Raw genomic sequence first — 57,671 nt, 5'->3', positions numbered from 1 at the left:
TGCGCCATGCCGCGCGCCCAGCGGATGCGTTGCCCGATATGTCCCGAGAGGCTCTCAGTCGCCAGGCCCGCCGCCTGCACGATGCGCAGATATGCACTGCGGTAGCCATGCCGATGCATCTTGAGCGACGTGTGCGCATCTTCGGTCACCGTCTCTACGGCGATGCCACCGACCTCTTCCAGCGGCGCGCGTCGAATGACCGCGCAACTGCCGCAGAAAAACGTTGCGTTCCAGAAGTCGTTGCCATCCTGGATCAGTCCATAAAAAAGGCTTCCCTCGTTGGGGATGCGCATGAACGTGTCGTAATTGCGCTCGAAGGGATCCGGAGAGAAAAAGTGGTGCGGCGTCTGCACCATCGAACACTTCGGATCGGCAATGAACTCGCCCATCGTCGTCTGCAGGAAAGAGCGTGTCGGAATGTGGTCGCAATCGAAGATGGCGACGAATTCGCCACTGGTCAGCTTCAGCGCATGATTGATGTTGCCGGCTTTGGCGAAACGGTGTTCCTCGCGAGTCAGGTAGCCCACGCCCACCTCGGCGGCGAAGCGGTTGAACTCCTCGCGACTGCCGTCGTCCAGGATGTAGATGCGCAGTTTGTCGCGGGGCCAGTCCATACTCTTGGCCGCGAGCACGGTGGGGCTGACCACCGACAGGGGTTCGTTGTACGTCGGGATATAGACGTCAACCGTGGGCCACTCGTCAGGATTGGCCGGCAGCGGCTTGGGATGGCGATTGAGCGGCCACGCCGTCTGGATGTAACCAAAGAACAGCACGATCCAGGTGTAGATCTCCGCCATGAAAAGCAGGTAGCCAAAGATGGCCTCCACCGGCGTGGCAAAGTTCAGGGTCTGGGTGATGCGCCACCACATGTAGCGGCCAGTCATCAGGATCGAGAGCGAAACCATCAACATGGTCGGCCACCGCCCGGGAATGCGACGGGCGATGAACATCACGATGCACACGGCAATGAACAGATTGAACTGATCAGCCAACGGCAACGGCGTCGTCCAGAACGCCACGCCGACCGCGGCGGCGGCCAGCAGGATGATGGTCCTCAAGAACGGAACGCGATCGACGACGGACGACCATGTGTCCACGCGCGCCCCGATCGCGTCCCAGGGCACGCCAGGAAGGTGCGAGGTAATCGTGCGATGCGTGGTCGCGAAGGCGCCCGTGACGGGCTTGAACCAGTGCCCGATGCGTCCGAGCAACATCGAGCGCCTGTGCTGGCCCCGGTGGTGTCGCGCGCGCCGCAAGTCCGCTTCGAGGCGGCCCCGTCGACGCAGCGGGCGGAAGAACAACCGTCGAATCCGCGTACGCGTGCTGTCGTCCGGGGCGATCGACAGTTCAGCGCGAACCTGCCTTCCCAATGCACGTGACCACAGCATGGCGAGGTCACGTTTGCCAGCGGCCGGTTTGCGGAAGAACAGCCGCACGACCCATGCTCCCTTTCCCGCATCCACCGGCACGTCGATCTGTCGCGCGACGACGGCCTTCCATCGTGTGATCAGGGACGGGCGCGGCACCGCGTTCATGCCACACCGTCCGCCGTCTTTGCGGACGACTCGTGGACCCACGACGATAGCCAGGTGGCCAGACCCTGCAGGTCATGGGCCGCCTGCGAATGAGGCGAGCTGAGGATGAAGTTGAGGTTGCGCGCCAATGCTTCGGGGATGCCTGCATCGGCGTGGATACGGTACGCCGACAACGCCAGCCCCAAGGTGTCGCGTAGCAGGGCAACGATGTCGGTATGCAGCTGCGAGGCGGGCGAGATCCGGTTGGCCACGTACACGCTCGCCTTTCCGCTGGTCCGCAGGGCTTCGCGCAGTCGTGGGAGTGCCGCGCATGCGACCGGCTCAGGCGGCATGACGACCATCACCAGATCGGCGGCCTCGACGGCCTGGAACGCATGCACCGAGGGCCACGTGGCCGCATCGACCAAGACGACGCCATGTGCCGGAAGATCGAGGTAGGACAGCTGCTCACGAAGCCATCGCGGCCGGGAGTAAAGCGTCGAGGCCAGCGCCGCCATGTGTCGCGCGTCGGGCAACTGGCCCGATGCATCCACCCCACCCCAGGGCAGCCAAAGCGCACCGTCGTCGGTTTCCAGCGCGGCATCGCCCCAGCCCTTCGTCGAGTCCGTCAGCGCCGATACCAGGCCTTCCCTGGCGGGCTCACGCAAGCCACAGTAGAGCGCGAGCACGTTGCGAGGGTCGCATTCCACGGCCAGCACCCGATGACGACGCGCCGTCAGCAGCCCGGCGAGCGCGGCCGTCAGCATCGTGCGACCGGCGCCTCCGACGGGAGAGATGATCGCGATGGTCTTCATCCCTTGTTTCCTTGCTGACGCTTGCCAAGGATCACCAGCGGCTCGACCTGGGCAGGCAACTGCACGGCGCGATGACGCATCAGCGAGCGCATGCGCGGAATCCAGTACACCACGCGAAATCGCCACACCAACCACCAGACCGGAGCAGCCAGGATCAGGCCCCAGATAAACCAACCGTAGAAGGTCTCCGCCATCGGCTAGACCCTCGCCTTCATGGGCAGGCGCGTCCGTTGCGGCGTGGGTCGCAGCACGGCGGTCGATGCGCCACTTTGGTCAGGCGACGTCCCGGCGGACCAGTCCCCGAGTTCCCCAGGCGTCGGTGCAGTTGAGGTGGGCACCTCCATGCGCGCTTCTGCAGGGGCCGAAGCGTCGCCGAGCGGTGCCTCGGCGAGCAGCGGTTCGATCAGGCCCGTGTAGTCAGGTGCGGGCAATTCCGCGATCTCCTTCTGCAAGGCGTCGAGCATGGCGGCGATGGCGTCGCGATCACCGCAACGCAGTTCGCCCCGGAAAAGTTCGGCGAGCGGTCGTGCAAATACCCGCGACATCGCTTTGGTGGCATCGTCGACATAGCAGGCAAAAAAGAATACGTACAGGCTGTCACCGGCGGCCGTGCACAGGTCGCCGGTACGACGGATGCGGCAGGCGCGCAAGGCATCGAGACTGGCGACGTCCGGCTCGAGCGGCAGCCGCAACAAGACATTGGGAAGGCGAATCGGGCGGCTGCGTTCCACCGCTTCACGTACCAGATCGATGAAACGCTGGGCAGGCACGTAGCCCGTCGTCGAATCGCGCATGGCCGCCGAAAGCGCGGCGCGGTAGTCGTCGGGCACCGGGCGCGAATACAGCTGGCCCTGCACGCCATCGACGGTCACCTGCACCTGCGCCAGGGGTGTACTGCGCGGAATGATCGCGTTGGCGCCGAGCGTCAGCAGCACGTGCTCATAACGAATGCTGACGTTGTCTTCGCGAATGAGGATCTTGAGCGCCTTGCCGCATTGGCGACGCAGGAAGTTCACTTGTTTGGCGATGGTGGCCAGGTTCTCCTGGATGCCGTAATGCAGGATCACCGTGGCTGCGATGGCGTGGCTGGCCTCGGCGACCACGCTCTCGTTATTGGGCAGGTCACGCCATCCCTTTGGCACCGTGCGTTCGCGCGCCACGACATCGTGGGCAACGATGACTTCGCCTTCATCGGGAGCGAGCATGCCCGGCGTGGTGGTGCTTTCGGTCGATACGACCAGATGCTGATCGGTGGCGGAGAACCTCAGCGGAATCGATTCATTGGCGGCGGTTGCATCCAGATGGTCGCGCCAGAACGCCACCTCCCAGCGATACTCGCCCTGCACGTGCACCAGCTGCGCGGCACCGGCGAACTGCACCTGGAAATCCGTCAGCGGAAGAAAGCCCTGGCCCTGCTCCACGAGCGGCGGCAGCATCACCATCAGCACGGTGTGGCGCGTGGTCGCGCACCAGTCCGCCAGTGCAGCACCCTGGCGCAGCAGCTTTTCGCGGTTGTCCCAGGCGAAGCAGGCCGCGACACCCTCGATCAGGAAGGGTGACGCCGGACTGGCGCACTGATCGGACATGCCCTGCAGCGCTTCCATGAGCAGATCGCAGCCATCGCGCGTCGGCGACAACTTCAGTGCGCAGACGTTGGACCTGGGATGGACGATATTCGGCGTATCGATATCCAGCCCATGCTGTTTCAGCGCCGAGGCGATATGGCCGGGCGCTCTCGTGGAAAGCACATTCACGGGCGTGAGCAGCGCGTTCGCGGCCGTTTTCCAGAACAGGGCGTCGCGCGCGGGCGATCGACTCGCGTACACCGCATAGACGCGCCCCGTCGCCAGCGTGGCCAGCGACGGCGGCAAGCCACGGACGGCCAGCGCCTGGTTGAGGCGCAAGCGGGCGCGGGCGGCGCGCTGGGGGTTGGGGTTCGGGTCGGTAGCTGGGCTCAAGGCGTGCGTCCCTCGTTTCGTCTTCCGGTCAGTAGGCGGAGTACGGCTGAACGGGATTGGGCGGGTACGGCACCGGCAGACTCTGTCGGTCGAAGAAGTAGCGCAGGTAGATCGTGCCAAGGTTGGGGGCGTAGTCGTGTGAACGGTCCAGCTTGAAGCGCGTGCCCATCACCCAGTGTTCGGTGATGCGGTACTCAAGGGCGCCCGCCACGGTGTAACTGAACCCGCCGCCGTTCCCGGAGCCGTAGTACGGCGATCCGAGGTCGGCCGCCGCCATGCGCGCCGTAGCCAGCTGCTGGAGATCCGGTCGCGTGGGGAAATACGGCGCCGTGTCTTCGCGCGTGTCGGAGTGGCCGACGGAGGCTTCCAGCTCCCATGCCCAGCGTCCTTTGCGCCCCCGCCAGTCCAGCGGAATGCTGATGGACACGTATTTTTGAGGGCTGTAGTAGCCGCCATTGCCGTAGGTGTAGAAATGCTGGTTGTTGGCGTAGTGCCAGTAGTTGACGACCAGCCCGCTGCTGAAACGCTGATCGGGCGACACATAGACCGGCCAGTCGATGCCGGTGCGCAGGCGGAAGTCCTGGTTGCTTCGCGTGTCTTTGCCGTCGTAGGTGCCGTAACCCAGCGAGGCGAACAAGGTGGAGCGCCCCACGTCCTGCGCTCCGCGCACGGTGATGCTGTTGCGGACCACGCCACCCCAGGTATCTCCTGTTACCGGGTCGCGCGCACCGGCGTAGGAAAGCAGGCTGGCGGTCACCGGCCGTCGCGAGACATCCAGCGACAGCGAGGCGTTGTAGAAATCGTGCCGGTACGCGAATCCACCCAGCACCTGATGAACCGTGAACCCAAGCGGCGAGCTGCCGATGTCGGCACGCCAGCTGTTGCTTGCGCCGCTGAAGTCGTAGCCGGCGGCGAGGGCGACGCCCTTGTCCGACTGATCGATCGGACGCAGGCCCGCATTTCCCCACGCAGCAATCTGGCCGAATTTGTACGCCGGATCAAAGCGGTCGGCCGGCAAGGTGTCCGCGTGCAGGATCACCGTGTCGGCATGGAAGAACCAGTGTCCCGTGTAGCCGTCCGGGATGCGCAGATAGACGGGAATCTCCGTCGCGTTCAGGCGCGACATGCCGCTGCTGCCCGATTCGTTGGACTGGATGATCGCCGTGGCCACCTGCCCTTGCCGTCGGTCCTGCAAGCTTTTCAGCGCGCGGCCGGCGGACGTCAGACCGTCTTCAGCGCTGGGCAACTCACCTTCGGCCGCTTCTTGCTGACGCGCCACGCGATACAACCCGGCGGCGCCGTTGTAGTCACCCTGCGCCTGCGCGATCCGACCGGCCTGCATGGTGACGTCCGAACGCTCGCCGTTGGTCGCGCGCAATGGGTCGACGACATCCTGAGCGCGAGCGTTGCGTCCCAGGGCGGTATAGCGACGTGCGATCGAAAGGCGGGTATCCACATCGTCAGGCGGCGTGTCGGCCAGCACCTGGTTGACGATGTCTTCGGCGGCCTGACGGTGCCCCAAGCGCGCTTCCATGCGCGCGATGGTCAGCCGCGCTTCGGCATCCGTGGGGTCCTTCTTGAGAATCGCGTTCGCGGAAGCTTCCGCGCCGCGATAATCGCCCTGGGCTTCGCGCAGATCCGCCTGCGTCAGAAGCCAGCGCCGGTCCGCCTTGCCAGCCTCCGGAACGGCCTCGAGCGTCTGGCCAGCCGCCTTGAAGTCACCGGCGTCCATCTGCCGGCCGGCCGTGCGCAAGGCAAGGCGCAACAGCTGATCGTCGAAGCCCGACTGCTGCTCGGGCGTCACGCCCGGGCGAGCACGAGCATCCGCGATCCATGCGCCCAGTTCATCGTCCCGGTTCGCGGATGCGAGTAACTCGCCATATCGCAAGCGCACGCCGATGGCGGGGTCGTCCGGATGCGTGTCGAGCCAGTGTCGTACCTGTTGCAGACCCTTTTCGGGTTCGCCCAGTGCGATCCACTCGCGCCCGATGCTGGCGAGCATTTGCGGATCGTCCGGAACCTCCGCCGCCATGGCATCCAGTCGCGCAGCCGCTTCCTGGCGGTGCCCTTGCGCCACGAGGGCCCGCACGTCACGCAGTTCGCCCTGAACCCTCAGGTTGGCGGCCAGTTCGCGCATGCCGTCGGAACGTTGTGCATCCGGCACTTTGGCGAGCACGGCGCTCGCCGCGTCGATCTCATCAAGCGAGTTGAGGTAGAGCGCGGTCGCGTAGCGCATGTCGGGCGATGCTTCGACACGAAGGCCATCGTCCATGACACCTCGACCGGTCGCGGGCAAACCCATGTCGCGATACTGTCGCGCCAGTGTGTAGCGGAGCCACGCGTTGCCAGGCGTCAGGCGAACTGCCTCCTCGAGTTTCAGCACGGCGGCACCGTGACGCCCATCGGCAATCATCTGGTCAGCCTCGATCGACAGCAGCTGTGCCCGGAGTTCGCGCATCGCATCCGTCGAGCCCGTGGCGCGCTCTTCCGCACGGGCGATCAGTGGAGTCAGCTCGGCGGTGCGATGCGTGGCGACATAAACACGGGCAAGCTGTTCGAGGGCGTCGGCATCAGGCTTCGGTGCTTCGACCATCGGCCGCAGGATCTGCTCCGCCTCGGCCCATTTCTCCTGGGCGATGAGGGACGTAGCCAAGACCTTGCGGGCGTCGGCCTGGTTCGGCTGCATCTTCAGCGCGTCGCGGGCCAGCGCTTCACCGTGCACCGGATCACCGGCCGCATTCGCGTTGCGCGCCTTTGCCAGCGTGCCCCAGAACGCCGAAGTGTTCATAAGGCTTCGCCACTTCGACGCGTTGTCAGGATCGAGCCTGAGTGCCCGCTCGAAGAGCCCGCGGGCTTCGTCGTGCCGGCCTGCCCGCATGGCCACCAAGCCCTGCTCTCCCCATGCGCGTCCCTGGCGAACGGACGCAGGCGTCTCAGCCGGCGCCCTGGCCGCCGCCACGGGCGCGCTTTCCTTCGGGGGCGGTACGTAGCTTGCACCGCCCTTCTTCGCCAGCGCGGCAAGCGCATCCCTGGCGTTGGCGTCGTCCGGCACTTCCTTGAGGTATCGCAGATACCAGACGTAGTAAGCCGGATCGTCCCGCCCTGCGCTGTTCAGTGCGCGACGCCACAACTCCAGCGCCTGCGCACGGTTGCTGTCTTGCCGCTGGTAGACGCGATAGATGATGTCCAGGCCTTCGAGCCGGGTCGATGCGCGATCGGTGAGCAGGTCCGCCAGGGTGAGCGCGAGGCCCAGGTCATCCGGGTTCTTCGCCGTACGTTGTCGAAGTTCGGCCAGCGCGCGATCGCGTCCGTTGGTGGAACCGGCCATGACTCGGTAGTAATCCTGTGCAAGCGCCCCACTGGGCGCACCGTTTGGAAACAGCGCCTGCATCTTTTGCCACGCCTCGTCCGACTTGCCCGAACGCGCGAGCAGGCGCGCCTCGGCGAGCGCCGTGCGGTCGGTGGTAGCCAGTCGGTAGGACTGCGCCAGTTGCAGCGTCGCGGGGTGATGGGGATAAAGCTTCTGCAGTTGTTGCAGCGTCTTGCCGGCATCGATGACCTGGTTCGAGGTCAGCTGGATCTGGCCGAGCATCGCCAGCGCATCCGGCTGGGTGGGATCGCTCACCAGCGCCTTCTCGACAATGCCACGCGCCATGTCCGGACGCCCCTTGGCCAGCCAGACACGCGCCGAATCGAGCAACTGTTGCATCTGGGGGCTGGCTGCCGGCGCGGCGGACTGCGCGCAAATCGCCATCGGCATGCTGCCCATCACGAGCAGCGCCAACATGGGCGTCAACCCTGTCAGCGCGGCGCGGGACACGAGGTCTTCCAGGCGGGTACGACGGTGCCATCGGCGTCAAAGCGATACTGACCGTCCAGGTAACCGAGGCCGAACAAGGCCAGTACCTGGCTGTAATAGCCAAGCGGTGACTGACGAGCCAGCGAGCGCGCACGCTCGACTTGCGCCTGCGCAAGATCGTTGCGACCCAGTGCGGCCAGATACGGCGCGACCGCCGCCGAGAACCCGGCATTGCCATCATGCTTGCCTGCTTCGCCCGTGCGCGTATCGACGCGCTCGGGCGGTGCGCCGCGGGCGGCGACGTCATCGGCCAGGGGCCGGAATGTCGCAAGCACGGCATCGCGCGAAGCCGTGTTCGGCGCCATCGTGCCGGCCCATAAGTAAACGCGAATCGCGTTATAGGCGCTCTCGGCCTGCGAGGCCTCATCGGGCTGAAAACCTTTGCCGCGTCGGTAAAGAATCCAGTCGGGCGAGTAGCCCCTGGGCGCCGTCTCCACCAGTACACGCCGCGAGCTTTCCAGGAGCGACCTCCACTCCGTTTGCGTCGGCAATGCTTGCGCCAGGCGCGTCATGACTTGCAGCGGCACATAACTGGGATTGAGGCGCCACGTGTCCTTATCGGGCTGAAATCCCACGGGACCTGGCATCACGGTGCGACCAAGATCCGGTATCGCTGTCGTTTCTTTCGCAAGGATCTCCCGTGCAAGCACGGTACCGAGCGCGGTATAGCTGCGCTCGTGCCAGAGTCGCCCGGCTTCGAGCAAAGCGTAGGCGATCCACAGATCGGCATCCGAGGCGCTGTTGCTGTCGAGCACGCCCCAGCTTTCCGGTTCGCCGGGCTTCGCGGCGCGACGTCCCCACTGCCATGCCGGGAGGTGCTGCGACAGGTCACCCTGGGCAAGGTTGTTCTGTGTCCAGGTCAGCAGGAGATCGAAGGTCGGCCGGTCATTCGCCACCAGCGCGAAGAACAGCCCGTACGCCTGACCTTCCGATACCGTTACCTGCTCGGGCGTACTTGCGTCGATGACGCGCCCGTCTTTGCTCAGGGTGGTTTGCCTGAAGTGGTCCCAGTCAGGCCAGGCGCACGACGAAGCCATCGCTGCGCCTGACGTCGTCAGCACGAATCCCATCACCATCGCGCGCCACCACATGACCCGGGCCATTCGCATGCATCACCTGTCGAGCCGGCGCGCGGCGATACGGCCTAGCGCCCAGAACACGCTCATCGCAACGAACAGGCCCGCGAGGATGCCGGCGATCGCCATCAGCACGGGATAGCGCGAGATATGTACCCACAACCAGGCATACCAGGGCAGATGCCCGACGTCATACGTCTCTCCTGCGGAGAGGCCAACCACCACCTTCTGCCGCACGACCGTGAGGTCGCCGCGCACTTCGCCAACGCGTGCGTCGTCACCGAGTACATCGAGCACATCCATCAGGCGATCGGACGCATTGGCTTCCAGCGCCACGACGCTGCGCTTGCGTGCATAGGGCGATTCGAAACCGACCAGCGCGGCCATGGGACCGTTCACGCTCACGTCGACGCTACCGACGGTGCCCGGCGCGCCGCGCGATTGTTCGCGCAACTGCAGCTGGTTCTGGCTGCGTTCGATCACCATCGGCATGCCTTTGCCCCACTTGCCGAGCAGGTCAGCGGCGGAGCCCGTGCCAATCACGATCAGGTCTTTGTTCTTGACCGTGTCGATGGATGCAGCGGGCACCACCGACACCCGCAAGGCCGGCAAGCCGCTCATGCGCCCCATGCGGCCCAGCAGGGCCAGGAAGGCTTCCTGATCCTTTGCATTGGGCGCATCCGGCATGACGACGGCCGTATCGGCCAGGTCAGCCATGCGCGTGAACGGATAACCGCTCGATGCAATGAACGCCAGGTTGGGCATCGAGGTGTAGTGCACGAACTGACTGAAGTCGATGGTCGAGTCCGGATCGATCGCGGCACGCGCGCTGTTGGTCGCGGTCGATACGCATAAGCCGGTCTTCTGCGAATCCATGTGGAACTGGAACTGGAACTCATTGTTGCTCCCGATCCGCAACGCCGGCACGCGGATCTCCTCAGCACCGCGCGATACATTGCCCGAGAGCAACGGTACGTTGAACTGTCGGTCGGCGGCCGACGTATCCAGCGGGCGCAGGCGCACCGATCGAAGCAACTGATCATTGATGCCGACGTTCAGGACAGAATCGTTGTACGAGGACGGCGCCGTATAGCGATAGTGGACGTCCAGCGGAACGCTGTTGCGCGCCCAGGCGAACATGTCCGGCGGCAGGCGCATCTTCACGCGGATGGCCGGCGGGTTGAAACCGGCCGCTTCCAGCTGCGACGGGTCGGTGACAAGTTCCTTGAACGTCACCACGCGATCGACGGGCGCCCAGTTGGGTGCGTCGTAAGGCTTGCGCTCCGGGCCCAGGTCAATGGCATTTACCAAGGCGCGATCGCCGGACATGCTGACCTGCCCCAGCACCAGCGCATCGGCGGCCTGCTGCAACTCCTTGGCATCCCGGCCGGCAATGACGAGCAGCTTGCGTCCGGATTCCGGCGGGCTGGCGGGATTGGGCATCACGAGTACCGTCGGGCCCTTGAGATCCGTCAGGTTGACGCCGTCGGGGTGCGCGTTGGGCAACGCGAACGCCACGGCATGGCTGTCTGCAGGGGGTGCTGCGCTCACCGGAAACCGCGCGCCGCGCCAGTCTGCCAGCGCCCCCAGCCATGACGACACCACGCCAGCGGCGCGCAGCACGGCAGGATCCGCCTGCGCGGGAAGTACAAAGGGAATATTCAGCGAACGATTGTCGCGGCGGTCAAAGAACGGTGCCGGCAGCAACGCCAGGCTGTTGGGCAAGGCGATGTCGGACGTGGTGAGGGCCAGCGACGTTTCCGGGCTGATGTCCGTCCACAAGGTTGAGTGATACGGATCCTCGCAATGATCCATGGTGTAGTGCGCAATCATCTGCACACTGATGCGATTGAAGTCGGTGAACAGGCGCGGGTCGAGGTCGATGTCCTTCCTGACCGTGCCACCGGCGGAATCTTTGTCCAGAGGCAGCGTAGCGATCACCTCACCGTTCAGATAGATCTTCAGATGCGATAGCGCATAGATCAACGACGGCGAATAGGTATAGACAAGCTTGAGCCTGGCTGCCGTCACCACTTCGTCATTGCGGACAGAGACGTTCAGCGTGGTCGTGGGATCCACGCCGCGCAGCTTTACCGTTTCGTACCCACCCATGTCGCTCAGGCTGAGCTGGCGGGTCTGGCCCGCGACCGCTATTGGCTGGGCCGCTGCAACCGTCGACGATGCAGCCGGCGCAGGAGTTTCCGGCGTGGAGGGCCCAGCCCTTCGGCTGGACTGGGGCGGCATGGCTGCGGCGGCAAACGCCACCACGAATCCCAGGATCAACGATCCGAACCGCACCGGCCGTGTAACCCGCATGGCATATCGCCCCATGTCAGTGATCGAGCGCCGGCAACCGGAAGTCGTCGATGGCCGCCCAGGGCGTGTTCGCATCGATCCGCCACTCACGTTGGCCCCGTAAGCCTGCCCTGCACGATGGTCTGTCATCCGTCCCAAGCCGTCGCGTCCGTCCGTTCTCCGCTGCCGCGAGACAATCAAAGAATGCGGATAAAGGGAGCGTGAAAACCACTGCTTTTGCAGGCCCGTGGACGCTAGCCGCGGTCCGCTGGATGGAGGTCCTGCAAGACGGTCGGCAGCAGCTCGGCCACGGTGGGATGGATGTGAACGGCATGCGTGACGGTGTCGATGGGCACGTTGGCATACATGGCGTCCAGAAGGCTGTGGATCGCCTCATCGCCGTTGACACCCAGAATCACGGCACCCAGCAGTTTGCGCGTCGCCGCATCGACGATCACCTTCATCGTACCCAGCGTCTCACCGCGCTCGATGGCGCGTCCCACGCGCGTCATCGGTCGAACACCGACCAGGACGTCATGTCCCGCCTTGCGGGCCTCCTCCTCATTGAGCCCGATGCGCCCCAACGGCGGATCGATGAAGAGTGCGTAAGTATTGATGCGATCGCTGATGCGGCGCGCGTCGTGATCGAGCACGTTGGCGGCGACAATTTCGTAATCGTTGAACGACGTATGCGTAAACGCTCCCTTGCCGTTGCAGTCCCCCATGGCCCAGATGCCAGCGACACTTGTGCGGCACTGATCATCGACGTGGATGTAGCCTCGCTCATCCGTTGCCACGCCGGCACGCTCAAGACCCAGGTCATCCGTGTTTGGCTGCCTTCCCACGGCAAGCAACAGGTGGCTGCCGCGCACCTCCATGCGCGGATCGGCGCACGCCGCGACAACACAGACCTGGCCCGAGCTCCCTTTCAGTTCGATGCACTCGGCACCGGTGTGGATCGTGATGCCTTCGCGCTTGAGGATGTCCACCACGGCATCGGCAATCTCAGGATCCTCGCGAGGAAGCAGGCGCTTGCTGCGCTCGACGACGCTTACCTGCGAACCGAATCGGCGGAACATCTGGGCAAATTCAAGTCCGATGTAGCTGCCACCGACGATGACCAGATGCTCGGGAAGTTCACGCAGTCCCATCACGCCCACGTTGTCCAGGTAGGGAACGGAGTCGATGCCCGGAAATGGCGGCCGCGTGGCGCGGCCACCGACGTTGAGGAAAATCTCGTCCGCCTCCATCACGTCATCGCCCACGCGCAGGGTGGTGGGCGATTCGAATCGGGCGTGACCACGAAAGAGCTTCACGCCGGCCATGCCCGCGATCCATTGTTCGACGTTGCCGCGCGAGCGTTCGGAAATGCCCCGCGTGCGACGCCACACCTCATCCATCATCACTTGAACGTTGCCGGCACGCACGCCGTATTCCGCGGCCCGGCCGGACTGATAGGCGACGTACGCGCTGGCCACCATCGATTTGGTGGGGATGCAACCGGTATTGACGCACGTCCCCCCGACGTCTTTGCGCTCGATGATGGCCACTTTGCGACCGGACTTGCCCAATCGCTCCGCCAGCGGCGGCCCCGCCTGCCCTGCACCCACCACGATGGCATCGAATCGCTCGGTCATCACAGGCTCCCGCGATGAAATCGGGAGCTTGCCAAAAACCCCGGCATGCAAAGCGTCAACCCATACCAAAGTCGTGGTTATCTGGCTTGTCATATTCACGCCTTTGCAACCTGGCGTGCGCAACCTTCACACGCTGTACTCGTCCCGTCCGCTCAGGACATGACGACATCACTTTCCGGTCATGGCTGCCTTCCCTGGCGGGCGGCCCTGACGGGCTGTTCTTTGAGCGGCATATGCCATGCCGCCCCGACCCTGGAGCCTGCGCAATGAACGACACGATCACGACCAAAGATGGCGTTGAGATCTTCTACAAGGACTGGGGCAAGGGGCAGCCCATCGTGTTCAGCCACGGCTGGCCGCTGTCATCGGATGACTGGGATGCGCAGATGCTGTTCTTTGCAGCGCAGGGTTTTCGAGTCATTGCGCATGATCGTCGCGGTCACGGTCGTTCGTCACAGACCTTCGAGGGCAATGACATGGATCACTACGCCGCTGACCTGGCGGCACTGACCGAGAAACTCGACCTGCACGACGCCATCCATATCGGCCATTCCACCGGCGGCGGCGAAGTGGTGCATTACGTGGCCAACTACGGCATGAAGCGCACCGCGAAAATCGTGCTCGTGGGCGCGGTTCCGCCAATCATGGTGAAGAACGCCAACAATCCCGATGGCACGCCGCTTGAGGTATTCGACGGCTTTCGCCAGGCCCTGCTCGCCAATCGCGCGCAGTTTTTCCTGGACATCGCCAGCGGGCCCTTCTATGGCTTTAACCGACCGGGCGCCCATGTGTCCCAGGGCACCATTCGCAACTGGTGGCGACAGGGCATGATGGGCGGTGCACAGGCCCACTACGACTGCATCAAGGCCTTCTCAGAGACCGACTTCAACGACGACCTGAAGAAGATCGACCTGCCTGCGCTCGTGTTGCATGGCGATGACGACCAGGTCGTGCCGTACAAGGATGCGGGCGTGCTCTCGGCAAAGATCCTGAAGAACGCGACGCTGAAGATCTATCCCGGCTATCCGCATGGCATGCTGACGACCCACGCAGATGAGCTCAACAAGGACATACTGGCCTTTATCCGGGGCTGAGCTGATACGGGCCATGGACGGCCCTGCTTGACCGGCTCAGGGGGCCGGGCACATGACCGGCTTCGAACCATCCGTGACCTGCGTATACGTCGGCACACCATCGATCTGTTCAAGGCGCACGATCGATCCGCCGACGCATGTCTCGTTCGATGCGAGCACGCGCCCTTCTTCGGGCGCAGCCATGCGGCGCGACTGCGCACGCGCTTCCACGGCCTGACGCTGGGCCATGGCGACCTGTTGCTGTTGCATGGCTTCCACGGCCTGAAGCATATCCGTCTGCGCACGCTCGACCATGGCCATGCGAAACGTCCACGCGACCGCCACCACCACGACGGTAGCGACGACGCTCTTCCAGTACGCTGGCATTCCTTGCCTCCCCCTCAGGATGCAAGTCGCGGAGCATACCGGTATCCCACCGCGAAAAGGTGCACGCCCGTCGCCTTCATCGCGCCATGACGCTTCATACGTCATATCAGCTCGCCAACCGGCTTCTTCACCTCCCTTCCACATTCAAGGACGCCCATGAACCCTTCTGCTGAGATCTGGCTTGCCGCGGGCCTGCGCACACCCTTTGCCAAAGTCGACACGGGCCTGGCCGGGCTGGACGCGATTGCGCTTTCCGTGCCGGTCGCGCAGGCCATGCAGGCACAACTGGCTCAGGGAACCCCCGACTTCGCCGTGTGGGGCACCGTGGCCCCCAATCTCACCTGGAGCAACATCGCGCGTGAAGTTCTGGTGGATGCGGGCTTGCCCGCGACGATTCCGGCCTTCTCCACCATCATGGCCTGCTCGACCAGCATGATCGGGGCTTTGGAAGCGGCGGGCATGATCGATGGATCGTCACGCAACCTGGCCCTGGTCGGCGGCGTGGAGAGCATGAGCCACATCCAGCTCGGGCTGGGCCAGCGCCTTTCCGACTGGATGCGGGGTTTCCAGAAGGCACGATCCGTGGGCGAGAAGGTGTCGCATGCGACGGAACTCAAGCTCAAGGACATCGCGCTTTACGTGCCATCGGTGACCAATCGCACCACGGGCATGAGCATGGGCGAACACACCGAGATCACGGCGAAGGCATGGCATATCGGTCGCGAAGAGCAAGACGCCTGGGCGCTCGGCAGCCACCAACGCGCCGTGGCAGGCTGGGAAGATGGCTTCTTCGACAGCCTCGTCCTGCCCGTGCGGGACCTGAAACGCGATGGCATACCACGCAAGGACACATCGCTGGAAAAGCTCGCGAAATTGCCACCCGCGTTTGACCGGACCAGCGGCAAGGGCACCCTGACGGCCGGCAACTCCTCACCCCTGACCGACGGCGCCTCGTCACTGTGGGTGGGCTCGAAACAAGGCATGGCCCGCCTGCCCTCATCGACCCCGCGCGTCCGGCTCATCGACTGGGAAATCGCCGCGGTGGACTTCCGCGTCGAAGGTCTGCTGATGGCACCGGCCTTTGCCATTCCGCGGCTGCTCGCGCGGCAGGGCCTGCGTTACGAAGACATCGCACTGTGGGAGATCCACGAAGCCTTCGCTGCGCAGGTGCTGTTCCACGTCAAAGCCCTGGAAGACCCGACGTTCCTGCGCGAGCGCGCCGGGGTGGACGCGGCGTTCGGCGTGTTTCCCCGTGAGCGCATCAACCCACATGGCGGCAGCGTGGCGCTCGGACATCCGTTCGGCGCCACCGGTGCGCGCATCCTCAGCCAGGCCGTGAAAGAGCTGGCCGCGCAGCCGCCGGGTACCCGCGCCATCGTCAGCATCTGCGCGGACGGCGGACAGGGTTCCGTGGCATTGCTTGAGGCGCAATAAGGGCCCCTGGGGAGTCCGGGGCAGCGACGCGGTCTCCCTACTTCGCCTCTTCGATGGTCATGCCGCCAATGGCAATTCCCAGCGTCACGCCCTCGCCCTTGCCGGAGAGGTACATCGAGACGGAACCTTTCGTGAGCACCTGGTTGGTCGACGCCTGGCCCGCGGCGAGTGTCGAATCCGCCTGGGCGTACGTACCAAGAATGTCGCGCGCCGTGGCGAGCCCGGTGAACTTGCCCACGCCATCCTTGATCTTGGATTGCCCGACGCTCATGCCACCGCCATTGGCGGTGAGTTTGACCTTGAGCGTGCTGCCATCGGTGCACTTGATCGTGCCTTCGCCCGTGGTGCGTTTGTAGAACACCGACCAGCTACTCAATGAGAATTGCATGCGACACACCAGTTCAGCGGCACTGGCGGCGGAGCTGAGGCACATGAGCGCGGCCAGCAGGGTGACCGAGGTGAGCCGGTGCTTTTGCATGTCGTACCCCTAAGTGTCGCCCCAGGTGGCGACCGTGTCGGCGAAGCTTGCGCTCGTCCCCGAAGCGCGCAGAAGCGCATAAATGCGGTGCTTTCACTAAGCAAAAGTACGCCCCCTCCTTCCTGTCGAAAAGCTTTCGTGGATACCCCGTAAATTTGCGTAATGACGGTAGGTATTACTTCGCTGGGAAATGCCCGGAACGCGGCGGAAGATCAGGTGAGACCCCCGATGGATGAGTCGCCATGAAGAAACTTGCGGCCTTCGTAGCTTCCCGCGTTATCGCACCTGCCTTGCTGTTTTCGATGGCCTGCGCGAGCACCGCGCAAGCGGGCGAGCCGGTGCCGAACAACTGGGACGGCAACTGGCACTACAGCATCACGCCCTACGGCTGGCTGCCGGGCATTTCGGCGACCATGCGCTACCGGCTCCCTGAAGGTTCGGTGGAGAGCAAGACCAATGGCAGCATCTTCGATTATCTGAGCGGCGCATTCATGCTGGAGTTCGAGGCGCGCAAGAATGACTGGGGCATTTACACCGACCTCGACTGGGTCAAGTTCTCCGACGAAAAGGGACGCTTCACCTCCATCGGCGGCGACCGTGTCGGTGCCAATCTCGGACTCGATACGCGCTGGGGCATCAAGGGCGGCATGTTCAATGTGTCGGCGCTCTACTCCATTGGCCACAGCGACATCGGCTACGTCGACCTGATCTTCGGCGCCCGATACCTGTGGTTGAAGGGCAACCTGGACTGGAACTTCAACGCCAACGGCAATGCCGGCAACTTCAACATTGCCACCAGCGGCCATCGCAATAACCAGATGCATGTGACCGACGCCATCGTCGGCCTGAAAGGCGCGTGGACGCCTTTCCACGACAGCGGCTGGTTCTTCCCCTACTACGTCGATGTGGGCGCGGGCGGCTCAGACAGCACCTTCCAGCTGAAGGCCGGCGTGGCGTACGCGTTCAACTGGGGCAACATCGCCCTCCTCTATCGCGATGTCGAGTACCACCAGTCAGACAGCGACAATTTCGTGAAGAAAGCGACGCTCAGCGGACCGGCATTCAGCGTGACGTGGAACTTCTGAAGCAGACGATCGAACAGCAGAGCGCGGGCCAGCCCCGCGCTTTTGCATTTGTGTGGTCCGGTCGATGCAGGGCCTGGAGGCCGATGCCAGGGCATTCGACGGGATTGCGGGAGGTGAGCAGCGTGACAACGGCACCCCGAACAGCGGATGATCCCTCCGCGGGCGCAACCACATTCCGCACCACGGGCAGTACCTGAGCAAGCCAAACCCTTCGAAGCAGCACTGCAACGATCGAGGTGGTCTTTCGTATGGCAACTACCGAGTACTACAACGACAAGGTCGTGCGGCAGTTCCTGCTCGCCGCCGCCGTCTGGGGTGTCATCGGCATGTCGGTGGGCGTGCTGGCAGCCGGGCAACTGCTCTGGCCTGCGCTCAATTTCGGCGAACCCTGGCTGACCTTCAGCCGCATCCGGCCTGACCACACTTTCGGCGTCATCTTCGCGTTCGGCGGATCGGCGCTCATGGGCACCTGCTATTACGTCGTGCAGCGAACCGGGCATACGCGCCTGGCGCTCGGCAAACTGGCGGAGTTCACGTTCTGGGGTTGGCAACTGGCCTGCGTGCTGGCCATGGCAACCATGCCGTTCGGCATCACCCAGAGCAAGGAATACGCCGAGCCGGAATGGTTCGTCGACATCATCATTGCCGTGGTATGGGTGTCCTTCGGCGTCGTGTTCTTCGCCAGCCTTGCGCGGCGTCGCATCCAGCACATCTACGTCGCGAACTGGTACTACGGCGCTTTCATCATCGCGGTGGGCCTGCTGCATATCGTCAACAACATCGCACTGCCCATCAGCCTGACCAAGTCGTACCCGGTGTACTCGGGCGTCGTCGATGCGATGGTGCAGTGGTGGTACGGCCACAACGCGGTGGCGTTTTTCCTCACCGCAGGCTTCCTGGGCATGATGTATTACTTCGTGCCACGCCAGGCACAGCAGCCGTTGTGGAGCTATCGCTTCTCCATCGTCAATTTCTGGGCGCTGATTTCGGTTTACATGTGGGCCGGATCGCATCATCTGATGTACACGGCACTCCCGGACTGGGTGCAGTCGGTCGGCATGGCCTTCTCGCTGATCCTGCTGATGCCCAGCTGGGGCTCGGCGGCGAATGGCCTGCTCACTTTCAATGGATCCTGGGGCAAGCTGCGCACGGATCCCGCGGCAAAGTTCATGGTGTTGTCGCTCGTGTTCTACGCCGCGGCCACGTTCGAAGGTTCGATGATGGCGATCAAGACGGTCAACTCGCTGTCGCACTACACCGACTGGACGGTCGCGCACGTGCACTCCGGCGCGATCGGCTGGGTTGCGATGATCACCATCGGCTCGCTCTACGCCATGGCGCCGCGCGCGCTTGGGCAGGAGGCGATGTATTCACGCTCGGCCATGGAGCTGCACTTCTGGCTGCACACCATGGGCCTGCTGCTCTACGTCGGCTCGATGTGGACCGCCGGTGTAACCGAGGGCCTGATGTGGCGCGCCACCGATGCCGACGGCACGCTCACCTACAGCTTCCTGGACAGCCTGATCCGCATCAAGCCGATGTATTTCCTGCGCTGGCTCGGCGGCGTGCTGGTGCTCGCGGGCATGGTGGTGATGGCGTGGAACTTGTGGCACACCGCCGCCGACGCTCGCGCGCGCCTTATCAAGCCGATTCCGGTGCCGATTCCGGAGCCCGAGCCGAATCAGATTCCCCAGCCCCTTCCGGCGCAAGGTTGAGGAGACGCGCACATGGCCTACAAGCAATTCGAAGCCATCGAAAAGCACGCCGGTCTGCTCGCGATCCTGACCGCCATCATGGTGTCGATCGGTGGTCTGGCGGAAATCACGCCACTGTTTATGGAAGCGCACGCCGTGAAGGCCGCGCCGGGCGTGAAACCCTATGACCCGCTGCGCCTTGCCGGACGCGACATTTATGTCCGCGAAGGTTGCTACCTCTGCCACTCGCAGATGATTCGCGCGCTGCGTGCGGAAACGCAGCGATACGGACATTTCTCGACGGCGGAGGAATCCGTCTACGACCGGCCATTCCAGTGGGGATCCAAACGCACCGGTCCGGATCTCGCACGCGTGGGCGGAAAGTATTCGGATCAGTGGCAAGTCATGCACCTGATGGATCCGCGCAGCGTGGTGCCGGAGTCGAACATGCCATCGTACGCATGGCTCGCCAGCGCCAAGCTTGACGCCTCCGACATCGAGGCGCGCATGCGTGGCCTGCGCAAACTCGGCGACCCCTATTCCGATGCTGACATCGCCTCGGCGCCCGATGCCGTCAACGGCAAGACCGAGATGGATGCGCTGGTCGCGTACCTGCAAGGCCTGGGCATCAAGAACGAGCCGACGCCATCTGCCGTTGCCGCCGCTCCAGCCAGTGACGGGGGTGCGCCATGAGTGCGATATGGGGCCACCTGACCGGCGTGCTGATCACCCTGATCATGTTCGCCTTCATCGCCATATGGATCTGGGCCTGGAGCGGACGCCACAAGCGCGTGTTCGACCGCATGGCCGAGTTGCCGATGGAAGACGATGTTCCTCCCGCCACGACGTCAACCGCGTCCGATGACGCTAAGGACGGCCGCTCATGAGCCTGTTCTGGTCGCTGTGGATCATGTTCCTCATCGTGCTCAACCTGGGCATCACGCTGTTCCTGTTCCTGTGGGCGCCACGAGCGAAAATCCCCGTCCGCGCCGATGGCACCAGCGGCCATGTCTGGGCGCACGGCGTGCTGCGCGAAGGCGTGCGTCCCTTGCCGATATGGTGGGTGGTGCTTTCCGCGTCGATGTTTGCCATCGGCTTTGCCTACCTGGCCTTGTTCCCGGGCTTCGGTTCATACAAAGGCATACTGGGCTGGACCGCGCACGGCGAACTGGCCGAGCACGTCGCCGAAAACAACGCCAAAGCCGATCAGCTGCTCACGCGCTTTCGCCTCTACACGCCGGAGCAGCTGTCGGCCGATCCTGCCGCGCAGCACATCGGCGAGCGCCTTTACCGCGATAACTGCGCGGCATGCCATGGACGCCAAGGCAAGGGCAATGTGGCGCTTGGCGCGCCGGACCTCACCGATAACGACTGGCTCTACGGTGGCGACGGCAAGACGATCACGACGTCAATCCACGATGGGCGCCAGGGCGTGATGCCGCCCTGGAACAGCCTGGGCGAGGACAACGTGCGCAACCTCGCCCAATATGTGCTCAGTCTTTCCGACTCACCGCACGACGCCGCCAAGGCCGAGGCCGCCAAGCCGTTGTTCGCCACCTGCGCGGCCTGCCATGGCCCGGATGGCAAGGGTATCCAGGCACTGGGCGCACCCAACCTCACCGACAAGATATGGCTGCACGGTGGTACCGTCGCCGACATCGAACACTCCATCGGCGAAGGCCAGCACGGCCAGATGCCGGCATGGAGCCCGCGCCTGAACGACGATCAGATCCATATCCTTGCAGCCTACGTCCTCCACCTTTCGCACCAGGATCATGATTCATAGCCGTTCGCGCACGACGGCCCGCCACGATGGCGGGCTTTGGTATCGACAGCCGGTGGTCTGGCTGGGCATGGGGATCTTCGTGGCGACGCTGGCCGGGTGCGTGTGGATGATTGTCCTCGGCTCGCGCCATCGCGATGAAGCCGTGGAAACCTCGCGCCAGGTGTTTGGCGTGCCCAAGAGTGCACACAGCGCACCGCAGCCGCATCCATGAGCACGACCATTGCCTGGGATAGCCCCCTGCTCGCCGCCAAGGTCCTGCGCGAGCGCAAGGACGGTTGCTCGGAGATCGCGTTGCATGTCGATGCCCTGGCCGACCTGCGCAAAGTCGTGCTGCTGGAAAAGCGGCTCCACGGCCTGAGCGGCGTGCGACGCGTCAGCATGGAGCCGAGTTCCCGCACGGTGCGGATCGTCTGGCAGCGCCAGGACACCAGCCTGTCCGAACTGCTCGGAACGATGGCGAGCATGGGCTGTCCGGCTCACCCCTTGCGACGCGAGGCCATTGATGATCGCCGCTCACCGGCCATGCATGATGCGCTCAAGCGATTGCTGGTGGCCGGCATGTGCGCCATGCAGGTCATGACCTACGCCTTCGTGATCTACATCGGCGTTGTCGATTTCGTCGATTTCAGCACGCGCGACTTCTTCCGCTGGATGGGTTTCCTGCTGTCGGTGCCCGTCGTGCTTTACTCCGCGCACCCCTTTCTCAAGGGCACGTGGCGCGAGTGGCGCGCACGCCGGCTGGGGCTGAACACCCCCATCGCCGCCTCGGTATGGCTCATCTTTCTGGCCAGCGGGTGGAACACGTGGCGGGGCACGGGCGAGGTGTATTTCGATTCGATCACGATGTTCGTGTTCCTCGTGCTGGCCGGGCGCTTTCTTGAGTTGCGCGCGATGCAGCAGGGTCGCGCGCGGACGGACGCCCTGCAGGCGCGCACGCCACTGCTTGCGCGGCGAAAGACAGCCATTGGCGACTGGGAATGGGTGCCGGCAGAAACGCTCGTCGTCGATGATGTGGCTTGGCTGGAGCGCGACGTCATCGTGCCGGCTGACGGTCGGGTGACATCGGGCGCGATCGTGGTGGATGTCTCCGCGCTCACCGGCGAATCGCAGGCCATGACGTGCGGGACGGGCGACCGTCTGTTGGCTGGCAGCCAGGTGGTTTCGGGCGATGCGACCTTGCAGGTCGAGCGGCCCGGCACCGAATCGTTTGCCGCGAGACTGGCCGATCTGTCGCGACGAACGGTTGCCCACACGCCTGAGGATAGCGATCCTCGCCTTTCGCGTTTTGTCACCGCCGTCCTCGTCCTGGCCGCGCTCACTGCCGTCGTCTGGATGTTCATCGATCCGGCACACGCATGGCCGACGTCCGTTGCCGTGCTGGTGGTCGCGTGCCCTTGCTCCTATGCGCTGACGCGGCCCAGCCTGACGATGCAGGCGCAGCTGGCCATGGCGCGGCAAGGCGTGCTGATGACGGATAGCCGGGTGCTGGATCGCCTTCCCCGCATGTCCCGTGCCTGCTTCGACAAGACGGGGACATTGACGTCTCCCCGGCTGGTCAGCGTGGAGGCCAGCACCATCGACCCGATGCATGCGCGCGAACTGGCAGGCGCCCTGGCCATCGCCAGCCATCATCCGCTGGCGCAGGCGGTGCTACAGGGGCTTGAGGGCGAACGGCGTTTCCATGCCATCCAGACCATGGAGATGCCCGGCCATGGCGTCGCCGGAACGATCGAAGGTCAACGCTACTGGCTCGGTCGGCCGGACGCATTCGGACATGCCGCTACCGACGCATCGGCGCTCTGCCTGGGTAACGACGAGCGCGTGATCTGCCGCTTCGCCTTCGATGAATCACTGCGCGACGACGCCGCACGGGCGATCACACGTTTGCAACGCGATGGCGTGCACTGCGAAATTGTCAGCGGAGACCTGCCCTCGCGCGTCGAACCCATCGCCGCCTCGCTGCAAATCGAGGACTGGCTGGCACGGCAGTCGCCGGATGACAAACGCGAGCACGTTGCCGACATCCAGGGCGAGGGTCACGTGGTCCTGTTGGTGGGTGACGGCAGCAATGACGCCCCCGCGCTGGCCCAGGCCGACATCTCGGCGAGCCTCGCCTCGGGAACGGAGCTGGCCCAGTCGACGGCGGATCTCCTTCTGGTATCGGGACGCCTTGAAGGCCTTGTCGACGCGCGCGAGCTGGCGCGAGCCTTCGCGCGCAAGCTCGATCAGGGGCAGCGCTGGTCGCTGGCCTACAACCTCGCCTTCATTCCTCTGGCCACGCTGGGCCTCGTCACGCCATGGCTTGCGGCGCTTGGCATGTCGCTCAGTTCCCTTGTGATCATCTGGCGTTCTCGTGGCCTGGGCGCAGGAACGCCATTGCCATGAACATCCTGCTCGTACTTATTCCCGTCACTACCCTGATCATCCTCATTGGTGTGATCACGTTCTTCTGGGCCGTGAATCATCGGCAGTTCGATGATCTGGAGAGTCCGGCGATCCTCCCGTTGCTTGAGGATGCCGACAAGCCAGCGAAAGACGACGTGGCCCCTCCCGACGAGACCGGGACCGGGGCGCCATCAGGGCCGGACGATCGCACATCGTGAGGCTGAACGCCGGGACCGCGTTTCAAATTCAGGATGACCGCCCGTCATAGCTCCCGAACCCAGGTAAAGGGAGCCGGGCATGAGCACCAGCGACGAGCACCGCACCGACAAAGGCATGGACATGGAGCCGCGCTGGAGCCAGGGCGCGCACGCCTGCTTCCTGGTGCTGCAGACGGCACGGACCTGGTGGCGCTACTGCAATGCCTCGCCGACGCGCGGCGTACGACGATTTGCCAGCTTCGCCTGGCATGCCCTTCGGTCACCTCAATCGCAGCTTTCCTGGCTGGATGAACTCGACAGCGATGCATCGACCCGGCTTGCCGTCGCGCACGATCCGACGCTCCTTGAACGCTGGCACCGGCCGTTCGGCGCGCGCGGCCTGCAACGACCGGAACGCCAGAAGCTGTTGCAGGATCACCTGCGGTTCGTGACAAACCGCTTTCCGCAGCGCCTGCGCGAAAAGGTCCTGAAGGGCCACGATCTCCGACTCGCCTCCATACCTTTGCGCAATGGTGACCTCGCTTATCTGCACGTGCGCAAGCCGATCGAGTCCACCACGGGCGAAATGGCCCTTTTCCTGCTCGATCACGAGAAGCACGTGCTGGCGACCTGCGCACTCACCTTGCATGTCGATGGTGCGCTGATCGGGGAGCTGCGCGGCGCGTGGGCTTTCATGGGCGCCGATGCCGTGCGCGAGTTCACCCGCGAAAGCCATGGCAATCGCCCCAAGGATCTGCTTCTCCACGTGGTACGCGCGCTTGGCCGGCATTACGGATGGTCGTCGTTGCGCGTCGCCTCAGCCGCCGCACAGGTGACGAACCACCACCGATCGCCGGCACTTTATGACGGCTACTGGCAGAGCCACGGCGCGGTTCTCGGTGAAGATGGCTGCTTTCGGCTGTCGTGCCAGGAACATCGTCGACCGGACGCGGCACTTCCTTCGCGACGTCGTGGCGCACGTCGACGCAAACATCAGTTTCGCGATGACGTGAGTCGGCAGGTGATGCGCAGTTTCATATGGGCGGGCCCGGATACGGAAGGCGCTGCCACCGCGCGCCAGGGAAACATCGACACGTCCGTTGCAGCATGGCTTCCCGGTTTGCCCGCAACAGCAGGCGCGCGCTGACGTGCGCTCTCGCTGCCCGGCGGCTTCAGAAATCGTACGTACCCGTGAGCATGACGATGCGCCCCTGGCGAAGCGGTACGAACGACTCATCGAAGTTGACGGCGTACAACGTGCGTGCAAAGAGGTTCTTCACGCCAAGGGTCGCGCGCCAGTGCTTGCTGTAGTAGCTGACGTTGGCTTCCGCACTCGCCTGGCCAGGAATATCGAAGTACTGACCCTGGCTCGTCTTGCCTTGCGTACGGCTTCGGGCCGTGGCACCCGCACCCCAACCCCAGTCACGCCACATGGCGTTCTGAAAACGGTAGCTGAGCCACAGGCTGCCTTGCTGGCGCGGCGAACCGGTGACGGGCTGGTCGCCGTCATTGCGAACGGTCGCATGCGTATAACTGGCGAGCACGTTCAGGCCCGTCGTAACTTCGCCGGCGAATTCCAGCTCAACGCCACGATTGGTCTGACCTGGTCCCGGCGTCGCGAAGTACGGCGGCTCCGGCGATATCAGATCGATGCTGTGATCGAGGCGGATGCGGTAGACGGCCGCCGTCAGGCGTGCCCGTTGATCGAAGAGATCAAGCTTGGTACCCACCTCAACCTGGCGCGAAAGCGACGGCGGGAGTGGTTCGCCATCCTGGCCCAGAAGCGAGTTCGGCTGGAACCCGCTGGCCGTGTTGGCATACAGGGAAACCGTTGACGAGGCCTTGTAGACGATGCCGGCCTTCGGCACCCACTTGGACTTGTCCAGGCGACGAGGCGTACCGTCGGCCGTCTTCGTATGCAGCTGGTAAGTCGTGCGACGGGCTGCCAGCAGCGCACTCCATCGATCGCCGAAATCGATCTGGTCCTGCAAAAAGATCCCGGTATCCGTTGACCACGCACCACCGAGCGTCTGCACATCGGTCGCCGAAACAGCATCCGCCGAGGCCAGCGCCTGGCGTACCGTCGGCAACGTCGTCGCGCCGTAGAAATTGTAGTCGTCGCTCTTGCTGCTCTTGAGATAGTCGTTACTGCCGCCGCGCCCCGCATGCGTCTGCGTGTAGTCGAAACCGACGACGACGTTGTGCGTGACCGAACCCTGCTCGAAACTTCCGGCGACGTCATTCTGGACATTGAACCAGGCGTCGGAATAGCGATAGGCCTTTGCGACGGCGTCCACAAGTCCCGAGGGGTCACCGTTGTAGAACGACCACAGTCCACCGTCTTTCAACTGCTTCACGTACTGGCCGCGACTGCGGAACGCCCAACCGTCACCGATGCCCTGCTCCAGCGCATACACGAATCGACCGGTTCTAAAGGTGGCGTGGTCGTCGGGATTGCCCGGCAGGATGCCCATGGGCGACAGGCTCTGCAGCGAATTGCCCATCATCACCACGTGATCCGGGCCGGCGACGCGATTGTTGAGGTACTCGGCGCCGAGCATCAGCTTGGTGCTCTCACCCTCCCAACCGATCGATGGCGCGAGATAAACATTGCGCTGGCCGCGATAGCCCTGCTCCGTGCGCTCGGCGTAGTTGCCGGACATGATCCAGCGATAGTTCCAGCCGTTCGACCCGGCCATCGGGCCACCCAGGTCAAGACCTACGCGCGCACCGTCATAACGTCCCCAGGAAAACGACAGCTGGCGAATCGGGTCACTTTGCGGTCGCTTCATCACGACGTTGATCAGGCCACCGAAATTGTTGGTGACTGACGTGTCACCCAACACGGCTTCGGGCCCCTTGAGCACTTCGACGCGCTCGATGCCAATCAGCGGCGGCAGGTCTTCGGTTCGCGCAATGCTGTTGGGCATGCCGTCGGTCATGCCATTTCCGGCGTTGAACCCACGAATGCGGATCAGCGCCGGGGAATCAAACCCATCAACGTATTGCACACCTGCCACGTTGCGTACGGCTTCGGCAACGCTCATTGCCTGCTGGGCGTCCATCTGCGCATGCGTGACCACACTGACCGACTGCGGTACATGCAGGATCGGCATTTCCGTGCGGCTGGCGCTGCCTGTGGAGTTCACGATGTAACTGCTGTCACTCAGTGCGACGGCATGCACCTGGATCTCGGCCAACGCCTGAATCAGCGGCAGGCTGGCATCGGGGGCCGCGCTGTAGCCCAGATACGTCGACACAGGTACGGCGGGACGACGGCGGACAATCACCGTCTTTGCGTCGAACGACTCGAAATCCAGGTCCGAGTCTTGCAGCAGCCGGCGCAGCGCAGCCTCAGGCGTCAGTTCGCCGGAGGCGCCGCCCGTCCTGATGTCGCCTACGGCACCGGCGGCCGTGAGCACCTGCAGGTTGGCTTGCTGTCCAAACGTCAGTAGCGCGGTCGAAAGCGACTGGGCAGGAATGGAAAAAACGAGACGCGTGGGCCCTGGTGCCTCGGTGATGGCCGGGGCACTTGCGTTTGCACAGGCGAGCGACGGCAACAACGTGCCGATTGCAAGCACCAGGCTTAGCCGCCGCGTTCCGATACTCATCCCCCTGAAATCATTTCAAAAACAGCAAAAACGAGAGTTTGGCATGGGAATCGGATGGCGCCAAGGCGTTCTCTCCCAAACGCCCGGGCCATGCGCTCCCTCGATGTGCCTATCGCTTGTCGCTCCCGCTGCGTTGACGGGCCAGTTCGACGTGATCCGGATAGGTCGTGACTTCGAGCGGAAAAACCCGGGGCAAAGCACTGACCCAACTGTCGATGGCATCGGTTTTGACGGTACCGGTGAAGCTCAATCCACCGAGATCGGCATCGGCGATGCGCACCGGCCGCTGGCTGTAGCGGTTTACGTTGGCCACGACGTCGACAAGTGGCTCATTGACGAATTCAAGGCGATGGTTGCGCCATGCCGTCGCGTGATCGGTCGTCACCGGGCTGACGCTCAATGAGGCATTACCCGGATCAAATGACACCTGATGACCCGCCGTCACTTCCACGCCGGCGACGTTCGATGCATCAGCCTGCTGGTTGGGTGAAACCCGCACGCGTCCTTCGGTGACAGCCACAACAACGCGCTCGCCGGTCCGGCGCACGTTGAACGCCGTGCCCAGATCGAGGATCGACAGCGGCCCGGCATTGACGACGAAGGGCCGTGCTTCATCGTGGGTGACATGGAAAAAAGCCTCGCCGGCTACCAGGTCGACATGACGCTGGCTACGTGCGTACTTGGTAGTCAGGGAGGACGACGCACCGAGCTCGATACTCGAGCCGTCCGGCAAGGCAATCTGCTGGGTTTGCGCGATCTGGCTGGCATAACTCCGGGACGACGGCGCGAGGTCACGCTTGGCGACCCATACGCCACCAAGGACAGCCACGACCAGCACGGCCGCTACGGCGAGCCATGCGTTCGTGCGCGACCGCTGCATCGCCGTCCGGGCTGGCTGCGTGGCAAAGGAGCGGGAAAGCGCCTGGCGTTCCATCGCGGGGACGCTGTCCAACTGCTCGGCAAACTGGCACACGGCTTCAAACGCCTGTCGGTGACGCTCGTCGGCTTCGAACCATGCCAGCCATTGACCGGTCGTCTGTTCACTGCAGTCCGGATCGCGCAGGCGCAGCCACCAGTCAGAGGCGGACTGGGCGACAGGATCGTTCGAATCGTTGATCGTGCTGACCATCAGATCGTCTCCGGCCGGTTGCAGCGTTCGCGGCAATACGCCAGCGCGTTGGTGACGTGGTAGCGCACCATGCGCTCGCTGAGTTTCATGTCCTGCGCAATGGCCGAGAATTCGCGGCCCTCGATGGCATACATCACAAATGCCTTGCTGGTTTTGGGCGGTAGTTCGGCCAGAGCGGCCCGCAAGCCGCGCACCTGTTCGATGGCGGTCGCGTGTTGCTCGGGAATGGGCGATTCATGGGGCTGAGCTTCAGGAGGCGGCTCCAGGGCTGCATGGGTGCGCACGGCGCGCATGCGCAGGCGATCCACCGACAGATTGGCGGCCACACGGAACAAAAAAGCCTTGGGCGAGGTGATCTGCGACGTGTCGTCCATGGTCAGCAGGCGCAGGTACACCTCCTGGGCCAGCTCCTGGGCGTCCGCATTCGACCCCAGGCGGCTATGCAGGAAGCCCACGAGGGCACGATGGTGCTCGCGATACAGCTGATCGATCTGGGCAGCACGTGCGGGACTGCCGGGCCCGGCGACGGTGTTATCCATCGGCACGCGCCCCCTGGGCCTGGCAACGTGGCGCGCCAAACCCTGCCCCGCCTGGGGGGCTGCCAAGACACGCTTGCTGTATGGAGCGTCGCTTCGACGGGTAAGCCATGGTCCTGCCATCAATGGATCGACGCTGTACTGTCGGGTTAAGGGGTAGACGTTTGGATCGGAACTTTCGGAAATGCCTGCGGTGAAACGTCGGGCTGGCGTCCCTTGCTTGCACGCGATGCACCGGCGTCTTGCAGTATTGTGCCTCTCTCTGGTCTGACCGATGGAATTAACGTGATCGAACTCGTGGGCTTCGATGCCGATGACACGCTCTGGCACAGCGAGTGCTATTACCGGGACGCCCAGGATGAGTTCGAGCAGATCATTGGCCGCTACGTGGATCTGAAGCAGCAATCGCTGCATGAACGCCTGCTGGCGATCGAGCGACGCAATCTCAAGGTGTTCGGCTACGGCGCCAAGGCAATGACGCTCTCCATGATCGAGGCCGCCGTCGACTTCACCAATGCCCGCATCAGTGCAGCTGATATCCACCGCATCGTCGGGATCGGCAAGCACGTGCTGTCTCATCCCGTGAAACTCCTGCCTGGCGTGCGCGACGCGGTCGAGGCCGTCGCGGCGCGATACAAGATCGTGCTGATAACCAAGGGCGACCTTTTCCACCAGGAGCGCAAGGTGGCGCAGTGTGGTCTCGCCGACCTGTTCCACCGGATCGAAATCGTGTCGGAAAAGGACGAAGCGGCCTATCGGCGCGTGCTGGCGGAGTTCGATCTCGCGCCCGGGGCATTTGCGATGATCGGTAACTCCCTGCGCTCGGACATCGCGCCGGTCGTCGGCATCGGCGGCTGGGGCATCCATATCCCCTATCACCTGCTGTGGGCCCACGAGGCGGACACTGACTTCGCAGCCGGCTCCCCGCGAGTCGTCGAGGTCAAGGATGCCAGCGGCATCGCCGCCGCTCTCGAACAGCTGGACCGGCGCGCAGCCGCCTGATCCATGAGTGACGCACGCCCACCATCGGACCATCCGGCCAGCGCCGACCTGGAACGCGACGCCGCCCAGCTTGCCGATTTCATCGGGCGATACCCCCGTCTGTTCGTGCTGACGGGCGCCGGAGTCAGTACCGACTCGGGCATTCCCGATTACCGCGACCTGGAGGGTGACTGGAAACGGCCACAGCCGGTGACCTATCAGGCGTTCATGGGCGAACTGCGGACGCGGCAACGTTACTGGGCGCGCAGCATGGTCGGATGGCCGCGTTTTTCGCAGGCGCAGCCCAACGCCGCACACCGGGCGCTGGCCCGCCTTGAGGCTGCCGGGCATGTCAGCCTGCTGTTGACCCAGAATGTCGACCGCCTGCACCAGAGGGCCGGAAGCCAGCACGTCGTCGATCTGCACGGCCGCCTGGACGTGGTCCGCTGCATGGCCAATGAGCATCGCCTGCCCCGCACCGATTTCCAGCGCATGCTCGAAGAGCGCAACCCCAGCTGGGTCGCGCTGGAGGCGGTCGAGGCCCCCGACGGCGATGCCGACCTCGAAGGGCACGATTTCTCGACGTTCGACATTCCAGCCTGCCCATCCTGCGGCGGCATCCTCAAGCCGGACGTCGTGTTTTTCGGCGAAGGGGTGCCAAGAGAGCGGGTGGAGGCAGCCATGGCCGGCCTGGACGCCTCCGATGCCGTACTGGTGATCGGCTCCTCGCTGATGGTCTTTTCGGGCTTTCGCTTCGTGAATGCCGCAGCCAAGGCAGGGAAACCGATTGCCGCCGTCAATCGGGGAAAAACCCGCGCCGATGCCCTGATCGGGCTCAAGATCGAAGAACCGGTGGGCGCCCTGTTGGACATCGTCTGCCCGGCTTAACTGTCAGACCCAAACCTTTGTTACAGTAGGGTTTCCGGCAGGGGCTTGACCGGAATGCTTTGTTTTGACCTGCATCAAGGCGCATGCGACGTGCGCTGGCTATAGGTAGCGGCAGCCGCGCCGCAGAAAACCAACGCAGTCGTCAGAGTCCATCGTCATGAACGCATCGCAGGACCAGGCCCCGATCAAGCAGGCAGCAGCTGCCAAGTCTGCAGGCGATCGCGCCTTCACCGACCTGTGCAAGCTGTTCGAGACCTATCTGGTCAAAGCCGGCAAGGCTCGTCACGAGCTGCTTATCCGCTATTCCCCCAAATCGTTGCACGCCTGGCGTGTCAGCCTCAGGCGAGTCACCGCCACGCTGGATCAGGTCTGCGAAGCCGTCGACGACGACGCGCCCGTCGATCTGGTCGAACAGTTGAAGGGCTACCGCAACGCCACCGGCCAGAGCCGCGACCTGGATATCCTGCTCGACGAGTCCCTGCCGCATTTCTACGAGCACAAGCCGAAGGCCGACAAGATCGATCCGGCCCTGGTGCAGACGCTCGAAGCAGAGCGACAGCGGCTACACCACGACGCGCTCGATCATCTGCAGCACGCCAATATCCCTGCCATCCAGCGCGGATTCGAAGCCTGGTACAAGCAGCAAAGCGTGGGCGATGCCGAGCTCCAGCAGATCGCCGCCGAACTGATCGAATTTCTCTTTCAGCAACTTCGAAAACGAGGCGAGCGCCTGGGCGAGGGACGAAAACGCCTGCACAAGGCCCGCACGACGACCAAGAAGCTGCGTTACACCATGGAACTCTTTGAGCCCCTGTTTCCCAAGGATGCCGCCAAGCGCTGGCTCGACCAGCTGGCCGACCTGCAGACCCACCTTGGCGAATCCCACGATCGCATGACCAGTCGGATGCTATGCAAAGGTCTGCTCCCCGAAGCCGTCGAGCGCGATGACCTCAAGGCGTTCCTCAAGTGGAGCCGGACATCCGCCCAGGGTTCGGCCATGAAGGCAGCCACGTCACTGGACCGACTGATGGGCCTGGAGAAGTACTGGGCAAGCTGAGGCCGGGCCCGACGTGCGCAGGCTTTATCGCCGTGACCTGAAGAATTCGCGCAGCATCTGCGATGCCTCCTCCGCGAACAGGCCGCTCTCCACCGTCACCCGATGGTTATGGCGCTCCGAAACCAGCGTGTCGAAAACGCTGCCGGCGGCGCCCGTTTTCGGGTCCGTCGCGCCGTAAACGACGCGGCCGATCCGCGCGTGCACCAGGGCCATCGCGCACATGGCGCAAGGCTCCAGCGTGACGTAGAGCGTGGCGCCGGTCATCCGGTAGTTGGAGAGCTTTTCGCCCGCCGCGCGCAGGGCCTGGATCTCGGCATGCGCCGTCGGGTCGCTCAGGGTGATGTTGCGGTTCCAGCCCAGGCCGATCACCTCGCCGTCCTGCACCAGCACGGCGCCCACCGGCACTTCGTTTTCGGCATCGCGCGCGTGTTCGGCAAGCTGCAGGGCCTGGCGCATGAAGCGCTGGTCGAGCTCGCTGAAGACTGCCGCCCCTGCGGCGGATTCTTGTTCCGTCATTTCAATAGCTTACGGCGTGAACCTGAGGAAGTCACCGTGGGCCCTCACCAAGCGAGGGCCCACACAAGCGAGGCTCGGCCTCACTCCCACTCGATGGTGGCAGGCGGCTTGCCACTGATGTCATAAACGACACGAGAAACACCGCGCAACTCATTGATAATACGGTTAGATACCTTACCAAGAAACTCGTACGGCAGGTGGGCCCAGTGCGCGGTCATGAAGTCGATGGTCTCGACGGCGCGCAGGGCAATCACCCACTCGTAAGCACGTGCGTCGCCGACAACGCCCACGGATTTCACCGGCAGGAAGACGGCAAAGGCCTGACTGGTCTTGTCGTATAGATCCCAACGGCGGAGCTCTTCGATGAAGATCGCGTCCGCACGAGCCAGCAGCTCAGCGTACTCGGGCTTCACTTCGCCCAGAATGCGCACGCCCAGGCCGGGGCCCGGGAACGGATGGCGATAGACCATCTCGCGCGGCAGGCCGAGTTCGACGCCAATGCGACGGACTTCGTCCTTGAACAGCTCACGCAGCGGCTCGACCAGCTTGAGCTTCATGTGCTCCGGCAAGCCGCCGACGTTGTGGTGGCTCTTGATGACGTGGGCCTTGCCGGTTTTGCTGCCGGCCGACTCGATCACGTCGGGATAGATGGTGCCCTGGGCCAGCCACTTCACCTGCCCGTGGCCGGCGTTGGTGACCTTGGCCGATTCCTCGTCGAAGATCTCGACGAACAGTCGACCGATGATCTTGCGCTTGGCTTCCGGATCGGCCACGCCCTCGAGTGCCTTGAAATAGCGCTCGGCCGCGTTCACGCGAATGACTTTCACGCCCATGTGCTGGGCCATGGTCGCCATGACCTGGTCGCCTTCCTGCCAGCGCAGCAAGCCCGTGTCGACGAAGACACAAGTCAGCTGGTCGCCGATGGCGCGATGAAGCAAGGCGGCCACCACCGAGGAATCGACGCCACCGGAGAGACCAAGCAGCACGTGATCGCCGCCGACCTGGGCGCGTACGCGCTGGATCTGGTCTTCGATGATGTGCGCGGCGGTCCAGAGCGTCTGGCAGCCGCAAATCTCGCTGACGAAGCGCTTGAGCAGGGCCGTGCCCTGCTTCGTGTGCGTCACTTCCGGATGGAACTGGACGCCGTACCAGCGCTTGTCTTCGTTTTCCATCACGGCGACGGGAATGCGATCCGTCGTGCCGGTGATGGCAAAGCCCGGGGGCGCCTTGGACACGTGGTCGCCGTGGCTCATCCAGACGTCCAGGCGATGGCTGTCGGCATGATCGCTGAGGCCGGCAAACAGACGACTGGTCTTTTCGATGTCGACTTCGGCATGGCCGAACTCGCGGGCATCGGCAGCCTCGGTGGCACCGCCGAGCTGGGAGGCCAGGGTCTGCATGCCATAGCAAATGCCGAGGATGGGCAGGCCGGCGTCGAACACTTCCTGCGGCGCCTTGGGCGCACCCGGCAGCGTGGTTGACTCGGGGCCGCCCGAAAGGATGATGCCCTTGGCGCCAAACGCGGCGATCTCCGCCGGGTCATGATCCCAGGCCCAGATCTCGCAGTACACACCAATCTCGCGCACACGTCGGGCAATCAGCTGCGTGTACTGCGCGCCGAAATCGAGGATGAGGATTTTGTCGCTATGGATGTCGGTCATTGCGGAGGCCATGAACTGAAAAATATGTCGACGCGATGGAGGCAGGTGGCGAACGATATGTTGTCGGCGAATCAGGGGCCCTTAACGAAAAGCGCGGCCAAAGCCGCGCCTTCGTCCAGCGCTGTCCGGAGGGAAGAGGTCGTGGCCATGGATGCCATGCTCTTCGCGCCGGTCCCTCGCTCCCTTACGAATTCAGCCGATAGTTCGGCGCTTCCTTCGTAATCTGGATGTCGTGCGGATGGGCTTCGGTGACACCGGCTGAGGTCACCTTCACGAACTGCGCCTTCTGGCGCACGTCCTCGATGCTGGCCGCACCCAGGTAACCCATGGAGGCGCGCAGGCCACCGATGAGCTGGTGGATGATGTTGCGCAGCGGACCACGGTACGGCACGCGCCCTTCGATGCCTTCCGGCACGAGCTTGTCGGCGTCTGCTTCGTCCTGGAAGTAGCGATCCTTCGAGCCCAGCGCCATCGCGCCCAGCGAACCCATGCCGCGGTAGCTCTTGTAGGAACGCCCCTGGAACAGTTCCACTTCGCCCGGCGATTCTTCCGTGCCAGCGAACATCGAACCGAGCATCACCGTGGACGCTCCGGCGGCGAGCGCCTTGGGGATGTCGCCCGAATAACGGATGCCACCGTCAGCGATCAGCGGAATTTCGTCCTTGAGCGCCGTTGCGACCATGTCGATCGCGGTGATCTGAGGCACGCCCACGCCCGCAACGACGCGCGTGGTGCAGATCGAACCCGGACCCACGCCCACCTTCACGGCATCGACGCCCGCGTGCAGCAGCATGCGCGCGGCTTCACCCGTGACGATGTTGCCGGCGATGACCTGCACTTGCGGGTAATGCTTCTTGACCCAGCCAGCGCGTTCGACCACGCCCTGCGAATGACCATGCGCCGTATCCACGACGATCACGTCCACGCCCGCAGCAACCAGTGCTTCCACGCGCTGCTCGGTATCGCCACCGACGCCAACCGCCGCGCCGACCAGCAGGCGCTCATGGGCGTCCTTGGCGGCATTCGGGTTGTCGCGGGCTTTCTGGATGTCCTTGACGGTGATCAGGCCACGCAACTGGAAGTCGTCGTTGACCACGAGCACCTTTTCGATGCGGTTCTGGTGCAGCAGCTGAAGGACGTCGTCCTGGCTGGCGCCTTCGCGCACGGTCACGAGCTTGTCCTGGCGCGTCATGATGTTGCGCACCGGATCGTCGTGCTTGCGCTCGAAGCGCAGGTCGCGGCTGGTGACAATGCCGACGAGCTGTTCGCCATCGACCACCGGCACCCCGGAGATGTTGTGCGCGCGGGTGAGTTGCAGGACTTCGCGAATCGAGGTGTTCGGGCCGACCGTGATGGGGCTGCGGATGACACCCGCTTCGAACTTCTTCACCAGACGCACTTCCGCGGCTTGCTGCTCGGCGGTCATGTTCTTGTGGATGATGCCGATGCCGCCGTTCTGGGCCATGGTGATGGCGAGCCGGGCTTCGGTCACGGTGTCCATGGCAGCGGACACGATCGGAATATTCAGGCGGAGGCTTCGGGTAAGCCGCGTGGAAGTGTCTACGTCGCGCGGCAGAACGACCGAATGGGCCGGAACGAGGTAAACATCGTCGTAGGTGAGAGCCTCGGCGAGGATGCGCATGCGAAAAGTCCCGCTGCAAAGATGGAATTATACGCCGATGGCCCGGGCGCCGCCAGCGCGATGACGGGCGTTGTGTGGGCGGGGTGTCGTATTCGCAAGGCCTGCGCGGCGCATGACTGCCATGCGACTCCTGCACACGGACAGCGCCGCAAGAACGAAAGCTGCGTCAACTTGCCCCACCCCGCAAGGCGAAAACCGACACCCCATCCGGGTGCGGACCGACAGCGCGGCCAGCAGATGGAGCGCCTTAAGCGGCCCGCGACTCTGCGGCTTCCAGCGTGTTCTCCAGGAGGGTCGCCACCGTCATCGGACCCACGCCACCCGGGACCGGTGTAATCCAGCTGGCGCGCGCGGAGGCCGGTTCGAACTCGACGTCACCCACCAGTCGGCCGTCTTCAAGGCGATTGATACCCACATCGATGACCACGGCACCGGGCTTGATCCATTCGCCCTTCACCAGCCCCGGCTTGCCGACCGCCACGATGACGATGTCCGCCTGGCGGATGTGGCTTTCGAGATCGCGGGTGAAGCGATGGCAGCATGTGGTGGTGCAGCCGGCGATCAGCAGCTCCAGCAGCAGCGGGCGCCCGACATGGTTGGATACGCCAACCACGACGGCGTGCTGCCCGCGCACCGGACGATCGGTATGTCCCAGCAAGGTCATGACGCCGCGCGGCGTGCACGGGCGAAGACCGAACCGGCGCAAGGCCAGTCGACCGATATTGACCGCCTGGAAGCCGTCCACATCCTTGGAGGCATCGATGCGGTCCACCAGGGCGTCTTCGTCGATGTGCTCGGGGAGCGGTGACTGCACGAGGATGCCGTCCACGGCCGGGTCAGCATTGAGCTGGTCGATCAGCGCGAAGAGCTCTTCCTGGGTGGTGCTTGCCGGCAGGTCGTAGCCGAATGAGCGGAAGCCCACCTGCTTGCATGCAGCACGCTTGTTACGCACGTAAACGGCCGACGCCGGGTCATCTCCCACCAGGACCACGGCCAGGCCGGGCTCGGCATGGCCCTTGGCCTTGCGCTCAGCCACGCGACGGCCGATGCGGTCGAGCAGGTCCCTGGCGATGCGCTTACCGTCGATGATGCGTGCGGTCATGGTCGTGATTGCCTGCAAAGATGTGCATTATCGTGGCTCACCCATACGCACACAAACGATTCCGCATGGACGACCAACCCCTCCCCTGGCCCAGCTTCCCGATTCCCGGCACGGGCGTCGTGCTGCGGCCCTGGCTGCCCTCGGACGCGCCGGGGCTCTATGCCGCCGCCACGGAGTCCATCGAGACGGTGGGGCGATGGCTGCCGTGGTGTCATTCGGGGTATGCACTGGCGCAGAGTGAGTCCTGGATCGACTTTGCCGGCGAAGGCTGGACGCGCGGCGAAGTGTTTGCCTTTGCCCTCGCGGACCAGGACTCGGGCGAGATCGTCGGCGGCATGGGTCTCAACCAGCTCCACCGCGAGCATCGCAACGCTAACCTCGGCTACTGGATCCGCCGCAGTCGACAGGGCGAAGGGCTCGCCCCGGCAGCGGTTCCAATCGTGGCGCGTTTCGGCATCGAACGACTGAACCTGGTGCGTGTCGAGATCGTGTGCGCCATCGACAACGTCGCCAGCCGACGCTGCGCAAAGAAGGCGGGCGCATCATTCGAAGGCATCGCCCGACAGCGCCTGCTCCTCCGCGACGTCGCCACAGACGCGGCGGTCTATGCGTTTGTGGCCTCGGATTTCGCTCAGCCGACGGAGCAAAGCTGAGCGATGTCTTCGTAATCGACCTGGCTTGAGGCAGCACCGCAACCCGGGCATTCCGGATCACGTGCGAGGCGGCTCTCGCGGAAATGCATGCCCAGGGCATCGAACTGCAACAAGCGCCCGACCAGCGGCTCCCCCAGACCCAGGATCAGCTTGAGTGCTTCGGTTGCCTGCAGCAGGCCCACCAGTCCCGGCAACACACCTAGCACGCCTGCCTCGCTGCAGTTGGGTGCCTCGGCTGCCGAAGGCGGTTCGGGGAAAAGGCAGCGGTAGCACGGTGAGTCGGTCCGTCGGGGATCGAACGTACTGAGTTGCCCGGTGAAGCGCTCCACGGCGCCATAGATCATGGGCAGCCCGAGGCGCTGCGATGCCGCGGCAATGAGGTATCGCGCCGGAAAGTTGTCCGCGCCATCGATCACCAGATCGTGACCGGCAAGCAGGGCTTCGACGTTGTCGGCACGCAAGCGCGCTTCGCGTGTTTCGACGTGCACACGTGGATTGAGTGCGTTCAGGGTGAGTCGCGCCGACTCGGTCTTGTACATGCCAACGCGCGAATCCGTGTGCACGACCTGACGATGGAGGTTCGAGCGCTCGACACGATCGTCATCGATCAGGGTGATGTGCCCGACGCCGGCCGCCACGAGGTACAAGGACGCGGGCGCACCCAGGCCACCCGCGCCGAGCAACGCAATGCGGGCCTTGCCCAGTTTTTCCTGGCCCGCCTCCCCCACCTGCGGCAAGCGCAGCTGGCGTGAATAGCGGTCGGCTGCGTCGGCATCCATCGCGCTTTTGGCGACCGGCAAACCCTCGGCCTTCCAGCGATTGAAGCCGCCGGCCACCGAGTGGACGTCGGTATACCCCATGCGTTGCAGCGCTTCGGCTGCCAACAGCGAGCGCTGGCCGCTGCCGCACAGGGCCAGAATGGTTTGCGTGCGATCGGCCGCACTTTGCTCGATGCGCAACTCCAGGAAGCCTCGAGAGAGACCCAGGGCACCCACCGGGGAGCCATCAGCGCGTTCATGATCTTCACGAACATCGACCAGCAGGGCACCGCGCGCCTGAAGCGCCAGGGCTTCGGCGGGAGAAATCTCAGGAATGCGCTGGCGCAGCGCAGCCAGCCAGCTTTCGCGATTGAGGGGTTCGGACATGGCGCGGAGTGTATGCCTGATGACGGGCCTTGGGCGACACCACCCGATATAGGCACCTCCACGCAGAACACAACCGGCGGGCACCGCCCGCCTCCCCCATGGGCCTTACTTGCGGCGCTTCATTTCGCGAATCATGCGCTGGCGCTTGCGCACCTGAGCCTCGGTCAGGACATTGCGCTTGCCTGCAAACGGGTTCTCACCGTCGCGAAAATCGATGCGAATGGGCGTGCCTTCCAGCTTGAAACGCTTGCGGAAGAAGCCTTCCAGATAGCGACGGTAGGCCGGAGCGATGTGTTTGGTGCGGCTGCCGTGAATGACGATGGTTGGCGGATTGGTCCCGCCCGGGTGCGCGAAACGCAGCTTGGGCGCGTGACCACGAACCAGCGGCGGCTGGTAGGCCTCGTAGGCACGCTCGAGCGTCTTGGTCAGCTCGGAGGAGCCCAGCTCGACCGTCGCCGCATGATGCGCGCGCACGATGGCGCGCATCAGCTCGCGCAGGCCCGAACCGTGTAGCGCCGAGATGAAGACATTCTTGGCCCAGTCGACAAACTGAAGGCGGCGCTCCAGCGCGCGCTGGCACTGTTCGCGCTGGTACGCGTCCATGCCGTCCCATTTGTTCACCGCGATAACGAGCGCGCGGCCTTCTTCAACGGCGTGACCGATGAGGTGAAGATCCTGGTCAGCGAGGTTTTCGCGCGCATCGATCAACACCACGACGACCTGTGCGGCAGCCATGGACTGAAGCGTCTTGATGACGCTGAATTTCTCCACGCCCTCATCCACGCGCGCCTTGCGGCGTACACCGGCGGTATCGATGAGCGTGTAGCGCTTGCCATCGCGTTCCACCGGAACGCGAATCGGATCGCGTGTCGTACCCGCAACGCTGGAGACAATCAGGCGATCTTCGCCCAGCAAGCGATTGATCAGGGTGGACTTGCCCGCGTTCGGTCGGCCGACGATAGCCACACGGATGCTGTCGTCTTCGCCGGGAGCGAGCTCCTCATGGGCGTCTTCGGGCAGCATCGGCAGGACGGCCGCCACCAGCTCTGGCGTGCCACGGTTGTGCGCAGCCGACAGCGGCAACGTCGACGACAGACCGAACACCGAGAACTCCGCCATGGCGTTCTGCAGGTCCAGTCCGTCAGTCTTGTTGACCGCGGCAATGATGGGCTTGCCGCTGCGACGCAGGTCATCAAGGATGGCCCGGTCCTGCGGGAGCAGGCCGTCGCGCGCATCGACCACGAAGACCAGCACCTGGGCTTCGTCAATGGCCAGTCTGACCTGCTGCGCCGTCAGCGCATCGAGTCCTTCCTCGACACCGGACAGACCGCCGGTGTCGACGACGACGAAGGGGCGTTCGCCCGTGCGGCAGACACCGTAGTGGCGGTCGCGTGTCACGCCGGGCATGTCAGCCACGAGCGCGTCACGACTGCGCGTCAGCGCGTTGAAGAGGGTCGATTTACCGACATTGGGACGACCGACCAGGGCGACGACGGGCAGCATGGTAAAGCACGAATCCTTGCGATCAGTGCGTGTCGAGACGGTAAGCGCCGATATGGCCCTTTACGTCTTCGACATACACGGTGTCGCCCACAACAAGAGGCTGGGCACGAATGGGTTTTTTGGACAGGCGCTCACGCGCGGCCAGCGAGCCGTCGCTGCCCTGCAGCCAGTGGATGTAGCCTTCCATGTCGGCAACGACCACGTAATTGCCCTGCACGGCCGGGCCGGTGAGCCAGCGGTACTTGAGCTTGTCGCTCTTCCACATGTCGGAGCCACCGCTCTTGTCGAACGCCCACACCTGCGACTCGTCGTTGACGGCGTAAATCGCATTGCCGCCCAGATCGATCGAGGTAAACGTCGAGAACGGGCGACCCCACAGCGGACGACCGCTGGGACCGTCAACGGCAATCAGGTTGCCGTGATAGGCCGCACCGTAGAGGGTGCTGCCGTCAAGCAGGATGCTGCCGTCGGCGTCATTGAGACGATCGATTTCGGTGCGGCCTTCGCCGCCAGCCATGGTCTGTTCCCACAGCTTTTCGCCGTTGTCCAGGCGCAACGCCACGAGCTTGCCGTTGTCGCTACCGAAGAAGACCACGCCATTGGCCACCATCAGGGGGCCGTTGCCACGCAGGCTCAGCAGCGGCACGCTGCCCTGGTCGTACGCCCAGCGACGCTCGCCATTGCTGGCGTCGAGGCCGTACAGGCGACCGTCGGCCGTACGCACGACCACCAGACCACCGACGATGGAAGGCGCAGCGAGCACTTCGGAGCTGACGCGAGCCTCCCAGCGCGGACTGCCGTCCTTCGCGCCGATGCCATAGACGTGGCCATCGAGCGTACCGATGGCAACCAGGTCGCCCGATACAGCCGGGCCACCGGCGTAGAACGCATCCGGGCGCTTCTTGTCGCCCCAGCCAAACCAGCCATGCGTGCTGGAGCTCTTCGACCACAGCGTCTTGCCGCTGTTGGCGTCAAATGCAGCGATCTTGCCGTCCACGGACGCGGCGTAAAGCACGCCGTCGGCGAAGGCCGGACGCAGGCGGATGCCGCTGTCACGGGCGCCATCACCAATGCTGCTGGTCCACAGGCGCTTGACCTGCGCGGTCGCCTTGAAATCCTTGTCCAGAGGCGTCGGCGGCTGGACGTTTTCCTTCTTGAAATTATGGCAGCCCGCGAGCGCCACCAAGGACGTCAGCGTGATCAGCAAAGCCCGTTTCATTGCCCCAGCTTTCATGCACCCTGCTTCCCGGCCACAGCCAGATTGTCTAGTTTCAACTGCAAGGCGCCGCGTTGCGGCGCACCCTCGCCCATCGCGGCCAAGGCCGCCTGGTAGGCCTTGCGCGCCTCATCCGGGCGACCAAGCTTGACCTGCGCATCGCCGCGTAGTTCCTGAGCCAGGCCCGCAAAATGCTTGGCATTCATTCGATCGAGCGTCGCGACAGCATCGGAAGCCTTGTCCTGCGCCAACTGCAACTGGGCGACGCGAAGCTGCATCAGGGATTTGAGCTCCTCGTTCGGCGCATGGGACTCGGCCCAGCTCAACGACACCATGGCCTTGTCGAACTGCTTGGCATTGGCCTCGCGCACGGCGCGCTCACCCATCGCAAACACCGCGTACGGCGTATCGGCGAAGTCCTTGGTCAGCTGATCGGCCAGGGCGTCTGCGCTGTCGTTCTTGCCCGAAGCGGCGGCATTCTGCATCTGAACGTAAAGCGCGGAACCTTCTTCCTGGTGTCCGGCCTTGTGCTTGTTCCACTGCTGCCAGCCAAAGATGCCGACCAGGCCGATGGCGATACCGACGACGATGGAGAGGCCGTTCTGCCTCAGCCATTTCTGGACGCGTTCACCCTGTTCGTAGTCGTCGTACGCTTCAAATGCCATGCAATCACCGTTGAGGGGAACGAATGCCACCCATGGCAATCCTCGTTCCAGCAGGAAAATTTTTGCGAAACCGCCCTACCCGCGCCAGGCGGGCGGGTAAAGGGCAAGCATAACCGATCGGGGGGCCTAACGTGGATGCCGAGGCCGGAATCAGGCCCCGGACGGGACGGCCTTGCCGTCGCGCATCTCGACCTTGAAATGAGCCACGTTGGCGCGACGGAAGCCATCGAGTTCCACCGGGCGACCATCCACCATCACCTGCGCGCCATTGGCATTGCCAATCCGGACCACCAAGGGCTTGTCGCTGCGATAGGTCTTGCTGGTGCCCGCCGCGAGCAAGCCATATTCCAGGCGAGTGCCATCCTGATTGGTCACTTCCACCCAGCTGGCCGAAGGAACCGAGATGGCCAGGCTGTGCTCGCCCGAGCCGACCGACGTGCTGGCTTCCGGCTCGCTGCGGGGAGATTGCGCCGCATCGCTGTTGCTGAGCGCCGAGAACGGCGTCATCGACGCCATCAGCGGCTGCTGTTCCTGCTCGCGCTGAACCGCCGACGGCGCAGGTGCCGCAGGCGCAGTGCTCGCCTGGGCCAGTTGCGCTGCCTCCGGCGACATGGAAACCGAGGCGGACGTTGCCGGTACGTCGTTCTGCGCCACGGGCGCGGCGTCGAGCGGCGCCAGGTGGCTGACATCACGGTCCAGCGTGCCGCGCACACCCAGCCAGATGGTCGGCACCACGATGGCTGCGGTCAGCACGACATAGGTAGCTGCCCGCGCGTAGCGTTCGATCAGGTAGCGCGAATGCGAAATACCGCCGGTGGCGACCAGGGTCGGCTCGGCCGGACGCAAGCTCCGCAATTCATCCTGGATCGCGGCCTCGTCCACGCCGAGGTGGCGGCCGTACTTGGTGAGATACCCGCCCAGGTAGACCTGATAGTCGATGCCGCTGTAATCGCCGCTTTCGAGCTGGCGCAAGACGCGCACCGGCAGACGCAGGGCTTGTCCGCAGCTTTCGATATCGAATCCGCGCGCCTCTCGTGCGGCGCGCAAACGCGCACCAAAACTCGCAGGCACGGACACTCGGGTCTCTACGGCTGCTTCGCTTGCATCGTACAGGTCATTTTCGCCGGGGGTCGGACCGGTCAAGGGTGACTGCTTGGATGTCATTGGCTGGCGGAAGATTCGAAGGCGCGAGCCTGTTCAGAGTCCGGAAACTGGCTCTGCAAGCGCCTGCGGTAGCTAAGGGCAGCATCCTTGTTGCCCAGACGGGTTTCAATATCCTGGCCCAGTTTCAGGCCTGCAGGCGTGGGCTGGCCCAGCGAGTCAAAACGCTGGATGAAGGCACGCGCGCGAAATGCATCGTTCTGTTGATACAGCAGATTGGCGATCTGGTACAGCGCTTCCGGGTTCTGCGGATCGATCGCGATCGCCTTGCGGAAGTCATCCTCCGCCGCCGTACGATCACCCATGCCCATATGGCAGGTGCCCGCATTCGTCCACGCCAGCGCCGGGGTCTGGTAGAACGGATCGGTGACCGCCTTCTGGAAGTACGGAATCGCCTCGGCGCCGCGCCCGGTCTTGCACAGGAACGCACCCAGGTTGTTGTTCGTCGCCCCCTTGGAAGGATCGAGCGCCACCGCCCTGCGGTAGTGCTTCTCGGCTTCAGGGAGATTATTGATGCGCTCGTCCAGGACGGCGATCACGGTATGTGCCGGCACGTAGTTCGGATCGAACTGCAGCGCCTTGTTGAGCTTGGTCAACGCCCCCTGGAGATCGCCATTCTCCATGTACGTCTGGCCCAGCTCGGTATGGATGCGTGCGCCTTCCTGCGCCTGTTCGGACTTGCTGACTTTGGGCGCCGGCATGTCGTTATGCGTCGACTGGTTGCCACCGGTCGTGGTGCATCCGGCCAGAACGATCAGACTGGTGACAAGGAAGACCCGCTCAAGCCGCATGACTCGCACTCTCGTCCAGACGTTTACGGAACTCCGCCTGGCGACGCGTGCGATCGAGCACCTGCCCCTTCAACTGGCCACAAGCCGCATCGATGTCGTCACCACGCGTACGGCGCAGCATCGTCAGGACGTTGGCATTGAGCAACTGAGTCTGGAAGGCGCGAATGGTGTCGGCGTCGGAGCGCTCAAAGCGCGTGCCGGGGAAAGGATTGAAAGGAATCAGGTTGACCTTGCAGTTGGGCAGGCGACGCATCAGCTTGATCAACTGGCGTGCGTGCTCGGGCTGGTCGTTGATGCCCTTCATAAGGGTGTATTCGAACGTGATCGACGTCCGCGGCTTGCGCGCCAGCCAACGCTGGCAGGCCGCTACGAGCTCGGCGATCGGGTATTTCTTGTTGAGTGGCACCAGTTCGGTACGCAGCTCATCGTTGGCGGCATGCAACGACACGGCCAGCGAGACGTCGATGGACTCGGACAGCTTGTCGATCATCGGCACCAGGCCGGCCGTCGACAGCGTCACGCGCTTCGACGCCAGGCCAAAGCCCAGGTCATCGCGCATCAGGCTCATCGCAGCCACCACGTTGTCGAAGTTCAGCAGCGGCTCGCCCATGCCCATCATCACCACGTTGGTGATGCGACGGTTCTGGTGCGTGACGTTGCCCAGGTGCTTGGCCGCCACCCACATCTGCCCGATGATTTCGGACGTGGCGAGGTTGCGGTTGAAGCCCTGCGTGGCGGTGGAACAGAACTGGCAGTTCAGCGCGCAGCCGACCTGCGAGGACACGCACAGCGTGCCGCGCGTGGGCTCCGGAATGTAAACCGCTTCGACGGCATTGCCGCCGTCCATGCCCAGCAACCACTTGTGGGTGCCGTCAGCGGCGCCCTTGTCGAACATGGTCTTGGGCGCGCCCACATAGCAGGATGCTTCGAGCTTGGCTCGAAGCGTCTTGCCCACGTCGGTCATGTTTTCGAAGTTGTCTTCCAGGCGGTGGTAGATCCACTTCATCACCTGCTCGGCACGATAAGGCTTCTCGCCCAGCTGCGCGAAGAAATCACGCAAGCCCTGGCGATCGAAATCGAGCAGGTTCACCTTCTCGGTAGTGGATACGGCCTGTTCAGTCATCTTCGAATCATGCGGCTCGTGGCCGCCCTCGGTTTCCTTTTGTCACCCGCGAAACGCGGTTTCTGCAACCGCGTTCCCGGATCAACGCAATTACCTGGAAGTCACTTCCGTCGTTGCGAAGAAGTACGCAATTTCGACAGCAGCCGTTTCGGCAGCGTCGGAACCGTGCACGGCGTTCGCATCGATGGAGTCGGCGAAGTCGGCGCGGATCGTGCCCGGCGCGGCTTCCTTCGGATTGGTGGCGCCCATCAGCTCACGGTTCTTGAGGATGGCGTTGTCGCCTTCCAGCGCCTGGATCATCACCGGACCGGAGATCATGAACTCGACCAGGGCGTTGAAGAACGGACGCTCGCGATGCACGGCATAGAAGCCTTCGGCTTCCTTGCGCGACAGCTGCTTCATCTTGGCGGCTACGACCTTCAGGCCGGCCTTTTCGAAGCGAGCATAGATTTCGCCGATCACGTTCTTTGCAACTGCGTCGGGCTTGATGATGGAAAGGGTGCGCTCCAGCGCCATGGTAGGTCTGCTCCGGTAAAACGGGTATCTGAGTGGGCGGCCTGGCAAACAGCCAGCAAAATAGGCCAAATCCAGCGAGGATTTGCGGATTTAGCTCACGAAAGTCTGACAGATTCTAGCCCATAAGCAAGCCAGCTGCAGGTTCGTACCGACGTCTGTTTGACGGTCGCCGGGAGACCGACGTATGCTCAAACGATCGTTTGAACTGTCGACCGACCCGGGAAGCGCCCACTTGCAAAGCTCGCCGCAATCGACCAAGGAACGCATTCTCGTTGCCGCCGAGGAACTGTTTGCCCGGCATGGCTTCGACGGCGCCTCGCTCCGCCAGCTCACCTCGGCCGCCGGGGTCAACCTGGCCGCAGTGAACTACCACTTCGGGTCCAAGGACCGTCTCATCGAAGAGGTCTTCCGCCGACGCCTGGATGAGCTCAACGGCCGCCGCATGGACGCCCTCGCCCGGATCGCCGGCCAGTCTGAGACCAACCTGGAAGACGTCCTGGCGGCCTTTATCAAGCCAGCCCTGGACCTGTCCCACGATGGCAACGGCTCGCTCTTCATGCGCGTGCTGGCCCGGGCCTTCGCCGAACACGACGACACCCTGCGCAAGTTCCTGTCGGAGAACTATGGCCACGTCATGCGCCAGTTCACCGCCGAATTCGCCCGCCTGCTGCCCGACCTGAGCAAGGAAGAACTGTACTGGCGGGTCGACCTGGTCACCGGCGCCCTGACTCACGCCATGTCGGGCTTCGGCATGATCCAGCGCAAAAGCGATGTCACGGAAAGCAGTCACCGTGAACAGACCGCACAGCACCTTATCCGTTTTGCCGCGGCCGGTCTCAGCCACCCCTGAGCCAGCGACCGACCCGGCCACCCAAGACCACCAACACGTTTTCCCCATGGAGAAGACAATGACCGCTCCCACTTCCGCGAAGCCCGCACTACGCATCCGCAAGGCCGCGGTGCTCGGTGCCGGCGTGATGGGCGCGCAGATTGCTGCGCACCTGACCAACGCCGATGTCGAAACCGTGCTTTTTGACCTGCCCGCCAAGGAAGGTCCCAAGAGCGGCATTGCCCTGAAGGCGATCGAGAACCTCAAGAAGCTGTCGCCCGCCCCGCTGGCCGACAAGAACCGCGCCGCGGCGATCATCCCGGCCAACTACGAGGAAAACCTCGACCTGCTCAAGGACGTGGACCTCGTCATCGAGGCCATTGCCGAACGCATGGACTGGAAGCTGGATCTCTACAAGAAGATCGCACCGCACGTGTCGCCGACCGCCGTGCTGGCCAGTAATACGTCGGGCCTGTCGATCAACGGCCTCGCCGAAGCACTGCCGGAAGAAATGCGCCACCGCTTCACCGGCGTGCATTTCTTCAACCCGCCGCGCTACATGCACCTGGTCGAACTGATTCCGACCCGCCTGACCCATCCTGACGTTCTCGCAGGCCTCGAAGCCTTCCTGACCACCACCGTCGGCAAGGGCGTCGTGTACGCCAAGGACACGCCCAACTTCATCGGCAACCGCATCGGTGTCTTCTCGATGCTGGCGACCATGTACCACACCGAGCAGTTCAAGCTCGGCTTCGACACCGTCGACGCCCTCACCGGCCCGGCCGTGGGCCGCCCCAAGAGCGCGACCTATCGCACCGCCGATGTCGTGGGCCTGGACACCATGGCGCACGTGATCAAGACCATGGCCGATACGCTGGCCGACGATCCGTGGCACAAGTACTTCAAGGCGCCCGTGTGGCTGCAGGGCCTGATCGACCAGGGCGCGCTGGGCCAGAAGGTCGGCGCCGGCTTTTATCGCAAGGCTGGCAAGGACATCGTCGTCCTCGACGTCGCCAAGCGCGACTACCGTCCTTCGGAACAGAAGGCGTCGGACGAAGTGGCCGCCATCCTTGCCATCAAGGACCCGGCCGAAAAGTTCGCCAAGCTGCGCGCATCGAACGATCCGCAGGCGCAGTTCCTGTGGGCAACGTTCCGCGATCTGTTCCACTACACCGCTTATCACCTCGCTGATATTGCCGACACCGCGCGTGACGTCGACTTCGCCATCCGCTGGGGTTACGGCTGGAAGCTCGGCCCGTTTGAAACCTGGCAGGCGGCCGGCTGGCAGCAGGTGGCCGGCTACATCGCCGAAGACATCGCTGCCGGCAAGGCCATGAGCGACGCGCCGCTGCCCGCATGGGTCACCGACGGCCGCACCGGCGTGCACGGCAAGAACGGCTCGTACTCGGCGGCCGCCGGCACCGACAAACCGCGCTCGCAGCATCCGGTCTACGCACGCCAGTTGTTCCCCGATCCGATCCTGGGCGAGAAGTTCGACCAGGGTACGACCGTGTGGGAGAACGACGGCATCCGCTTGTGGACGCTGGGCGACGACGGCGTGGGCATCATTTCGTTCAAGACCAAGATGAACACGGTCAACGATTTCGTGCTCGACGGCATCCAGCAAGCCATCGACGTGGCCGAGCAGCAGCTCAAGGCCGTGGTGATCTGGCAGACCGGCGAGCCGTTCTCGGCCGGCGCCGATCTGAAGGGCGCCCTTGGCCTGCTGCAGGCCGGCAAGTTCGACGACTTTGACAAGATGGTCGCCAATTTCCAGCGCACGAGCATGCGCATCAAGCATTCGCTGGTGCCCGTGGTCTCGGCTGTGCGTGGCCTTGCCCTGGGTGGCGGTTGCGAGTTCCAGATGCATTCGGCACGCACCGTGGCGGCGCTGGAAAGCTATATCGGTCTCGTCGAAGCAGGCGTAGGCCTGTTGCCGGCAGGCGGTGGCCTGCATGAGCTGGCCGTCCGCGCCGCGAAGGAAAACCCGGCCGATCCGTTCGAGTCCCTGAAGAAGGTGTTCGAAACGGTTGCCATGGCGAAGGTCTCCGCCAGCGCGCTGGAAGCGAAGCAGCTGGGCCTGATGCGCGACAGCGATGTGGTCGTATTCAACGCCTTCGAACTGCTGTACGTCGCCAAGAAGGTCGCCATCGGGCTGGCCGAACAGGGTTACCGTCCGCCGATGTACGACCGGAACATTCCGGTGGCCGGCGACGTCGGCACCGCCACGTTCCGCGCTTCGCTGGCCAACCTGGCAGCCGGCTACTTCGCATCGGAGCACGACGTTGCCATCGCCACGCGCATCGCCGACACCTTGTGCGGTGGCGTGGTCGAGCGCGGCTCGCTGGTCGATGAGGAATGGCTGCTGGCCCTGGAGCGCAAGCACTTCGTGGAACTGGCGAAGACCGAAAAGACCCAGGCTCGCATCGCCCACACCATGACCACGGGCAAACCCTTGAGGAACTGAGTGCGCGCGTAAAGCGCGAAGTGGGGAGATGCAAGCGCACCGCGCCGCTCCTCACTTCCCACCACCCATTCCTTTACCGATCTTCCTGGAGCATTCCATGAGCAAGCAAATCCAAGACGCCTACATCGTCGCCGCCACCCGCACACCGGTCGGCAAGGCACCGCGTGGCGTATTCCGCAACACCCGTCCGGACGACATGCTCGCCCACGTCATTCGCGCCGTCATGGCGCAGGCACCGGGCATCGATCCGCACCAGATTGGCGACGCCATCATTGGTTGCGCCATGCCTGAAGCCGAGCAAGGCATGAACGTGGCGCGCATCGGCGTGCTGCTGGCCGGCCTGCCGGACACGGTGCCCGGCGTCACGATCAATCGTTTTTGTTCTTCGGGCGTGCAGGCCATCGCCATGGCCGCCGATCGCATTCGCCTGGGCGAAGCCGACCTGATGCTTGCCGGCGGTACCGAAAGCATGAGCATGGTGCCGATGATGGGTCACAAGATCGCCATGAATCCGGGCATCTTCGATAACGAGCACATCGGCATCGCCTACGGCATGGGCATTACGGCCGAGAACGTTGCCAAGCAGTGGAAAATCTCGCGCGAAGAGCAGGATGCGTTCTCGGCGCAGAGCCACGAGCGCGCCCTTGCCGCCATCAAGAACGGCGAGTTCAAGGACGAGATCACCCCGTTCCAGCTCGACGATCATTACCCCGACCTGGCCACGCGTGGCATCAAGACGGACAGCCGTCTCATCGATACGGACGAAGGCCCGCGCGCGGGCAGCACGGTCGAAGTGCTGGGCAAGCTCAAGCCCGTGTTCCGCAACGGCCAGTTCGGCGGCAGCGTGACGGCAGGTAACTCGTCGCAGATGTCCGACGGCGCCGGCGCCCTGTTGCTGGCCAGCGAGAAGGCCATCAAGGAATACAACCTGCAGCCGCTGGCCCGGTTCGTCGGGTTCTCGGTGGCGGGCGTGCGTCCGGACATCATGGGCATCGGCCCGAAGGAAGCCATTCCGAAGGCGCTCAAGCAGGCCGGCATGACGCAGGATCAGCTGGACTGGATCGAGCTCAACGAAGCCTTCGCTGCGCAGTCGTTGGCGGTCATGAAGGATCTGGGCCTGGATCCGTCCAAGGTCAATCCGCTGGGTGGCGCCATTGCGCTGGGCCATCCGCTCGGCGCCACCGGTGCCATTCGCGCCGCGACCCTCGTGCACGGCATGCGCCGCCACAAGAAGAAGTACGGCATGGTGACGATGTGCATCGGCACGGGCATGGGCGCAGCAGGCATCTTCGAGGCGCTGTAATTCAAGCGCAGCGCGTTGCCTTCGGCGACACGTGAAACACCCGGGCGGCGTCACAACCATGTGGCGCCGCCTTTTTTGATGAGCGCTCCCGACAATGTCAGGAGCAAGCGTCCATCGCTGTCGCAAGAATCGGAGGGCTGAACGGGGCGCCGAAGCCCAGACTTCACGGGAAGCGCCCATTGATGAGCATCGCCATGTCCGTTTCCCCCAACCTCGAGACAGCTCGCGCTGTCGCCTCAAGCAAGGTCAGCCAGGATCCCTTCGACCGATTCGACACGTCCGATCTGGAGGATCGCCTGGACAACCAGGGGTACGCCGTATTACCCGGCTTGCTGACGCACGACGACTGCGATGCCATGGTCGGCCTGTATGACAGTTCCGACGGGTTTCGTAGTCGCGTGGTGATGGCCCGCCATGGTTTCGGTCGCGGCGAATACCAGTACTTCGCCTACCCACTGCCTCCCCTCGTGGAGATCCTGCGTGCATCCGGGTACCGACGCCTGGCACCCATCGCCAATCGATGGCATGCATCGCTGAACATTGACGCGCACTTCCCGTCCACCCACGCGGCATTCATCGCACGCTGCCATGAGGCGGGTCAGCTGCGCCCCACGCCCCTGCTCCTTCGCTATGGCCAAGGCGACTACAACTGCCTGCACCAGGATCGCTATGGCGACCACGTATTCCCATTGCAACTTGCCGTACTGCTTGCCGAACCGGGCAACGAATTCGACGGTGGCGAGTTTGTCCTGGTCGAGCAGCGACCGCGCATGCAATCGCGCCCGCATGTGATCCCTCTTCGCAAGGGGGATGCGGTGGTATTCGCCGTCAACTTTCGGCCCGTGCAAGGTGCCCGTGGCATCTATCGCACCGTCATGCGACATGGCGTCAGTGCGCTCCGTTCCGGGCGCCGGCACACCCTGGGCGTGATATTTCACGATGCCACCTGATTCGACGATGGTGTAAATGCCCCGGTTGCGTACCTGCTGCTATGGTGAAGCGTCCATCGCGAGGGTTTCTTCCATGAGCAACGGCATCCACACCATCGACACCGGTTTCGTACGACCGGGCTTCGATGCCGCCTACCTCGTTGTCGAGCGCGGCCGCGGCGCCTTCATCGATTGCGGTACGAACTATGCCGTGCCGCGGATGCTGGAAGCACTTCTCGAGGCCGGCCTGGAGCCGGGTGACGTCGAGTGGCTGATCCTCACTCATGTGCATCTGGACCACGCGGGCGGCGCTGGCGAGCTGATGGCGCACCTTCCGAACGCAACGCTGGTGGTACATCCGCGCGGTGCGCGCCACATGATCGATCCGTCTGCTCTGTGGGCGGGTGCCTCCGCGGTGTATGGCGAAGAAGTCATGGATCGCACCTATGGGCGTCTTCGTGCCATTCCTGCGGAACGCGTCGTCGAGGCGCCAGATGGCCACGTCGTCATGCTGCAGGGCCGTGCGTTGCTTTGCCTCGATACGCCCGGTCATGCACGTCACCATCTCAGCGTTCATGACGCAAAAGCACGCGCCTGTTTCACTGGCGATACCTTCGGCCTCTCCTACCGCGCGTTTGACACGACCCAAGGGCCCTACATCCTGCCGACGTCCTCGCCGGTTCAGTTCGAGCCCGATGCACTGCACGATTCGATTCGTCGCCTTGTTGAACTCGACGTTGACGCGATGTACCTCACGCACTTCGGGGCGGTCCGTTCCGTGCGAAAACTGGCGGATGATCTGCATGCGCAGATTGACGCCATGGCCGAACTCGCCAGGGAATCGGCCGGGCGCGAGCATCGTCATGAATGGCTGAAGCAGGCACTGACCGAGCTTTACTTTGGCCGCCTCCACCAGCATGGATGGACGGGAAGCCGCGCGGAGATGCTGGACTGGCTTGCCATGGACGTGGAACTCAACGCCCAGGGGCTGGTGATCTGGGCGGACCGCGCGATCAAATGATCGAAGCGGTGTGTCGCTCCGATGGGAGTGCGCCCTGCCTCACCTCGCCGACGCGACCGGCCGGTTCCGGTCGCGCCGCCCGAGATGACGCCTACTTCTGCCCCTTCCTCTCTTCGTCCAGACGGGTCGCAAGCTTGTCCTCACCCGCTTTGGCCAGTTTCCGGCACGCCTTTGTGTCAAACAGCTGATCGGGATGCTTGCCCTGATCGTGGGCAGCCACGCGCCCCAGCAAGTCACTGGCGTCAGGGTGCGGCGTCATCAAGACATCGCATGGCATGGCCGCCAGTTCGGCCAGTCCCTTGCGGATATCTTCGACGCGATGCGGGTGCGCCTTGTCGTCCGTGAAATGGAAGCCATCGGCGCTGATATAAGTCACGCTGTCGGCATAGACCATGTTCAGGCAACGATCCTGTTCGCAGGACGTCCAGGTCCAGGTGCTACTGCCGGGCGTGTGACCTGGCATCGCATGTTCTTTGACCGCGAGATCGCCAACGCGCACCACGCTGCCAGGCTTCAGAGATTCCACATGTTTGACCGGCGGGAAGAGCGGCGCTTCGCCATGCTGCGGATCGTCCGGATCATTACCGCCGAGCATCAGCGCCGCAGCCCCTGCCGGACTGGCGATCACCCGGGCGCCCGATGCATCGGCCAGCGCGGCCAGCGCACCGGCGTGGTCACCATGCGCATGCGAATTCAGGATCACCTTGATGTCGGTGAGCCTGAATCCCGCCGCCTGGATGTTGGCCTTCACCATCTCGGCGTTCTCGGGCAAGGTGCCATCAATAAGGATGTGACCTTTCGGCGAAGTGATAAGGATGGCACTGAGTCCTTCGCTGCCCACGTACCAGGTGTTGCCATAAACCCGGAACGGCTTGTGCGGCTGTTTCCAGCTGGCATCCTGCGCCGTTGCGATCGAGGCCGCGCACACGGAGACCATCGCAATTGTCATGCCACTGAGCTTCTTCACCATCGCCTCCTTACGTTGAAAGCGTTCCAGCGTGACGACGCTGCCTCGCATTCCGATGGCGCGAAAGTGGCGAGCCGAAGGCGGGGTCGGGCCGCCTCAGGCCAGGCGAGTTCCGTTCGGTACCGGCCGCTCGACCGTGGTGATGACGACGCCCGCATCGGTGGGGAAGCCCGTGAGCAGAAACTGGGATCGCACCGGCCCGACCTGCTTCTCCGGGAAGTTGATCACGCCTACGATTTGCTTGCCGATAAGCTCGTCCGCCGTATAGAGCGAGACAACCTGGGCGCTCGTCTTGCGCTCGCCGTGGGGGCCGAAGTCCACCCAGATCTTCCACGCGGGCTTGCGTGCCTCGGGGAACGGCTCGACGCGAATCACCGTGCCGGCCACCAGCCACACCTTCTCGAAATCACCCCAGCTGATCAGCTCGGGCACGTTGTCGTCTGTCATCCTTCCAGCCTCGATTTGAACCAGTCTTTGCTTTCCTGCCACCAGTAGCTGGCCTGCGCGGCCAGATAGCCGGCCGGGCGCCAGGCGCGGTCAAGTCCGTAAGTCGAAAAATGCTTCCATTGATCGTCACCTTGCGCAATCGCCGCCGCCAGCAGCTCACCCGCAGCGCACGTCGGTGCAAGTCCATGTCCACCGAAGGCCTGGGCCCACCAGAGGCCGGCGTCCGTGCCACCGATCTGGGGCATCTGGTGACGCGCATAGCTCATCAATCCTGACCAGGCGTAATCCACCTGCACGCCCTTGAGCTGCGGAAACACGTGCATGAGGTCGCGCAACAGCAATGTGCGGACCGCCTGCGGCGATCGATTGCGGATCGAAATCCGACCACCCCAGAGCAAACGTGTGTCAGGCAACGGCCGGTAGTAATCGAAAGCAAACCGCGTGTCGTAAATAGCCGAGCGCGTCTGGAGGACGTCGGCCATGCGATCCCCCAAGGGTTCGGTGACCATGGCGTACGTGGCAATCGGCAAAATGGCGCGATCGATCGTCTTGCGCAGGCCCGCAAGATAGCCCCCGCACGCCAGCACGACGTGGTCCGCGCTGACGCTGCCCTGGTCGGTTTCCACCCGCCAACGCAGCCCCTCTCGCTTGAGCTGCCAGGCGTCGGTGTTCTCGTGGATCCGGACTCCCTGGGCGGATGCCGCGGCGGCCAGCCCGATCGCGAAGTTCAAAGGATGAAGGTGGAGGGCATTGCGCTCGTAAAGGCCGTCGAAATAGCGCTGGGTGTGAATGCGCTCGCGTAGTTGCTCCTGTGGCATCCACTCCCACTCGACGCCGTAGCGTTCTGCCAGCAGCGCCTGTCGCTGGCGCAGTACGCCGGGATCGCGAAACCAGTTGGCCCAGATCACGCCTTCATCGACGACCTGGCAGGGCATCTCGTACCGGCGGGTCAAATCGCGAATGCGGCGCACCGCGCTGGTGGTGAGTTCAAAAAGCTGTCGAGCCTGCGCGGCGCCTTGCTGATCCAGCAGCGACTGCTCTCCAAGCGAGTAGCCCGCGAAGACGAAGCCACCGTTGCGGCCGGAAGCACCGAACCCAACCTGCTCGCGCTCAATGAGCACCACATCCTGAATGCCCCTTTCTGCCAGCCCGAGCGCCGTATGCAGGCCCGCATAACCTCCGCCCACGATAACCACGCGCGCATCGACCCTGCCCTGCAGGCGCGGATAAGGCTCATAGGGCGTCGCGGTGGCGCGGTAATACGAGGGCGCGGGGGTTTGCTTCATCGGCACAGGGAGATGAGCGAGGACATGATTCGAAGCATAGCCCAGCCTTGCGTCGCCGCCCCTGCCGGAAGGCCCGGGTCAACTTAGAGGTTCGTGTTCATTCAACACGCGTGACGCCCAGCCCACGATGATCGCTCATGCCACGATCATCGACGACGCGAACGTCGTAGTTGCCCGGCGAAGGCGGTTCCCAGAACAGGGGCTGTCCGGGTGCACTCGAACCGACGTAGGCATCGTTCACGAACCAATAGAGATTTCGCACCGCAGCATCGGCATCGGCTGTCAGTGCGATACGACGACTGTCATCGTCCCTCAGACGCAGCGCATAAATGCTGCCGCGCAACGGCGAGGTCATTCGCGGGGGATCTCCCACCGCGATGCCGCTTTGCACGCAGTCGTCGTTACGCGGAGGCACGCGCCGTGGCATGCCCGCCTGAATAAAGACCTGCTGGAGCTCGGACGGCCAGAACTCGTACACCTCCAGGTGAGTCCGCTTGCCTTCCAGGGGTGGGCAGGCGGGCTTCCCCGTGGCGTCATCCATAACCAGGGCCCGATGGACCTGGCTTACGCGTATGGGCGACTTACCGGGAATGAACCAGGTCTTGCCCCGCTGCGGGCACCACTCGTTGGGCAGGTCACCGCTGGCGAGGCAGATCTCGACGCGCCTGAGGTTGCCAGGCATGTGCCTTACAGGTTCGGTCATGCGCGCGTCCTGGGCGCGCATGGCATCCACGATCTGAAAGAACAACGGCGCCGCGGCCTCGACGCCGACAAAAGCGGGATTGCCAGAGCCATCGAAGTTCCCGATCCACACCACCAGCACGTAAGGACCAAAGCTCCCGGCCGTCCAGGCATCGCGAAAGCCCCAGGACGTCCCGGTTTTCCAGTACACCGGCAATCGCCCCGGTTGCGCGCCAAAGGTCTCGTCCGGGCGGGGATTCTGCCTGAGCATGTCCATCACCATGAAACTGGCTTCGTCGCTAAGCATGCGCGTACCCGCGCCTTGTGGATCGCTAGCATCCAGACGCAATGGCTTGAGTTCACCACGGTTGGCCAACATGGCGTACAGGCCCGCCAGCTCTTGCATGGTGACTTCGCCTCCACCAAGCACCAAAGCCAGCCCGTAGTGCTGTTCGCTGGCCATGCGACTGATGCCCGCATCGCGCAGGAACTGGTAAAAGTCAGGTGACTTCAGTTGTGCGGCAACCCATACCGCCGGGATATTGCGACTTCGAATCAGCGCTTCCGTCGCGGTGACCGGACCCAGGAAATGGCCGTCGAAATTTTCCGGGGCATAGGGGCCGAAGGACGTCGGCACATCGCGTAACACCGTCTGCGGATGCAGGACGCCCTGGTCGAATCCCAGCGCATAGATGAATGGCTTCAGCGTCGAACCGGGCGAGCGCTTGGCGAGCGTGCCATTGACCTGCCCCTGAATCGCCGCGTTGCCATAGCCGGCCGAACCGACCATGGCGCGAACAGACAGGTCGCGCGTATCGACCAGAATGGCAGCCGCGTTACGAATGCCGCGCGCATCATTGCGCTCGATGTATCGCCCGATCTGCCGCTCCAGCACGTGCTGCAAGTCGAGATCGATGGTGGTATGGACGCGACTATCCAGGGGGGCACCCAAGCGACTGCGCGCTGCCAGTTCCTGCTCGACCGCATGCGGAGCTTCGAAAGGAAGCTGGCCGGGCAGGCGAAGATTCAGTGGCAACGCGAACAGCGGCCGCAGACGTTCATCCTGTGGATGTTGGTGAATCCATCGGGCATACAGGCGATCGCGTGAACTGGCCAACGCCTTGTTGATGATGCCCGTGGGCGCATCAGCACCCGGCAGGGCGCGCAGGCGACGTGTTGGATCCTGAGGCACGACCGCCAGCGTCAATGCTTCGGGAAGACTGAGCGATGCAGGCTGGTGATCGAAATAGATGAGGCTGGCGGCGGCGACACCTTCGACATTGCGTCCGTACGGCGCGTAGTTCAGATACGCCTCCAGGATGTCGCGCTTGGAGTAGAAGAGCTCCAGTTGCATCGCTCGCGCAATCTGCACGAGCTTGCCGCCCGGTGTTCGCGTATTCAATCGCCATAGCAGCCGTGCAAGCTGCATCGTGAGCGTCGAACCACCCTGGGGGTCACCATGGCGCACGTAGGTCACCCAGGCACCGCGCACCAGTCCGAAAGGATTGAATCCCGGATGCCAGCGAAACCAGCGATCCTCATGCAGCTGAACCGCCTCCACCATTTGAGGCGACATATCGGACAAAGGCACCCACAGTCGGTAGCGATCATCGGATGCCAGGGTCAACCGCATCAGTCGCCCCCTGGCGTCATACACCGCTGTCGATGACGGCAGCCACGCTTGCAGGGGACGATGGGGCCAGAGCCGGCAGCCGACGGCAACGAGGACAAGTAACAGACACGCCATAAGTACGTTCTGCCAGCGCTTCGCGAACTGCGCGATGCGTTTCCACTTGGCGTGTCGATCGGTCATGGCTGTCGCCCTGCCCGCTCCCGTCATGCGGAAGCGGGCGGGTCATTCCTCAGGGTTTGCTGACGACGTTGAGCACCGCGCCACCGGTGGTGCGCGCCTGAACTTCGCGGTTGTACATGGACTCGCCGTAGGCCGGCGGCACCTTGAACTTGCCGGCGTTGGTGGCTTTGATCCGGTAGACGAACTCCCGCACATCGGCCGTGGCGCGACCGTAGATGACCACGCGATCCTCGCGTATATCCGCGTACTCGGGCGACCAGGTGGAGCTGGACAAGCCGATCGGCGAGCGCCAGGCACTGGCCTTGACCTCGCTGTCACCACCTTCGTCACTTTCACCTTGCTCCTGCTGGTCCGTAACG

Annotated in this window: 50 protein-coding genes (2 of these 50 only partly in view); 20 read left to right on the top strand and 30 right to left on the bottom strand. The window is 63.8% G+C overall.

Features of this window, described 5'->3' with window-relative positions:
- The 8 genes from bcsA to EYV96_RS03755 form a co-directional block, all read right to left on the bottom strand.
- On the bottom strand, positions 1–1,535 hold the 5' portion of the coding sequence (gene bcsA, locus EYV96_RS03790; protein WP_131150159.1) for a UDP-forming cellulose synthase catalytic subunit. 1,033 nt of this gene lie to the left of the window's left edge; the window shows 1,535 of its 2,568 coding nt (coding positions 1–1,535); its start codon is at positions 1,533–1,535; the stop codon falls past the left edge of the window.
- Positions 1,532–2,329: a cellulose biosynthesis protein BcsQ gene (bcsQ, locus tag EYV96_RS03785; RefSeq protein ID WP_131150158.1), complete on the bottom strand. Its 798-nt coding sequence runs from the start codon at positions 2,327–2,329 to the stop codon at positions 1,532–1,534. Before bcsQ ends, bcsA begins: the two co-directional genes overlap by 4 nt.
- On the bottom strand, positions 2,326–2,523 hold the full coding sequence (locus EYV96_RS03780) for a hypothetical protein (RefSeq protein ID WP_131150157.1): 198 nt from the start codon (positions 2,521–2,523) through the stop codon (positions 2,326–2,328). The genes bcsQ and EYV96_RS03780 overlap by 4 nt, the downstream gene beginning before the upstream one ends.
- Positions 2,524–2,526: 3 nt before the next feature.
- Positions 2,527–4,287, bottom strand: coding sequence for a cellulose biosynthesis protein BcsE (bcsE, locus tag EYV96_RS03775; RefSeq protein WP_131150156.1), 1,761 nt, complete (start codon positions 4,285–4,287; stop codon positions 2,527–2,529).
- Positions 4,288–4,315: 28 nt separating this feature from the next.
- Complete coding sequence (locus EYV96_RS03770) at positions 4,316–8,074, bottom strand: cellulose biosynthesis protein BcsC (protein ID WP_131150155.1); 3,759 nt, start codon at positions 8,072–8,074, stop codon at positions 4,316–4,318.
- Between the two features lie 14 nt (positions 8,075–8,088).
- A complete protein-coding gene (gene bcsZ, locus EYV96_RS03765) occupies positions 8,089–9,249 on the bottom strand; it encodes a cellulose synthase complex periplasmic endoglucanase BcsZ (protein WP_240732333.1) in 1,161 nt (386 codons plus the stop codon).
- Between the two features lie 9 nt (positions 9,250–9,258).
- On the bottom strand, positions 9,259–11,538 hold the full coding sequence (gene bcsB / locus EYV96_RS03760; protein ID WP_165488570.1) for a cellulose biosynthesis cyclic di-GMP-binding regulatory protein BcsB: 2,280 nt from the start codon (positions 11,536–11,538) through the stop codon (positions 9,259–9,261).
- Positions 11,539–11,771: 233 nt separating this feature from the next.
- Entirely contained in the window at positions 11,772–13,154 is a 1,383-nt protein-coding gene (locus tag EYV96_RS03755; RefSeq protein WP_131150154.1) for an FAD-containing oxidoreductase, read from the bottom strand.
- Positions 13,155–13,420: 266 nt separating this feature from the next.
- Between EYV96_RS03755 and EYV96_RS03750 the strand changes: the two genes are divergently transcribed.
- Positions 13,421–14,248, top strand: coding sequence for an alpha/beta fold hydrolase (locus EYV96_RS03750; protein WP_205746079.1), 828 nt, complete (start codon positions 13,421–13,423; stop codon positions 14,246–14,248).
- A gap of 36 nt (positions 14,249–14,284) precedes the next feature.
- On the opposite strand, the gene EYV96_RS03745 is transcribed toward EYV96_RS03750, so the two are convergent.
- Positions 14,285–14,614, bottom strand: coding sequence for a hypothetical protein (locus EYV96_RS03745; RefSeq protein WP_131150152.1), 330 nt, complete (start codon positions 14,612–14,614; stop codon positions 14,285–14,287).
- A gap of 156 nt (positions 14,615–14,770) precedes the next feature.
- Here EYV96_RS03745 and EYV96_RS03740 point away from each other — a divergent pair, with 156 nt between their 5' ends.
- Complete coding sequence (locus tag EYV96_RS03740) at positions 14,771–16,048, top strand: acetyl-CoA C-acyltransferase (protein WP_131150151.1); 1,278 nt, start codon at positions 14,771–14,773, stop codon at positions 16,046–16,048.
- A 37-nt stretch (positions 16,049–16,085) separates the two neighbouring features.
- Here EYV96_RS03740 and EYV96_RS03735 read toward each other — a convergent pair whose 3' ends face one another.
- Entirely contained in the window at positions 16,086–16,526 is a 441-nt protein-coding gene (locus EYV96_RS03735; protein WP_131150150.1) for a hypothetical protein, read from the bottom strand.
- A 242-nt stretch (positions 16,527–16,768) separates the two neighbouring features.
- On the opposite strand from EYV96_RS03735, the gene EYV96_RS03730 reads away from it, so the two are divergent.
- From EYV96_RS03730 to EYV96_RS03690, 9 genes are all read left to right on the top strand, one after another.
- Positions 16,769–17,611, top strand: coding sequence for a hypothetical protein (locus tag EYV96_RS03730; protein WP_131150149.1), 843 nt, complete (start codon positions 16,769–16,771; stop codon positions 17,609–17,611).
- 248 nt (positions 17,612–17,859) lie between these two features.
- Entirely contained in the window at positions 17,860–19,326 is a 1,467-nt protein-coding gene (gene ccoN / locus EYV96_RS03725; RefSeq protein WP_131150148.1) for a cytochrome-c oxidase, cbb3-type subunit I, read from the top strand.
- Positions 19,327–19,338: 12 nt separating this feature from the next.
- Entirely contained in the window at positions 19,339–19,998 is a 660-nt protein-coding gene (ccoO, locus tag EYV96_RS03720; protein WP_131150147.1) for a cytochrome-c oxidase, cbb3-type subunit II, read from the top strand.
- Complete coding sequence (locus EYV96_RS03715; protein ID WP_131150146.1) at positions 19,995–20,192, top strand: cbb3-type cytochrome oxidase subunit 3; 198 nt, start codon at positions 19,995–19,997, stop codon at positions 20,190–20,192. The genes ccoO and EYV96_RS03715 overlap by 4 nt, the downstream gene beginning before the upstream one ends.
- Positions 20,189–21,091: a cytochrome-c oxidase, cbb3-type subunit III gene (gene ccoP / locus EYV96_RS03710; protein ID WP_131150145.1), complete on the top strand. Its 903-nt coding sequence runs from the start codon at positions 20,189–20,191 to the stop codon at positions 21,089–21,091. Before EYV96_RS03715 ends, ccoP begins: the two co-directional genes overlap by 4 nt.
- Positions 21,081–21,302: a hypothetical protein gene (locus tag EYV96_RS03705; RefSeq protein WP_131150144.1), complete on the top strand. Its 222-nt coding sequence runs from the start codon at positions 21,081–21,083 to the stop codon at positions 21,300–21,302. Before ccoP ends, EYV96_RS03705 begins: the two co-directional genes overlap by 11 nt.
- Entirely contained in the window at positions 21,299–23,476 is a 2,178-nt protein-coding gene (locus tag EYV96_RS03700; RefSeq protein ID WP_131150143.1) for a heavy metal translocating P-type ATPase, read from the top strand. Before EYV96_RS03705 ends, EYV96_RS03700 begins: the two co-directional genes overlap by 4 nt.
- Positions 23,473–23,694, top strand: a complete 222-nt coding sequence (ccoS, locus tag EYV96_RS03695) for a cbb3-type cytochrome oxidase assembly protein CcoS (protein ID WP_131150142.1) — start codon at positions 23,473–23,475, stop codon at positions 23,692–23,694. Before EYV96_RS03700 ends, ccoS begins: the two co-directional genes overlap by 4 nt.
- A gap of 79 nt (positions 23,695–23,773) precedes the next feature.
- On the top strand, positions 23,774–24,820 hold the full coding sequence (locus tag EYV96_RS03690) for a DUF535 family protein (RefSeq protein WP_131150141.1): 1,047 nt from the start codon (positions 23,774–23,776) through the stop codon (positions 24,818–24,820).
- 25 nt (positions 24,821–24,845) lie between these two features.
- Here EYV96_RS03690 and EYV96_RS03685 read toward each other — a convergent pair whose 3' ends face one another.
- The 3 genes from EYV96_RS03685 to EYV96_RS03675 form a co-directional block, all read right to left on the bottom strand.
- The gene (locus tag EYV96_RS03685) at positions 24,846–27,284 is read right to left on the bottom strand and encodes a TonB-dependent siderophore receptor (RefSeq protein WP_131150140.1); all 2,439 of its coding nucleotides are present in this window, start codon (positions 27,282–27,284) and stop codon (positions 24,846–24,848) included.
- A 109-nt stretch (positions 27,285–27,393) separates the two neighbouring features.
- Complete coding sequence (locus tag EYV96_RS03680) at positions 27,394–28,413, bottom strand: FecR family protein (protein WP_131150139.1); 1,020 nt, start codon at positions 28,411–28,413, stop codon at positions 27,394–27,396.
- Complete coding sequence (locus tag EYV96_RS03675; protein WP_131150138.1) at positions 28,413–28,952, bottom strand: RNA polymerase sigma factor; 540 nt, start codon at positions 28,950–28,952, stop codon at positions 28,413–28,415. The genes EYV96_RS03680 and EYV96_RS03675 overlap by 1 nt, the downstream gene beginning before the upstream one ends.
- Positions 28,953–29,234: 282 nt before the next feature.
- Here EYV96_RS03675 and EYV96_RS03670 point away from each other — a divergent pair, with 282 nt between their 5' ends.
- From EYV96_RS03670 to EYV96_RS03660, 3 genes are all read left to right on the top strand, one after another.
- Positions 29,235–29,951 (top strand): HAD family hydrolase, encoded by a 717-nt coding sequence (locus EYV96_RS03670; RefSeq protein ID WP_131151479.1) that lies wholly within the window; start codon positions 29,235–29,237, stop codon positions 29,949–29,951.
- Positions 29,952–29,954: 3 nt separating this feature from the next.
- Positions 29,955–30,818 carry an NAD-dependent protein deacetylase gene (locus tag EYV96_RS03665; protein ID WP_131150137.1) on the top strand — a complete coding sequence of 288 codons (864 nt, stop codon included), beginning with the start codon at positions 29,955–29,957 and terminating at the stop codon, positions 30,816–30,818.
- 157 nt (positions 30,819–30,975) lie between these two features.
- Entirely contained in the window at positions 30,976–31,875 is a 900-nt protein-coding gene (locus EYV96_RS03660; protein WP_131150136.1) for a CHAD domain-containing protein, read from the top strand.
- A 24-nt stretch (positions 31,876–31,899) separates the two neighbouring features.
- On the opposite strand, the gene tadA is transcribed toward EYV96_RS03660, so the two are convergent.
- The 4 genes from tadA to folD all read right to left on the bottom strand — a co-directional run bounded on the left by tadA (position 31,900) and on the right by folD (position 36,796).
- The gene (gene tadA, locus EYV96_RS03655) at positions 31,900–32,391 is read right to left on the bottom strand and encodes a tRNA adenosine(34) deaminase TadA (protein WP_131150135.1); all 492 of its coding nucleotides are present in this window, start codon (positions 32,389–32,391) and stop codon (positions 31,900–31,902) included.
- An 80-nt stretch (positions 32,392–32,471) separates the two neighbouring features.
- Complete coding sequence (gene guaA / locus EYV96_RS03650; RefSeq protein ID WP_131150134.1) at positions 32,472–34,052, bottom strand: glutamine-hydrolyzing GMP synthase; 1,581 nt, start codon at positions 34,050–34,052, stop codon at positions 32,472–32,474.
- 184 nt (positions 34,053–34,236) lie between these two features.
- Positions 34,237–35,694: an IMP dehydrogenase gene (gene guaB / locus EYV96_RS03645; RefSeq protein ID WP_131150133.1), complete on the bottom strand. Its 1,458-nt coding sequence runs from the start codon at positions 35,692–35,694 to the stop codon at positions 34,237–34,239.
- A 247-nt stretch (positions 35,695–35,941) separates the two neighbouring features.
- Complete coding sequence (gene folD, locus EYV96_RS03640) at positions 35,942–36,796, bottom strand: bifunctional methylenetetrahydrofolate dehydrogenase/methenyltetrahydrofolate cyclohydrolase FolD (RefSeq protein WP_131150132.1); 855 nt, start codon at positions 36,794–36,796, stop codon at positions 35,942–35,944.
- Between the two features lie 65 nt (positions 36,797–36,861).
- Here folD and EYV96_RS03635 point away from each other — a divergent pair, with 65 nt between their 5' ends.
- A complete protein-coding gene (locus EYV96_RS03635; RefSeq protein ID WP_131150131.1) occupies positions 36,862–37,449 on the top strand; it encodes a GNAT family N-acetyltransferase in 588 nt (195 codons plus the stop codon).
- Here EYV96_RS03635 and moeB read toward each other — a convergent pair.
- The 8 genes from moeB to ndk all read right to left on the bottom strand — a co-directional run bounded on the left by moeB (position 37,428) and on the right by ndk (position 45,569).
- Positions 37,428–38,594 (bottom strand): molybdopterin-synthase adenylyltransferase MoeB, encoded by a 1,167-nt coding sequence (gene moeB, locus EYV96_RS03630; RefSeq protein WP_131150130.1) that lies wholly within the window; start codon positions 38,592–38,594, stop codon positions 37,428–37,430. The genes EYV96_RS03635 and moeB overlap by 22 nt on opposite strands.
- Before the next feature lie 105 nt (positions 38,595–38,699).
- Entirely contained in the window at positions 38,700–40,097 is a 1,398-nt protein-coding gene (gene der, locus EYV96_RS03625) for a ribosome biogenesis GTPase Der (RefSeq protein WP_131150129.1), read from the bottom strand.
- A 22-nt stretch (positions 40,098–40,119) separates the two neighbouring features.
- The gene (gene bamB, locus EYV96_RS03620) at positions 40,120–41,316 is read right to left on the bottom strand and encodes an outer membrane protein assembly factor BamB (protein WP_240732332.1); all 1,197 of its coding nucleotides are present in this window, start codon (positions 41,314–41,316) and stop codon (positions 40,120–40,122) included.
- Between the two features lie 11 nt (positions 41,317–41,327).
- Positions 41,328–41,978 carry a YfgM family protein gene (locus tag EYV96_RS03615; RefSeq protein ID WP_131150127.1) on the bottom strand — a complete coding sequence of 217 codons (651 nt, stop codon included), beginning with the start codon at positions 41,976–41,978 and terminating at the stop codon, positions 41,328–41,330.
- A 150-nt stretch (positions 41,979–42,128) separates the two neighbouring features.
- A complete protein-coding gene (locus EYV96_RS03610) occupies positions 42,129–43,049 on the bottom strand; it encodes a helix-turn-helix domain-containing protein (protein WP_240732331.1) in 921 nt (306 codons plus the stop codon).
- A gap of 89 nt (positions 43,050–43,138) precedes the next feature.
- On the bottom strand, positions 43,139–43,930 hold the full coding sequence (gene pilW, locus EYV96_RS03605) for a type IV pilus biogenesis/stability protein PilW (RefSeq protein ID WP_131150125.1): 792 nt from the start codon (positions 43,928–43,930) through the stop codon (positions 43,139–43,141).
- A complete protein-coding gene (gene rlmN / locus EYV96_RS03600) occupies positions 43,920–45,053 on the bottom strand; it encodes a dual-specificity RNA methyltransferase RlmN (RefSeq protein ID WP_131150124.1) in 1,134 nt (377 codons plus the stop codon). The genes pilW and rlmN overlap by 11 nt, the downstream gene beginning before the upstream one ends.
- Positions 45,054–45,143: 90 nt before the next feature.
- The gene (ndk, locus tag EYV96_RS03595; RefSeq protein ID WP_131150123.1) at positions 45,144–45,569 is read right to left on the bottom strand and encodes a nucleoside-diphosphate kinase; all 426 of its coding nucleotides are present in this window, start codon (positions 45,567–45,569) and stop codon (positions 45,144–45,146) included.
- 184 nt (positions 45,570–45,753) lie between these two features.
- Here ndk and EYV96_RS03590 point away from each other — a divergent pair, with 184 nt between their 5' ends.
- From EYV96_RS03590 to EYV96_RS03570, 5 genes are all read left to right on the top strand, one after another.
- Entirely contained in the window at positions 45,754–46,419 is a 666-nt protein-coding gene (locus tag EYV96_RS03590; RefSeq protein WP_131150122.1) for a TetR/AcrR family transcriptional regulator, read from the top strand.
- A 58-nt stretch (positions 46,420–46,477) separates the two neighbouring features.
- A complete protein-coding gene (locus EYV96_RS03585) occupies positions 46,478–48,865 on the top strand; it encodes a 3-hydroxyacyl-CoA dehydrogenase/enoyl-CoA hydratase family protein (RefSeq protein ID WP_131150121.1) in 2,388 nt (795 codons plus the stop codon).
- Positions 48,866–48,962: 97 nt separating this feature from the next.
- A complete protein-coding gene (locus tag EYV96_RS03580) occupies positions 48,963–50,168 on the top strand; it encodes an acetyl-CoA C-acyltransferase (RefSeq protein ID WP_131150120.1) in 1,206 nt (401 codons plus the stop codon).
- A gap of 194 nt (positions 50,169–50,362) precedes the next feature.
- Positions 50,363–51,118, top strand: a complete 756-nt coding sequence (locus tag EYV96_RS03575; protein ID WP_205746078.1) for a 2OG-Fe(II) oxygenase — start codon at positions 50,363–50,365, stop codon at positions 51,116–51,118.
- A gap of 73 nt (positions 51,119–51,191) precedes the next feature.
- Entirely contained in the window at positions 51,192–52,118 is a 927-nt protein-coding gene (locus tag EYV96_RS03570) for an MBL fold metallo-hydrolase (RefSeq protein WP_131150118.1), read from the top strand.
- 91 nt (positions 52,119–52,209) lie between these two features.
- On the opposite strand, the gene bla is transcribed toward EYV96_RS03570, so the two are convergent.
- From bla to EYV96_RS03545, 5 genes are all read right to left on the bottom strand, one after another.
- Entirely contained in the window at positions 52,210–53,085 is an 876-nt protein-coding gene (gene bla, locus EYV96_RS03565) for a subclass B3 metallo-beta-lactamase (RefSeq protein ID WP_240732330.1), read from the bottom strand.
- A gap of 96 nt (positions 53,086–53,181) precedes the next feature.
- Entirely contained in the window at positions 53,182–53,532 is a 351-nt protein-coding gene (locus EYV96_RS03560; RefSeq protein ID WP_131150117.1) for a tRNA-binding protein, read from the bottom strand.
- Positions 53,529–54,818, bottom strand: a complete 1,290-nt coding sequence (locus tag EYV96_RS03555; protein WP_131150116.1) for an NAD(P)/FAD-dependent oxidoreductase — start codon at positions 54,816–54,818, stop codon at positions 53,529–53,531. The genes EYV96_RS03560 and EYV96_RS03555 overlap by 4 nt, the downstream gene beginning before the upstream one ends.
- Before the next feature lie 97 nt (positions 54,819–54,915).
- Positions 54,916–57,312: a penicillin-binding protein 1C gene (gene pbpC / locus EYV96_RS03550; protein WP_131150115.1), complete on the bottom strand. Its 2,397-nt coding sequence runs from the start codon at positions 57,310–57,312 to the stop codon at positions 54,916–54,918.
- A gap of 49 nt (positions 57,313–57,361) precedes the next feature.
- Positions 57,362–57,671: the 3' end of an alpha-2-macroglobulin gene (locus EYV96_RS03545; protein ID WP_131150114.1), read on the bottom strand. It continues 5,687 nt past the right edge of the window; 310 of the gene's 5,997 nt are visible here — the last part of the coding sequence; the start codon falls outside the window, past its right edge; it ends in the stop codon at positions 57,362–57,364.

The sequence above is a fragment of the Dyella terrae genome, assembly GCF_004322705.1.
GTDB lineage: Bacteria > Pseudomonadota > Gammaproteobacteria > Xanthomonadales > Rhodanobacteraceae > Dyella_D > Dyella_D terrae.
The sequence above is the reverse complement of the archived record's forward strand: the minus strand, read 5'-3'. Positions and strand labels throughout refer to the sequence as shown.

Coding starts and splice junctions, on each gene's coding strand:
- EYV96_RS03615 (WP_131150127.1), bottom strand. CDS start 41,978: ATGGCATTTGAAGCGTACGACGACTACGAACAGGGTGAACGCGTCCAG.
- tadA (WP_131150135.1), bottom strand. CDS start 32,391: ATGACGGAACAAGAATCCGCCGCAGGGGCGGCAGTCTTCAGCGAGCTC.
- rlmN (WP_131150124.1), bottom strand. CDS start 45,053: ATGACTGAACAGGCCGTATCCACTACCGAGAAGGTGAACCTGCTCGAT.
- EYV96_RS03745 (WP_131150152.1), bottom strand. CDS start 14,614: ATGCCAGCGTACTGGAAGAGCGTCGTCGCTACCGTCGTGGTGGTGGCG.
- bcsZ (WP_240732333.1), bottom strand. CDS start 9,249: ATGGCCCGGGTCATGTGGTGGCGCGCGATGGTGATGGGATTCGTGCTG.
- folD (WP_131150132.1), bottom strand. CDS start 36,796: ATGACCGCACGCATCATCGACGGTAAGCGCATCGCCAGGGACCTGCTC.
- EYV96_RS03730 (WP_131150149.1), top strand. CDS start 16,769: ATGAAGAAACTTGCGGCCTTCGTAGCTTCCCGCGTTATCGCACCTGCC.
- EYV96_RS03585 (WP_131150121.1), top strand. CDS start 46,478: ATGACCGCTCCCACTTCCGCGAAGCCCGCACTACGCATCCGCAAGGCC.
- pilW (WP_131150125.1), bottom strand. CDS start 43,930: ATGCGGCTTGAGCGGGTCTTCCTTGTCACCAGTCTGATCGTTCTGGCC.
- guaB (WP_131150133.1), bottom strand. CDS start 35,694: ATGCGCATCCTCGCCGAGGCTCTCACCTACGACGATGTTTACCTCGTT.
- ndk (WP_131150123.1), bottom strand. CDS start 45,569: ATGGCGCTGGAGCGCACCCTTTCCATCATCAAGCCCGACGCAGTTGCA.
- EYV96_RS03555 (WP_131150116.1), bottom strand. CDS start 54,818: ATGAAGCAAACCCCCGCGCCCTCGTATTACCGCGCCACCGCGACGCCC.
- der (WP_131150129.1), bottom strand. CDS start 40,097: ATGCTGCCCGTCGTCGCCCTGGTCGGTCGTCCCAATGTCGGTAAATCG.
- EYV96_RS03690 (WP_131150141.1), top strand. CDS start 23,774: ATGAGCACCAGCGACGAGCACCGCACCGACAAAGGCATGGACATGGAG.
- guaA (WP_131150134.1), bottom strand. CDS start 34,052: ATGACCGACATCCATAGCGACAAAATCCTCATCCTCGATTTCGGCGCG.
- EYV96_RS03755 (WP_131150154.1), bottom strand. CDS start 13,154: ATGACCGAGCGATTCGATGCCATCGTGGTGGGTGCAGGGCAGGCGGGG.
- EYV96_RS03685 (WP_131150140.1), bottom strand. CDS start 27,284: ATGAGTATCGGAACGCGGCGGCTAAGCCTGGTGCTTGCAATCGGCACG.
- bcsQ (WP_131150158.1), bottom strand. CDS start 2,329: ATGAAGACCATCGCGATCATCTCTCCCGTCGGAGGCGCCGGTCGCACG.
- EYV96_RS03580 (WP_131150120.1), top strand. CDS start 48,963: ATGAGCAAGCAAATCCAAGACGCCTACATCGTCGCCGCCACCCGCACA.
- EYV96_RS03770 (WP_131150155.1), bottom strand. CDS start 8,074: ATGTTGGCGCTGCTCGTGATGGGCAGCATGCCGATGGCGATTTGCGCG.
- bamB (WP_240732332.1), bottom strand. CDS start 41,316: ATGAAACGGGCTTTGCTGATCACGCTGACGTCCTTGGTGGCGCTCGCG.
- EYV96_RS03575 (WP_205746078.1), top strand. CDS start 50,363: ATGTCCGTTTCCCCCAACCTCGAGACAGCTCGCGCTGTCGCCTCAAGC.
- EYV96_RS03560 (WP_131150117.1), bottom strand. CDS start 53,532: ATGACAGACGACAACGTGCCCGAGCTGATCAGCTGGGGTGATTTCGAG.
- EYV96_RS03700 (WP_131150143.1), top strand. CDS start 21,299: ATGAGCACGACCATTGCCTGGGATAGCCCCCTGCTCGCCGCCAAGGTC.
- EYV96_RS03780 (WP_131150157.1), bottom strand. CDS start 2,523: ATGGCGGAGACCTTCTACGGTTGGTTTATCTGGGGCCTGATCCTGGCT.
- EYV96_RS03680 (WP_131150139.1), bottom strand. CDS start 28,413: ATGGTCAGCACGATCAACGATTCGAACGATCCTGTCGCCCAGTCCGCC.
- EYV96_RS03660 (WP_131150136.1), top strand. CDS start 30,976: ATGAACGCATCGCAGGACCAGGCCCCGATCAAGCAGGCAGCAGCTGCC.
- EYV96_RS03635 (WP_131150131.1), top strand. CDS start 36,862: ATGGACGACCAACCCCTCCCCTGGCCCAGCTTCCCGATTCCCGGCACG.
- EYV96_RS03570 (WP_131150118.1), top strand. CDS start 51,192: ATGAGCAACGGCATCCACACCATCGACACCGGTTTCGTACGACCGGGC.
- moeB (WP_131150130.1), bottom strand. CDS start 38,594: ATGTCCGAACCCCTCAATCGCGAAAGCTGGCTGGCTGCGCTGCGCCAG.
- ccoO (WP_131150147.1), top strand. CDS start 19,339: ATGGCCTACAAGCAATTCGAAGCCATCGAAAAGCACGCCGGTCTGCTC.
- EYV96_RS03705 (WP_131150144.1), top strand. CDS start 21,081: ATGATTCATAGCCGTTCGCGCACGACGGCCCGCCACGATGGCGGGCTT.
- EYV96_RS03590 (WP_131150122.1), top strand. CDS start 45,754: ATGCTCAAACGATCGTTTGAACTGTCGACCGACCCGGGAAGCGCCCAC.
- bcsB (WP_165488570.1), bottom strand. CDS start 11,538: ATGCGGGTTACACGGCCGGTGCGGTTCGGATCGTTGATCCTGGGATTC.
- EYV96_RS03735 (WP_131150150.1), bottom strand. CDS start 16,526: ATGCAAAAGCACCGGCTCACCTCGGTCACCCTGCTGGCCGCGCTCATG.
- pbpC (WP_131150115.1), bottom strand. CDS start 57,312: ATGACCGATCGACACGCCAAGTGGAAACGCATCGCGCAGTTCGCGAAG.
- ccoN (WP_131150148.1), top strand. CDS start 17,860: ATGGCAACTACCGAGTACTACAACGACAAGGTCGTGCGGCAGTTCCTG.
- EYV96_RS03665 (WP_131150137.1), top strand. CDS start 29,955: ATGAGTGACGCACGCCCACCATCGGACCATCCGGCCAGCGCCGACCTG.
- EYV96_RS03715 (WP_131150146.1), top strand. CDS start 19,995: ATGAGTGCGATATGGGGCCACCTGACCGGCGTGCTGATCACCCTGATC.
- EYV96_RS03740 (WP_131150151.1), top strand. CDS start 14,771: ATGAACCCTTCTGCTGAGATCTGGCTTGCCGCGGGCCTGCGCACACCC.
- ccoS (WP_131150142.1), top strand. CDS start 23,473: ATGAACATCCTGCTCGTACTTATTCCCGTCACTACCCTGATCATCCTC.
- EYV96_RS03750 (WP_205746079.1), top strand. CDS start 13,421: ATGAACGACACGATCACGACCAAAGATGGCGTTGAGATCTTCTACAAG.
- ccoP (WP_131150145.1), top strand. CDS start 20,189: ATGAGCCTGTTCTGGTCGCTGTGGATCATGTTCCTCATCGTGCTCAAC.
- EYV96_RS03675 (WP_131150138.1), bottom strand. CDS start 28,952: ATGGATAACACCGTCGCCGGGCCCGGCAGTCCCGCACGTGCTGCCCAG.